At 65.2% G+C, this 57671-nt stretch carries 47 protein-coding genes and 1 tRNA gene (2 of these 48 cut by a window edge); 25 read left to right on the top strand and 23 right to left on the bottom strand.

All coding sequences use genetic code 11. From position 1 onward, the window contains the following. Nucleotides 1-203, bottom strand: the beginning of a protein-coding gene (locus ACWKV7_RS15910; protein WP_483858661.1) for an aminoglycoside phosphotransferase family protein. Its footprint begins 823 nt before the window's first position; only the first 203 of its 1026 coding nucleotides appear in the window; the start codon lies at nt 201-203; its stop codon lies off the left edge, out of view. A 130-nt stretch (nt 204-333) separates the two neighbouring features. On the opposite strand from ACWKV7_RS15910, the gene ACWKV7_RS15905 reads away from it, so the two are divergent. From ACWKV7_RS15905 to ACWKV7_RS15850, 12 genes are all read left to right on the top strand, one after another. After that, complete coding sequence (locus ACWKV7_RS15905) at nt 334-3027, top strand: LPS-assembly protein LptD (protein WP_483858660.1); 2694 nt, start codon at nt 334-336, stop codon at nt 3025-3027. Continuing rightward, nucleotides 3008-4300 (top strand): peptidylprolyl isomerase SurA, encoded by a 1293-nt coding sequence (gene surA / locus ACWKV7_RS15900; protein WP_483858659.1) that lies wholly within the window; start codon nt 3008-3010, stop codon nt 4298-4300. The genes ACWKV7_RS15905 and surA overlap by 20 nt, the downstream gene beginning before the upstream one ends. 113 nt (nt 4301-4413) lie before the next feature. Then, the gene (pdxA, locus tag ACWKV7_RS15895; protein WP_483858692.1) at nt 4414-5400 is read left to right on the top strand and encodes a 4-hydroxythreonine-4-phosphate dehydrogenase PdxA; all 987 of its coding nucleotides are present in this window, start codon (nt 4414-4416) and stop codon (nt 5398-5400) included. 107 nt (nt 5401-5507) lie between these two features. Next, nucleotides 5508-6314 carry a 16S rRNA (adenine(1518)-N(6)/adenine(1519)-N(6))-dimethyltransferase RsmA gene (rsmA, locus tag ACWKV7_RS15890; RefSeq protein ID WP_483858658.1) on the top strand — a complete coding sequence of 269 codons (807 nt, stop codon included), beginning with the start codon at nt 5508-5510 and terminating at the stop codon, nt 6312-6314. Between the two features lie 38 nt (nt 6315-6352). Next, nucleotides 6353-6733: a Co2+/Mg2+ efflux protein ApaG gene (gene apaG / locus ACWKV7_RS15885; RefSeq protein ID WP_483858657.1), complete on the top strand. Its 381-nt coding sequence runs from the start codon at nt 6353-6355 to the stop codon at nt 6731-6733. Beyond that, nucleotides 6733-7554: a symmetrical bis(5'-nucleosyl)-tetraphosphatase gene (locus tag ACWKV7_RS15880; RefSeq protein WP_483858656.1), complete on the top strand. Its 822-nt coding sequence runs from the start codon at nt 6733-6735 to the stop codon at nt 7552-7554. Before apaG ends, ACWKV7_RS15880 begins: the two co-directional genes overlap by 1 nt. Before the next feature lie 34 nt (nt 7555-7588). Further along, nucleotides 7589-7918, top strand: coding sequence for a thiosulfate sulfurtransferase GlpE (glpE, locus tag ACWKV7_RS15875; protein WP_483858655.1), 330 nt, complete (start codon nt 7589-7591; stop codon nt 7916-7918). A gap of 387 nt (nt 7919-8305) precedes the next feature. Next, on the top strand, nt 8306-10228 hold the full coding sequence (locus tag ACWKV7_RS15870) for a PrkA family serine protein kinase (protein ID WP_483858654.1): 1923 nt from the start codon (nt 8306-8308) through the stop codon (nt 10226-10228). A gap of 100 nt (nt 10229-10328) precedes the next feature. Beyond that, on the top strand, nt 10329-11600 hold the full coding sequence (locus ACWKV7_RS15865) for a YeaH/YhbH family protein (RefSeq protein WP_483858653.1): 1272 nt from the start codon (nt 10329-10331) through the stop codon (nt 11598-11600). Then, nucleotides 11597-13162, top strand: a complete 1566-nt coding sequence (locus tag ACWKV7_RS15860) for a SpoVR family protein (protein WP_483858652.1) — start codon at nt 11597-11599, stop codon at nt 13160-13162. The genes ACWKV7_RS15865 and ACWKV7_RS15860 overlap by 4 nt, the downstream gene beginning before the upstream one ends. A gap of 209 nt (nt 13163-13371) precedes the next feature. Continuing rightward, nucleotides 13372-17094, top strand: a complete 3723-nt coding sequence (locus ACWKV7_RS15855; protein WP_483858651.1) for a bifunctional diguanylate cyclase/phosphodiesterase — start codon at nt 13372-13374, stop codon at nt 17092-17094. A 16-nt stretch (nt 17095-17110) separates the two neighbouring features. Further along, nucleotides 17111-17187 (top strand) — tRNA-Ile (locus tag ACWKV7_RS15850). 138 nt (nt 17188-17325) lie between these two features. On the opposite strand, the gene ACWKV7_RS15845 is transcribed toward ACWKV7_RS15850, so the two are convergent. From ACWKV7_RS15845 to ACWKV7_RS15825, 5 genes are all read right to left on the bottom strand, one after another. After that, on the bottom strand, nt 17326-18522 hold the full coding sequence (locus tag ACWKV7_RS15845; RefSeq protein ID WP_483858650.1) for a type II toxin-antitoxin system HipA family toxin: 1197 nt from the start codon (nt 18520-18522) through the stop codon (nt 17326-17328). Then, nucleotides 18522-18773 carry a helix-turn-helix transcriptional regulator gene (locus tag ACWKV7_RS15840; protein WP_483858649.1) on the bottom strand — a complete coding sequence of 84 codons (252 nt, stop codon included), beginning with the start codon at nt 18771-18773 and terminating at the stop codon, nt 18522-18524. Before ACWKV7_RS15840 ends, ACWKV7_RS15845 begins: the two co-directional genes overlap by 1 nt. A gap of 153 nt (nt 18774-18926) precedes the next feature. Beyond that, nucleotides 18927-19085, bottom strand: coding sequence for a YqaE/Pmp3 family membrane protein (locus ACWKV7_RS15835; RefSeq protein WP_003084988.1), 159 nt, complete (start codon nt 19083-19085; stop codon nt 18927-18929). Nucleotides 19086-19142: 57 nt separating this feature from the next. Then, complete coding sequence (speB, locus tag ACWKV7_RS15830; RefSeq protein WP_483858648.1) at nt 19143-20096, bottom strand: agmatinase; 954 nt, start codon at nt 20094-20096, stop codon at nt 19143-19145. A 16-nt stretch (nt 20097-20112) separates the two neighbouring features. Then, on the bottom strand, nt 20113-21189 hold the full coding sequence (locus ACWKV7_RS15825; RefSeq protein ID WP_483858647.1) for an extracellular solute-binding protein: 1077 nt from the start codon (nt 21187-21189) through the stop codon (nt 20113-20115). A gap of 109 nt (nt 21190-21298) precedes the next feature. Here ACWKV7_RS15825 and ACWKV7_RS15820 point away from each other — a divergent pair, with 109 nt between their 5' ends. The 4 genes from ACWKV7_RS15820 to ACWKV7_RS15805 all read left to right on the top strand — a co-directional run bounded on the left by ACWKV7_RS15820 (nt 21299) and on the right by ACWKV7_RS15805 (nt 27010). Next, the gene (locus ACWKV7_RS15820; protein WP_483858646.1) at nt 21299-22192 is read left to right on the top strand and encodes a LysR family transcriptional regulator; all 894 of its coding nucleotides are present in this window, start codon (nt 21299-21301) and stop codon (nt 22190-22192) included. Nucleotides 22193-23116: 924 nt separating this feature from the next. Continuing rightward, entirely contained in the window at nt 23117-24163 is a 1047-nt protein-coding gene (locus ACWKV7_RS15815; protein ID WP_483858645.1) for a carboxylesterase family protein, read from the top strand. 641 nt (nt 24164-24804) lie between these two features. Continuing rightward, nucleotides 24805-25863: an alpha/beta hydrolase fold domain-containing protein gene (locus ACWKV7_RS15810; protein ID WP_483858644.1), complete on the top strand. Its 1059-nt coding sequence runs from the start codon at nt 24805-24807 to the stop codon at nt 25861-25863. A gap of 493 nt (nt 25864-26356) precedes the next feature. Further along, a complete protein-coding gene (locus ACWKV7_RS15805; protein ID WP_483858643.1) occupies nt 26357-27010 on the top strand; it encodes an endonuclease in 654 nt (217 codons plus the stop codon). A gap of 55 nt (nt 27011-27065) precedes the next feature. On the opposite strand, the gene ACWKV7_RS15800 is transcribed toward ACWKV7_RS15805, so the two are convergent. The 6 genes from ACWKV7_RS15800 to ACWKV7_RS15775 form a co-directional block, all read right to left on the bottom strand. Then, nucleotides 27066-28844, bottom strand: coding sequence for an acyl-CoA dehydrogenase C-terminal domain-containing protein (locus tag ACWKV7_RS15800; RefSeq protein ID WP_483858642.1), 1779 nt, complete (start codon nt 28842-28844; stop codon nt 27066-27068). Between the two features lie 189 nt (nt 28845-29033). Then, the gene (locus ACWKV7_RS15795; RefSeq protein ID WP_483858641.1) at nt 29034-30824 is read right to left on the bottom strand and encodes an acyl-CoA dehydrogenase C-terminal domain-containing protein; all 1791 of its coding nucleotides are present in this window, start codon (nt 30822-30824) and stop codon (nt 29034-29036) included. 151 nt (nt 30825-30975) lie between these two features. After that, nucleotides 30976-32268, bottom strand: a complete 1293-nt coding sequence (locus ACWKV7_RS15790) for a GGDEF domain-containing protein (RefSeq protein WP_483858640.1) — start codon at nt 32266-32268, stop codon at nt 30976-30978. Between the two features lie 223 nt (nt 32269-32491). Continuing rightward, on the bottom strand, nt 32492-34297 hold the full coding sequence (locus ACWKV7_RS15785) for a phenylacyl-CoA dehydrogenase (protein ID WP_483858639.1): 1806 nt from the start codon (nt 34295-34297) through the stop codon (nt 32492-32494). A gap of 166 nt (nt 34298-34463) precedes the next feature. Next, a complete protein-coding gene (locus ACWKV7_RS15780; protein ID WP_483858638.1) occupies nt 34464-35192 on the bottom strand; it encodes a putative metalloprotease CJM1_0395 family protein in 729 nt (242 codons plus the stop codon). Nucleotides 35193-35239: 47 nt separating this feature from the next. Next, on the bottom strand, nt 35240-35539 hold the full coding sequence (locus ACWKV7_RS15775) for a pyrroloquinoline quinone biosynthesis protein PqqE (protein ID WP_483858637.1): 300 nt from the start codon (nt 35537-35539) through the stop codon (nt 35240-35242). A 264-nt stretch (nt 35540-35803) separates the two neighbouring features. On the opposite strand from ACWKV7_RS15775, the gene ACWKV7_RS15770 reads away from it, so the two are divergent. Beyond that, nucleotides 35804-36214, top strand: coding sequence for a hypothetical protein (locus ACWKV7_RS15770; RefSeq protein WP_483858636.1), 411 nt, complete (start codon nt 35804-35806; stop codon nt 36212-36214). Nucleotides 36215-36367: 153 nt separating this feature from the next. On the opposite strand, the gene bioD is transcribed toward ACWKV7_RS15770, so the two are convergent. From bioD to bioB, 5 genes are all read right to left on the bottom strand, one after another. Continuing rightward, the gene (gene bioD / locus ACWKV7_RS15765; protein WP_483858635.1) at nt 36368-37045 is read right to left on the bottom strand and encodes a dethiobiotin synthase; all 678 of its coding nucleotides are present in this window, start codon (nt 37043-37045) and stop codon (nt 36368-36370) included. Continuing rightward, nucleotides 37046-37840, bottom strand: a complete 795-nt coding sequence (gene bioC / locus ACWKV7_RS15760; RefSeq protein WP_483858634.1) for a malonyl-ACP O-methyltransferase BioC — start codon at nt 37838-37840, stop codon at nt 37046-37048. Further along, the gene (locus tag ACWKV7_RS15755; RefSeq protein WP_483858633.1) at nt 37833-38567 is read right to left on the bottom strand and encodes an alpha/beta fold hydrolase; all 735 of its coding nucleotides are present in this window, start codon (nt 38565-38567) and stop codon (nt 37833-37835) included. Before ACWKV7_RS15755 ends, bioC begins: the two co-directional genes overlap by 8 nt. Then, nucleotides 38560-39735, bottom strand: a complete 1176-nt coding sequence (gene bioF / locus ACWKV7_RS15750) for an 8-amino-7-oxononanoate synthase (protein WP_483858632.1) — start codon at nt 39733-39735, stop codon at nt 38560-38562. Before bioF ends, ACWKV7_RS15755 begins: the two co-directional genes overlap by 8 nt. A gap of 86 nt (nt 39736-39821) precedes the next feature. After that, complete coding sequence (bioB, locus tag ACWKV7_RS15745) at nt 39822-40880, bottom strand: biotin synthase BioB (protein WP_483858631.1); 1059 nt, start codon at nt 40878-40880, stop codon at nt 39822-39824. Nucleotides 40881-40963: 83 nt separating this feature from the next. Between bioB and ACWKV7_RS15740 the strand changes: the two genes are divergently transcribed. The 4 genes from ACWKV7_RS15740 (at nt 40964) to rarD (ending at nt 44732) form a co-directional block, all read left to right on the top strand. Next, on the top strand, nt 40964-41701 hold the full coding sequence (locus ACWKV7_RS15740) for a double zinc ribbon domain-containing protein (protein ID WP_483858630.1): 738 nt from the start codon (nt 40964-40966) through the stop codon (nt 41699-41701). A gap of 55 nt (nt 41702-41756) precedes the next feature. Next, nucleotides 41757-42521: a TOBE domain-containing protein gene (locus tag ACWKV7_RS15735; RefSeq protein ID WP_483858629.1), complete on the top strand. Its 765-nt coding sequence runs from the start codon at nt 41757-41759 to the stop codon at nt 42519-42521. 45 nt (nt 42522-42566) lie between these two features. Next, entirely contained in the window at nt 42567-43541 is a 975-nt protein-coding gene (locus tag ACWKV7_RS15730; RefSeq protein ID WP_483858628.1) for a serine/threonine protein kinase, read from the top strand. Between the two features lie 300 nt (nt 43542-43841). Next, entirely contained in the window at nt 43842-44732 is an 891-nt protein-coding gene (rarD, locus tag ACWKV7_RS15725) for an EamA family transporter RarD (RefSeq protein WP_483858627.1), read from the top strand. A gap of 312 nt (nt 44733-45044) precedes the next feature. On the opposite strand, the gene ACWKV7_RS15720 is transcribed toward rarD, so the two are convergent. Both ACWKV7_RS15720 and ACWKV7_RS15715 read right to left on the bottom strand, forming a co-directional pair. Beyond that, the gene (locus ACWKV7_RS15720) at nt 45045-45563 is read right to left on the bottom strand and encodes a glycine cleavage system transcriptional repressor (RefSeq protein WP_483858626.1); all 519 of its coding nucleotides are present in this window, start codon (nt 45561-45563) and stop codon (nt 45045-45047) included. 34 nt (nt 45564-45597) lie between these two features. Beyond that, nucleotides 45598-46050: a GNAT family N-acetyltransferase gene (locus ACWKV7_RS15715; RefSeq protein ID WP_483858625.1), complete on the bottom strand. Its 453-nt coding sequence runs from the start codon at nt 46048-46050 to the stop codon at nt 45598-45600. 176 nt (nt 46051-46226) lie between these two features. Between ACWKV7_RS15715 and ACWKV7_RS15710 the strand changes: the two genes are divergently transcribed. Beyond that, entirely contained in the window at nt 46227-48404 is a 2178-nt protein-coding gene (locus ACWKV7_RS15710) for a malate synthase G (protein ID WP_483858624.1), read from the top strand. Between the two features lie 360 nt (nt 48405-48764). Then, entirely contained in the window at nt 48765-50510 is a 1746-nt protein-coding gene (locus ACWKV7_RS15705) for a methyl-accepting chemotaxis protein (protein ID WP_483858623.1), read from the top strand. 30 nt (nt 50511-50540) lie between these two features. Here the strand turns inward: ACWKV7_RS15705 and ACWKV7_RS15700 are convergent, their stop codons facing one another. After that, the gene (locus tag ACWKV7_RS15700; RefSeq protein ID WP_483858622.1) at nt 50541-51275 is read right to left on the bottom strand and encodes a substrate-binding periplasmic protein; all 735 of its coding nucleotides are present in this window, start codon (nt 51273-51275) and stop codon (nt 50541-50543) included. Continuing rightward, nucleotides 51262-52944: an ABC transporter substrate-binding protein gene (locus tag ACWKV7_RS15695; protein ID WP_483858621.1), complete on the bottom strand. Its 1683-nt coding sequence runs from the start codon at nt 52942-52944 to the stop codon at nt 51262-51264. The genes ACWKV7_RS15700 and ACWKV7_RS15695 overlap by 14 nt, the downstream gene beginning before the upstream one ends. 343 nt (nt 52945-53287) lie before the next feature. Here ACWKV7_RS15695 and ACWKV7_RS15690 point away from each other — a divergent pair, with 343 nt between their 5' ends. Next, nucleotides 53288-55210, top strand: coding sequence for a putative nucleotidyltransferase substrate binding domain-containing protein (locus tag ACWKV7_RS15690; RefSeq protein WP_483858620.1), 1923 nt, complete (start codon nt 53288-53290; stop codon nt 55208-55210). Nucleotides 55211-55225: 15 nt separating this feature from the next. Here ACWKV7_RS15690 and ACWKV7_RS15685 read toward each other — a convergent pair whose 3' ends face one another. Together ACWKV7_RS15685 and ACWKV7_RS15680 are read right to left on the bottom strand one after the other, a co-directional pair. After that, nucleotides 55226-55672: a c-type cytochrome gene (locus tag ACWKV7_RS15685; RefSeq protein WP_483858619.1), complete on the bottom strand. Its 447-nt coding sequence runs from the start codon at nt 55670-55672 to the stop codon at nt 55226-55228. A gap of 81 nt (nt 55673-55753) precedes the next feature. Beyond that, a complete protein-coding gene (locus ACWKV7_RS15680; protein WP_483858618.1) occupies nt 55754-56206 on the bottom strand; it encodes a hypothetical protein in 453 nt (150 codons plus the stop codon). Between the two features lie 254 nt (nt 56207-56460). Between ACWKV7_RS15680 and ACWKV7_RS15675 the strand changes: the two genes are divergently transcribed. Continuing rightward, a protein-coding gene (locus ACWKV7_RS15675; protein WP_483858617.1) for a cation:proton antiporter crosses the window boundary here: on the top strand, nt 56461-57671 show its 5' portion. 43 nt of this gene lie beyond the right edge of the window; 1211 of the gene's 1254 nt are visible here — the first part of the coding sequence; its start codon is at nt 56461-56463; the stop codon falls past the right edge of the window.

Genomic DNA, 57671 nt, shown 5'->3' with positions numbered 1-57671 from the left:
TCCTGCGGTGGCGGCGCATCCATCAGGATCAGGCTGCGCTCACCGCCCTGCCAGCGGAAGTAGCGGCGGAAACTGGCGTCGCTGCTGGCCGGCGTCAGGCTGGCGGATGGCACCGCTCCCCAGCCCTCGGCGGCGAACAAAGTGGGCAACTGCTGGGCAAGCCAATCGTTGAGTTGTTGCAGGCGAACATCTACATCGGGCATTTCAAGGGTTCTCCGACGGCGCTAGCCGTTGCGCGGGTCATGCTTTATTATCCAGCATCTTTTTCAGCCCATCGAGAGGCGTGCGGCCGCAAGCGGCCGATGGCGCGCAGGAAGCCCGGATTAAAACAAGATGGCAGTAAGAATCCCCGCGTTTCGTAGAAAGTTCCCTCTGCTGATCACCGGCAGCCTGCTGGCAATGCAGCCCCTGGCCAGCCATGTGGTAGCCGCCGAGCAGTACGACTGCCAGCCATCCGCCACCGGCAGCTGGGCCTGCGCGCCCAAGTCCGCCTCCGCCGCGCTGCCGCCGCGCCCGGTGCACAGTGCCAGCGCTGTGAGCGCGGGCACCGGCACCGCCGCCGAGCAGGCTTCGGCCGGCCAGGCGGCCGCACCCAAGCTGGTGACCGAAAGCAAGGGCAAGGCGCTGGCTTCGCGCAGCGCCGACTTCAGCCATCTGGACTGGGTACCGCGCGACCAGCTCACCGCCGCGCAACTGGCAGAGGCTGGCCCCTACTGCGCCGGAGCCTATGTCGAGCCCAGCCGTCCGGGCATGTATGACGACACGCCGATGAGCGAAGCGCCCTTGTATGTCTCCGCCAAGGCTTCGCGCTATGAGCAGGAACAGCAGGTGGCCACCCTCGCCGGCGACGTGGTACTGCGTCAGGGCAGCATGCAGGTGGAAGCCAGCGAAGCCAACCTGCGCCAGGCGGAGAATCAGGGCGAGTTGGTCGGCAACGTCAGGTTGCGCGATCAGGGCGTGCTCATCGTCGGCGACCGCGCCGAGTTACAACTCGACAACGGCGAAGCCAAGGTCGAGAACGCCGAGTACGTGATGCACGGTGCCCACGCCCGCGGCAGCGCGCTCTACGCCAAGCGCGAAGAGACCGCGATCATCCGCCTCAAGGACGGTACCTATACCCGTTGCGAACCGGGCGAAAACACCTGGCACCTGAAGGGCAACAACATCAAGCTGAACCCGGCCACCGGCTTCGGCACCGCGACCAACGTTACCCTGCGGGTGAAAGATATCCCGGTGTTCTACACACCCTATATCTACTTCCCGATCGACGATCGCCGCCAATCCGGCTTCCTTGCCCCGAGCATCAGCACCAGTGCCGATACCGGCTTCACCCTGGTCACGCCGTACTACTTCAACCTGGCACCGAACTACGATGCCACTCTCTATCCGCATCTGATGACCGAGCGCGGATTGCTGCTGGAAGGCGAGTTCCGCTACCTGACCAAGAGCAGCGAGGGCCAGTTCAGCGCCGCCTACCTGGACGACAGCGACGACGAGCGCAAGGACCAGCCGAAGTACGAGGACCAGCGCTATCTCTATAGCTGGCAGCACAAGGGCGGTCTGAATTCGCGCCTGCTGGCCGATGTTGACTACACCGACATCAGCGACCCCTACTACTTCCAGGACCTGGATACCGACCTGGACGTCAGCAACCAGACCTTCGTCGACCAGCGCGGCACCCTGACCTACCGCGGCGACAGCTACACCGCCGCGCTCAACCTGCATGCCTACGAACTGGCCACCGTTACCGACGTCAGCCCCTACGAGCGACTGCCGCAGCTGACCCTCAACGGCAAGTTGCCCTTCCAGCCGGCGGGCCTGAACTTCACCTACCAGACCGAATACGTGAACTTCGAGCGCGACCTCGACGAATACGTCTTCGAAGGCACGCCCAGTCCGGACAGCCGCCTGCGCGGCCTGACCCGCGCGGACGGCGAGCGCCTGCACCTGGAGCCGGGCATCAGCCTGCCGCTGAACTGGAGCTGGGGCTTCTTCAAGCCGACGCTGAAGTACCTTTACACCGAGTATCAGCTGGATCTCGACCAGACCGGCAAGAATACCCTGGCCGCCGGGCAGAGCTTCCACAGCAGCCAGGACCGCGGCCTGCCGCTGGTCAGCCTGGACAGCGGCCTGTACTTCGACCGCGACACGACGCTGTTCGGCAACGCCTTCCGCCAGACTCTGGAACCGCGCGCGCATTATCTCTACGTGCCCTACCGCGACCAGTCGGACCTGCCGGTCTTCGATACAGGCGAGAACACCTTCAGCTATGCCTCGCTGTGGCGTGAAAACCGCTTCTCCGGCAAGGACCGCATCGGCGATGCCAACCAGTTGTCGCTGGGCGCCACCAGTCGCTTCGTCGAGCCGAACGGCTTCGAGCGGGCCCGCTTCGGCGCCGGCCAGATCTTCTATTTCGCCGACCGCCGCGTGCAGTTGCCCGGCATCGACGTGGAAGAAAGTGCTTCTACCTCGCCTTACGTGTTCACTGGCCAGTATCGTTTCAACCGCGACTGGCGCGTCAACGGCGACCTGATCCAGAACCGCGACCTCGGCGAAACCAGCTCCGGCAGCCTGATGTTCCATTACCAGCCGGAAGCCGAGCCGGGCAAGATCATCAATGCCGGCTATCGCTACCGCAACGACACCAAGCGCTTCAACCCGCGCACTGGCGAGTTCGAGTTCGGCGGCGAGGAGTACAAGATCGACCAGCACGACTTCTCGGTGATCTGGCCGATCGTGCCGCAGTGGAGCGCCATCGCGCGCTGGCAGTTCGACTATAACCAGAGTCGCACCCTTGAAGCCTTCGGCGGCTTCGAATACGACAGCTGCTGCTGGAAGCTGCGCCTGATCAATCGCTACTGGGTCGAGTACGACGAATTCGACCTGAACCGCGACGAAGAGGCCGATCGTGGCATCTTCCTGCAGATCGTGCTCAAAGGCCTCGGTGGGATCGTGGGCAACAAGGTGGACTCTTTCCTCGACCAAGGCATTCAAGGTTATCGTGAACGTGAAGACCAAGCTTTCTAACTGCCTGCGCCCGCTGCTGTTGGGCGCACTCCTTCTCGGCACCGCGGCCCAGGCCGAGGTGCGTCCGCTGGACCGTGTAGTGGCCATCGTCGATAACGACGTGATCATGCAGAGCCAACTGGACCAGCGCCTGCAGGAGGTCCAGCAAACCATCGCCAAGCGTGGCGCGGCGCTGCCCCCAGAGCACGTGTTGAGCCAACAGGTCCTGGAACGGCTGATCATCGAGAACATCCAGCTGCAGATCGGCGAGCGCTCCGGCATTCGCATCACCGACGAAGAACTCAACCAGGCCCTCGGCACCATTGCCCAGCGCAACGGCATGAGCCTCGAGCAGTTCCGCGCCGCGCTGAAGCAGGACGGCCTGTCCTTCGACGAAGCCCGCGACCAGGTGCGCCGCGAAATGATCATCAGCCGCGTGCGCCAGCGCCGCGTCGCCGAGCGCATCCAGGTCACCGACCAGGAAGTGCAGAACTTCCTCGCCTCCGACATGGGCAAGATGCAGCTCTCCGAGGAGTTCCGCCTGGCCAACATCCTCATCCCGGTACCGGAAGGCTCGTCCGCCGACGCCATCCAGGCGGCCGACCGCCAGGCCCAGGAGATCTACCAGCAACTGCGCCAGGGCGCCGACTTCGCCCAGTTGGCGATCGCGCGCTCGGCCAGCGAAACCGCGCTGGAAGGTGGCGAGATGGGCTGGCGCAAGGCCGCGCAACTGCCGCCGCCGTTCGACAGCATGCTCGGCAGCATGAGCGTGGGTGACGTTACCGAACCTGTGCGCACCCCTGGCGGCTTCATCATCCTCAAGCTGCAGGACAAGCGTGGCGGCGACAGCCAGGTGCGCGACGAAGTGCACGTGCGCCATATCCTGATCAAGCCCAGCGAGATTCGCAGCGAAGCCGAGACCAAGCGCCTGATCGAGCGCCTGTACGAGCGCCTGAAGTCCGGCGAAGACTTCGCCGAGCTGGCGAAGAACTTCTCGGAAGACCCGGGCTCGGCGCTCAACGGCGGCGACCTCAACTGGATCGATCCGAACGCGCTGGTACCGGAGTTCCGCCAGGTGATGGCCAACACCGCCGCCGGCGAGCTGTCCAAGCCATTCAAGAGCCCCTACGGCTGGCATGTGCTGGAAGTACTCGGCCGCCGCGCCACCGATAGCAGCGCGCAGTTCCGCGAGCAGCAGGCGCTGAACGTACTGCGCAACCGCAAGTACGACGAGGAGCTACAGACCTGGCTGCGGCAGATTCGCGACGAAGCCTACGTCGAGATCAAGCTGTAACAATCCATCGAACGGACAAGCCCGGCCTCGCGCCGGGCTTTTTCGTTATAGGCGCAGGCGGCGTAAACTAGCGGGCCTTTACCGGCGCAGCCAAGTGAGACCTGTCCATGAGCATGACCCGCCCATTTGCACTGACTCCCGGCGAACCGGCCGGCATTGGTCCCGATCTGTGCCTGCTGCTCGCCGGCAATACCCAGCCTCATCCCCTAGTCGCCATCGCCAGCCGCGACCTGCTCCAGGAGCGCGCCGCGCAACTCGGGCTTGCCGTGCGATTGATCGCGGTCATTCCGGAAGACTGGCCGTGCGCTCCTGCAGATGCCGGCAACCTGTATGTCTGGGATACCCCGCTGCATGCGCCGGTAACGCCGGGACGGCTCGACCCGGCCAACGCCGGCTATGTGCTGGAAACCCTGACCCGCGCTGGCCAGGGCTGCCTCGACGGGCACTTTGCCGGAATGATCACCGCGCCCGTGCACAAAGGTGTGATCAATGAAGCCGGCATCGCGTTTTCCGGCCATACCGAATTCCTCGCCGAGCTGACCCGGACCACCCAGGTGGTGATGATGCTGGCCACCCGCGGCCTGCGTGTGGCCCTGGTGACCACCCACCTGCCCCTGAAGGATGTCGCCGCAGCGATTACCACCGAGCGCCTGCAACGGGTCGCGCGAATCCTGCATGCGGACCTGCGCGACAAGTTCGGCATCGCTCGGCCGCGCATCCTGGTGTGCGGCCTCAACCCTCACGCGGGCGAAGGCGGCCATCTCGGCCGCGAGGAAATCGAGGTCATCGAACCGGCGCTGGACGACCTGCGCAGCGAGGGACTCGATCTGGTCGGCCCACTGCCGGCCGATACGCTGTTCACGCCGAAGCATCTCGACCACTGCGACGCGGTGCTGGCGATGTACCACGACCAGGGCTTGCCGGTGCTCAAGTACAAGGGTTTCGGCGCGGCGGTCAACGTCACCCTGGGCCTGCCGATCATCCGCACCTCGGTCGACCATGGTACCGCCCTGGACCTGGCCGGCACCGGACGGGTCGATTGCGGCAGCCTCGAAGTCGCCCTGGAAACCGCCTATCAGATGGCCTCCAGCCGCGCCTGAGGCCGGGCGGGATGCCGGTCTCGGTCCCAACTGGTAAGCTGCGCACCTTTGCATTTTCTGCTTCGGCTGCCGGCCCCGCCCGCCGCTCGAAGCTTGGAGCCTTCTTCGTGTCAGAGCCTTACCAACACCGCGCGCGCAAACGCTTCGGCCAGAACTTCCTGCATGACGCCGGGGTGATTCACCGCATCCTGCGCGCCATCCACGCCCGCGACGGCGAGCGCCTGCTGGAGATCGGTCCCGGTCAGGGTGCGCTCACCGAAGGCCTGCTGGGCAGCGGCGCCCGTCTCGACGTGATCGAGCTGGATCTCGACCTGATTCCCTTGCTCAAGCTGAAGTTTGGCCTCGAGCCCAACTTCCACCTGCACCAGGGCGATGCGCTGAAGTTCGACTTCGCCACGCTCGGCGCCGAACCCCACAGCCTGCGGGTGGTCGGCAACCTGCCCTACAACATCTCCACCCCGCTGATCTTCCACCTGCTGGAGCACGCCGGGCTGATCCGCGACATGCACTTCATGCTGCAAAAGGAAGTGGTCGAACGCCTCGCCGCGCAGCCGGGCGGCGGCGACTGGGGGCGTCTGTCGATCATGGTGCAGTACCACTGCCGCGTGGAGCACCTGTTCAACGTCGGCCCCGGCGCCTTCAACCCGCCGCCGAAGGTGGACTCGGCCATCGTGCGATTGGTGCCCCACGAGGTATTGCCGCATCCGGCCAAGGACGCCCGTCAACTGGAGCGCGTTGTGCGCGAGGCCTTCAACCAGCGGCGCAAGACCCTGCGCAATACCCTCAAGGGCCTGCTGTCCGCTGCGGACATCGAGGCCGCCGGCGTCGACGGCAGCCTGCGTCCGGAACAACTGGACCTCGCCGCTTTCGTACGCTTGGCCGATACCCTCGCCGGGCAGACAAGCACCGCCTGAGACCCTAGACTGAACTTCCGTTTGGCGAGTCCCGCTCAATGTCCGACCCCCGTTATCAGATCGATGTCAGCGTCGTCACCCGGTTCCTGCCGGAGCAGTCGCAGCCGGAGCAGAACCGGTTCGCCTTCGCCTACACCGTGACCATATCCAACAACGGCCAGCTGCCCGCCAAGCTGCGGTCGCGTCACTGGCTGATCACCGATGGCGACGGTCGCGTTCAGGAAGTCCGCGGTGCCGGCGTGGTCGGCCAACAGCCGCTGATCGCGCCCGGCCATAGCCACACCTACAGCAGCGGTACCGTACTGGCGAGCCGGGTTGGCACCATGCAGGGCAGTTACCAGATGATCGCCGAGGACGGCAAGCGCTTCGACGCGATCATTGCGCCGTTCCGTCTGGCTGTGCCGGGGGCGCTGCACTGATGAGCCTGTATGCCGTCGGCGACCTGCAAGGCTGCCTGGAACCGCTCAAGTGCCTGCTGGAGCGGGTGGCGTTCGACCCGGCCAGGGACCACTTGTGGCTGGTCGGCGATCTGGTCAACCGCGGCCCGCAGTCGCTGGAAACCCTGCGCTTCCTCTATGCCATGCGCGACTCGCTGACCTGCGTGCTGGGCAACCATGACCTCCATCTGCTGGCGGCGGCGCACAATATCGAGCGACTGAAAAAGCACGACACCCTGCAGGAAATCCTCGACGCCCCCGACCGCGGCGATCTGCTCGACTGGCTGCGCCGGCAAAAGCTGCTGCACTACGACGCCGAGCGCGACGTCGCCATGGTGCATGCCGGCATTCCGCCGCAATGGACGCTGAAGAAGGCGCTCAAGCTCGCCGCAGAGGTCGAGGAAGCCCTGCGCGACGACGCCCGCCTGCCGCTGTTCCTCGATGGCATGTACGGCAACGAACCCGCCAAGTGGAGCAAGGACCTGCATGGGGTGACCCGTCTGCGGGTGATCACCAACTACTTCACGCGCATGCGCTTCTGCACTGCCGACGGCACCCTGGACCTCAAGCACAAGGAGGGCGCCGATGCCGCACCGCCGGGTTTCGCCCCCTGGTTCAGCTACCCACAGCGCAAGACCCGCGGCCACAAGCTGATCTTCGGCCACTGGGCCGCCCTCGAGGGGCGCTGCAGCGAGCCGGACATCCATGCCCTGGATAGCGGCTGCGTGTGGGGCGGCGCCATGACCCTGTTGAACGTCGATAGCGGCGAGATGCATCGCTGCGCCTGCGCGCCCCAGCGCTGAGCCGACGCCCCCTCGAATCCCAAAGGTGAACCCCATGAGCGAATTCCAGCGCATCCCCCCCGCCCAGGCCCAGCAACTTCGCCAACAGGGCGCCGTGATCGTGGATATCCGCGACCCGCAGAGCTTCGCCCTCGGGCATATCCGCGGCTCCCAGCACCTGGACAACCACTCCCTGGCCGACTTCATCGCCAAGGCGGACTTCGACCATCCGCTGATCGTCACCTGCTATCACGGCAACTCCAGCCAGAACGCGGCGGCCTATCTGGCCCACCAGGGCTTCGCCGACGTCTATAGCCTGGATGGCGGCTTCGAACTCTGGCGCGCCACCTATCCCGACGACGTCGATAGCACGCCGCTCGAGTAAGCCACTCGCAGCCGAAGCACAACAACCGGTTGCTGCGCTCCCCCCGGACCGGCAGGCTAGAGCCTGCGGCGGCCAGGCGCCGAGCGCCCGTTCTCCAGCGTCAAATTATTTTCCTGCCGGCGCGCCGCGCCAGCCCTGGCTTTGCGCGCTCCGCGCCCGTGGATCGTGCCGGTTTGTTACAGACTGGCCCTTGATCTCCCGGATTCCGAACTATCCTTACCCTCAGGCCATCCAACTAAGGCAAAGCCGGCCCACCGGCTTCCGGGCCCACGGTAAGCGACCTTTAGGTGTTTTGGGGGATCTTCGTCGGCAGACGCATCTGCTGCTCGCCAGCAATCCGTACGACCGATCCCTCGCCCGGCTCCGAGCATCGACCGAGGTGACGTCATGAGTATCTTCAGCCACTTCCAACAACGCTTCGAAACCACTCGCCAGGAAGAATATTCCCTGCAGGAATATCTCGACCTGTGCAAACAGGACCGCAGCGTCTACGCCACCGCCGCCGAACGCATCCTGATGGCCATCGGCGAACCCGAACTGCTGGACACATCGACCGACCCGCGGCTGTCGCGGATCTTCTCCAACAAGGTGATCCGCCGCTACCCGGCCTTCGCCGACTTCCACGGCATGGAAGAGTGCATCGACCAGATCGTCTCGTTCTTCCGCCACGCCGCGCAGGGGCTGGAAGAGAAGAAACAGATTCTCTACCTGCTCGGTCCGGTCGGCGGCGGCAAGTCGTCGCTGGCGGAAAAACTCAAGCAACTGATCGAGAAAGTACCCTTCTATGCAATCAAGGGCTCGCCGGTGTTCGAATCGCCCCTGGGGCTGTTCAACGCCGACGAGGATGGCGCCATCCTCGAAGAGGACTTCGGCATCCCGCGGCGCTACCTGGCCAGCATCATGTCGCCCTGGGCGACCAAGCGCCTGACCGAGTTCGGCGGCGACATCAGCCAGTTCCGCGTGGTCAAGCTGTACCCGTCGATCCTCAACCAGATCGCCGTGGCCAAGACCGAGCCGGGCGACGAGAACAACCAGGACATCTCCGCGCTGGTCGGCAAGGTGGACATCCGCAAGCTGGAGGAATACCCGCAGAACGACGCCGATGCCTACAGCTACTCGGGCGCCCTGTGTCGGGCCAACCAGGGTCTGATGGAATTCGTCGAGATGTTCAAGGCGCCGATCAAGGTGCTGCACCCGCTGCTGACCGCCACCCAGGAGGGCAACTACAACAGTACAGAGGGCCTGGGCGCGATTCCCTTCAACGGCATCCTGCTGGCGCACTCCAACGAATCGGAATGGCACAGCTTCCGCAACAACAAGAACAACGAGGCATTCATCGACCGCATCTACATCGTCAAGGTGCCCTACTGCCTGCGGGTGACCGACGAGATCAAGATCTACGACAAGCTGCTGTTCAACAGCTCGCTGTCCAAGGCCCACTGCGCACCGGATACGCTGAAGATGCTCGCCCAATTTTCCGTGCTCAGCCGCCTGAAGGAGCCGGACAACTCCAACATCTATTCGAAGATGCGCGTGTATGACGGCGAGAACCTCAAGGACACCGATCCCAAGGCCAAGTCGATCCAGGAATACCGCGACAACGCCGGCGTCGACGAGGGTATGAACGGCCTGTCGACCCGCTTTGCCTTCAAGATCCTGTCCAAGGTGTTCAACTTCGACCCCCACGAGGTCGCCGCCAACCCGGTGCACCTGCTGTATGTGCTGGAACAGCAGATCGAGCAGGAGCAGTTCCCGCCGGAAACCCGCGAGCGCTACCTGCGCTACATCAAGGAATACCTCGCACCGCGCTACATCGAGTTCATCGGCAAGGAGATCCAGACCGCCTACCTGGAGTCCTACAGCGAATACGGCCAGAACATCTTCGACCGCTACGTGCTGTACGCCGACTTCTGGATCCAGGACCAGGAGTACCGCGACCCGGAAACCGGCGAGATCCTCAACCGCGTGGCCCTCAACGAGGAGCTGGAGAAGATCGAGAAGCCCGCTGGCATCAGCAACCCGAAGGACTTCCGCAACGAGATCGTCAACTTCGTACTGCGCGCCCGTGCCAACAACAACGGCAAGAACCCGACCTGGCTCAGCTACGAGAAGCTGCGGGTAGTCATCGAGAAGAAGATGTTCTCCAACACCGAGGACCTGCTGCCGGTCATCAGCTTCAACGCCAAGGCGAGCAAGGAGGATCAACAGAAGCACAACGACTTCGTCAAACGCATGGTCGAGCGCGGCTACACCGAGAAGCAGGTCCGACTGCTCTCCGAATGGTATCTGCGGGTGCGGAAGTCGCAGTGAGGCGGCCTAGGGTTTCACTCGGCGAGCGAAGGGCCGTTGCGTCCTTCGCCCGCCTGAAGCCCCGTGCCGCCTAGAACCTGCAGCCGCCCGGAGGGCCCCTATGAGCTACGTGATCGACCGACGCCTGAACGGCAAGAACAAGAGCACGGTGAACCGCCAGCGCTTCCTGCGGCGCTACCGTGACCACATCAAGAAGGCGGTGGAAGAAGCCGTCAGCCGGCGCTCCATCACCGACATGGAACACGGCGAGCAGATCAGCATTCCCGGCCGCGATATCGACGAGCCGATCCTGCACCACGGCCGCGGCGGCAAGCAGACCATCGTGCATCCCGGCAACAAGGAGTTCACCGCCGGCGAACGCATTCCCCGCCCCTCCGGTGGCGGCGGCGGACGCGGTGGCGGCAAGGCCAGCAACAGCGGCGAGGGCATGGACGACTTTGTGTTCCAGATCACCCAGGAGGAATTCCTCGACTTCATGTTCGAGGACCTGGAACTGCCGAACCTGATCAAGCGCCACCTGACCGGCAGCGACACCTTCAAGACCGTGCGCGCCGGCATCAGCAACGACGGCAACCCGTCGCGCATCAACATCGTGCGCACCCTGCGCTCGGCCCATGCCCGCCGCATCGCCCTGTCCGGCTCCAGCCGCGCCAAGCTGAAGGCCAGCGAGCGCGAGCTGGAACGCCTGAGACTGGAGGAGCCGGATAACTTCGGCGACATCCAGGAGCTGGAAGCGGAAGTCGCCAAGCTGCGGGCGCGCATCAAACGCGTGCCCTTTCTCGATACCTTCGACCTCAAGTACAACCTGCTGGTCAAGCAGCCCAACCCCAGCTCCAAGGCGGTGATGTTCTGCCTGATGGACGTTTCCGGCTCCATGACCCAGGCGACCAAGGACATCGCCAAGCGCTTCTTCATCCTGCTGTACCTGTTCCTCAAGCGGAACTACGACAAGATCGACGTCGTATTCATCCGCCACCACACCAGCGCACGCGAGGTGGACGAGGAAGAATTCTTCTACTCCCGGGAAACCGGGGGCACCATCGTCTCCAGCGCTCTGAAGCTGATGCAGGAAATCATGGCCGAGCGCTATCCCACCAACGAGTGGAACATCTACGGCGCCCAGGCTTCCGATGGCGACAACTGGAACGACGACTCACCGATCTGCCGCGACATCCTGATCAAGCAGATCATGCCGTTCATGCAGTACTACACCTACGTGGAAATCACCCCGCGCGAGCACCAGGCCCTGTGGTTCGAATACGAGCAGGTGCGCGAAGCCTTCGAGGACACCTTCGCCCAGCAACAGCTGGTGTCCGCCGGCGATATCTACCCGGTGTTCCGCGAACTGTTCCAGCGGAGGATCGCGACATGACACCCCGCGCACGCAAGAACCAGCCGATTTCCACCGGCTCGGAATGGACCTTCGACCTGGTCCGTACCTATGACCGGGAAATCGCCCGTATCGCCGAGCGCTATGCCCTCGACACCTATCCCAACCAGATCGAAGTGATCACCGCCGAGCAGATGATGGATGCCTATGCCTCGGTCGGCATGCCGCTGGGCTACCATCACTGGTCCTACGGCAAGCACTTCCTGGCCACCGAGAAGGGCTACAAGCGCGGGCAAATGGGCCTAGCCTACGAGATCGTGATCAACTCCGATCCCTGCATCGCCTACCTGATGGAAGAAAACACCATGTGCATGCAGGCACTGGTGATCGCCCATGCCTGCTATGGGCACAACAGTTTCTTCAAGGGCAACTACCTGTTCCGCACCTGGACCGACGCCAGCTCGATCATCGACTACCTGGTGTTCGCCAAGCAGTACATCATGCAGTGCGAAGAACGCCACGGCATCGATGCGGTGGAAGACCTGCTGGACTCCTGCCATGCCCTGATGAACTACGGGGTCGATCGCTACAAGCGCCCCTACCCGATTTCCGCCGAGGAAGAACGGCGCCGGCAAAAGGATCGCGAAGAGCACCTGCAGAAGCAGGTCAACGATCTCTGGCGCACGATTCCCAAGGGCAGCGGCAAGCGCGACGAACACGATAACAAGCGTTTCCCGGCCGAACCGCAGGAAAACATCCTCTATTTCCTGGAAAAGCACGCGCCACTGCTGGAGCCCTGGCAGCGCGAGGTGATCCGTATCGTGCGCAAGATCGCCCAGTACTTCTACCCGCAACGCCAGACGCAGGTGATGAACGAGGGCTGGGCCAGTTTCTGGCACTACACGCTGATCAACGACCTGTACGACGAAGGCCTGGTCACCGACGGCTTCATGATGGAGTTCCTGCAGTACCACACCAGCGTGATCTACCAGCCGGCGTTCGACAGCCCCTACTACAGCGGCATCAACCCCTACACCCTCGGCTTCTCGATGTACCGCGACATCCGCCGCATCTGCGAGAGCCCCACCGAGGAGGACAAGCGCTGGTTCCCGGACATTGCCGGCAGCGACTGGCTGTCCACGCTCAAGTTCGCCATGAAGAGCTTCAAGGACGAGAGCTTTATCCTGCAGTTCCTCTCGCCCAAGGTAATTCGCGACCTCAAGCTGTTCAGCATTCTCGACGACGATCAGAAGGACGAATTGCTGGTTTCGGCCATTCACGACGAAAGCGGCTACCGCACGATCCGCGAGCTGCTGGCCTCGCAGTACAACCTCGGCAACCGCGAGCCCAACGTGCAGATCTGGAGCATCGACCGCCGGGGCGACCGTTCCCTGACCCTGCGCCACCAACAGCACGACCGCAAACCGCTGGGCGAGTCCACCGAGGAAGTGCTCAAGCACCTCCATCGCCTGTGGGGCTTCGATGTGCACCTGGAAACCCTGCAGGGCGACAAGGTCGTCGGCACCCAGCATGTGCCGCCGCGCAATGAACAGGAGGGCGACAGCGACTACCCACGCCTGGACCTCGCCATCCCGCCGATCTGAGCCGGCTCACTCTGCAGGAGCGGGCAGAACCCGCGAGCAAGACAGCGGCCGGCCTGCCCACCTCAGTACCAGGGCACCCAAAGCAGCCATGTTGCCCGCCGCTCGGCCTGCGGTAACCGCGTCACCCGGCGAGCTGCCGTGGGTCAATAGCATCACCGCGCCAGCCCGCTACACTCGAAAGACGATCCGGTAAGCGACGAGAAGTAACCATGCCACGATTGCCGGCCATCCTCCTGCTGTGCCTGACATGCTGGGCAGCAGGAGCGGCAGCCCTGGAGCTGACCGAGCAGGAGCGTGCCTGGCTCGCCGAACACCGCGTACTGCGCCTGGGCGTCGATGCCTCCTGGCCGCCGTTCGAATTCCGTGATGCACAGGGGCGCTACCAAGGCCTGGCCGCCGACTATGTGGCCCTGATCGAGAAGCGACTGGGCGTGCGCATGCAGCCGATCGAGCCGAGCAGCTGGAGCGACGTGCTGGCGCGGGCCAAGGCTGGCGATATCCATCTGCTGCCCGGCGTGATGTCGACCCCGGAAAGGCAGACCTACCTGACGTTCACCCGCCCCTACCTCGACTTTCCCATCGTCATCCTCGCCCGGGGCGACGGCCCGCAGCCACGCAACCTGAAGCAGCTGTACGGCCTGAAGATCGCGGTGGTCAAGGACTACGCCCCCCATGAACTGTTGCGCAGCCACCACCCCGATCTCAATCTCATGCCCCTGCCCAGCGTCGCCGCCGCGCTGCAGGCAGTAGCCACGGGCCAGGCGGACGCCATGGTCGGCGACCTCGCCTCCAGCGTCTGGAACATTCGCGAACTCAAGCTGGAAGGGCTGTTCGTCAGCGGCGAGACGTCCTATCGCTACCAACTGGCGATGGCTGCGCCGAAAGGTCAGACGATATTGATCGGCATTCTCGACAAGCTGTTCGCCGAAATCGGCAGCAGCGAGGCCGCCGCCCTGCAGGAGCACTGGGTAGGCGGCGTACTGGACCGGCGCGAACGCTGGCGCACGCTGCTGCTCTACGGCGTGCCAGGCCTGCTGGTAGCGCTCGTCGTGCTGGGCACGGTGCTGGTCATCAACGGCCGGCTGCGCGCCGAAATGGCCAGCCGCATCGCCCTGGAACAGGAGCTGCGCGGCAGCGAGGCCCACTACCGCGGCCTGGTGGAAAGCCTCGGTGCCATCGCCTGGGAAGCGAATGCCTCCAGCTTCACCTACACCTATGTCTCGCCCCATGCCGCCAAGCTGCTCGGCTACCCACAGGAAGCCTGGCTGCGCCCGGATTTCTGGCGCAGCAACCTGCACCCGGAGGACGCCGAGTCGGTCGAGCGCTACGCCCGCGAAGCCACCGACGCCGGCCGCGACCATACGCTCAATTACCGCATGCTGGCGAACGACGGGCGGGTGGTGTGGATCCACGACATCGTCACGCTGGTACGCCAGGGCGGCGAACTGCTGTTACGTGGGCTGATGATCGACGTCAGCGAAGCCAAGCAGACCGAGCAGGCCCTTCGCCTGTCGGAGCAGAAGTTCGCCTCGGTGTTTCATCACTGCCCCGACATCTTCGTCATTGCCCGCCGCGAGGACGGCAGGTTGCTGGCGGTGAACCAGACCTTCGAGCGACGCCTCGGCATTCCCGCCGCCGAGGCCATCGGCAAGACGGCGACCGAGCTGAACATCTGGGGAATTCCCGGCAGCGGGCCGAACGTGTTGCTTACCCTGCAGCAGGGCACCCTGCACAACCTGGAGCTGCCGTTCCGCCGGCGCGACGGCCAGCTGTTCACCGGGCTGATTTCCGCACAGCCGGTGCAGCTCGACGAAACCCCGGCCATGGTGGTCGTGGTGCGCGACATCAGCCAACTGAAGGAAGCCGAGCAGCAGCTGCAGGTCTCCGAGGAGAAGTTCGCCAAGGCCTTCCACGCCTCCCCTGACGGCTTGCTCATCACCCGCCTGAGCGATGGCATGTTGATCGAGGCGAACGAGGGTTTCACCCGCATTACCGGCTACGCCATGCCGGAAGCAGCGCAGCGCTCGACCATGGACCTGAGCATCTGGGCCGACCCCGAGGATCGCCGGCGGCTCGTCGAACTGATCCGACAACAGGGCAGCGCGCGGGACTTCCGCGCGCCGATCCGCACCCGGGACGGCCGGTTGCGCCTGTGCGAGCTGTCCGCGCAGCCGATCCAGATTGGCGGCGAAACCTGCATGCTGACCATCGCCCGCGACATCACCGAGCGCCAACAGATGCAGGAAAAGCTCCTGCAAGCCGCCACGGTGTTCGAAAGCACCGTCGAAGGCGTGATGATCACCGACCTGCAGCAACGCATCTGCGCAGTGAACCGTGCCTTCAGCGAGATCACCGGCTACGGCGAGGACGAAGCCCTCGGCCAGACGCCGCGCCTGCTCGGCTCCGGACGCCACGACAGCGCCTTCTTCGCCGCCATGTGGCATCGCCTCGCGGCCGACGGCCACTGGCAGGGTGAAATCTGGAACCAGCGCAAGAACGGCGAAGCCTATCCGTGCTGGCTGACGATCAGCGCCGTGCGCAACGACGACGAACAGATCACCCACTTCGTCGGCGTCTTCGCCGACATCTCCACGCTCAAGCACGCCCAGGCCAGGCTCGACTACCAGGCCCACCACGACCCCCTGACCGGCCTGCCCAACCGCCTGCTATTCGAGGCGCGCCTGCGCACCGCCCTCGCCGACGAACCCCAGGGCGCCGTGCTGTTCCTCGACCTCGACCGCTTCAAGCACATCAACGACAGCCTGGGCCACCCGGTCGGCGACCTGCTGCTCAAAGGCATCGCCCAGCGGTTGAAGGACCAACTGCGCGATATCGACACGGTGGCCCGCCTCGGCGGAGACGAATTCATCATTCTGCTGCCCGGCCTGCATGCCCCCCAGGACGCCGAACACGTCGCCAACAAATTGCTCGACTGTTTCGCCGCACCCTTCCAGGCCGAGGATCATGAGTTCTTCATCAGCGCCAGCATCGGCGTCAGCCTCTATCCCCGTGACGGCAGCGATGTGGCGACCCTGGTGAAAAACGCCGACGCCGCCATGTACCGCTCCAAGGCCAACGGCCGCAACCGCGTCGAACTCTACACCCGCGACCTGACCTTCCAGGCCAACGAGCGCATGGCCCTGGAGCACGAACTGCGCCGCGCCCTGGAGCGCAACGAACTAAGCCTCTACTACCAGCCAAAGCTGTGCCTGACCGAGCAGACCCTGGTGGGCGCCGAGGCCCTGCTGCGCTGGCACCACCCGCTGTTCGGCGAAATCCCACCGGACCGTTTCATCCCCCTGGCCGAAGAGACCGGGCTGATACTGCCGCTGGGCGACTGGGTGCTCAAGCAAGCCTGCCAGCAGATGCGCACCTGGCAGGACTGCCACGCCCCGTTCGGTCCGCTGTCGGTCAACCTGTCCGGCATGCAGCTACGCCAACCTCAGCTGGCCGATGCCATCCACGCACTGCTCGACGAATCGGGCCTGGAGCCAGCGCGCCTGCAGCTGGAAATCACCGAAAACTTCATCATGAACCAGGCCGAAACCGCCCTGGCGATCCTCCACCAGCTCAAGGCCCTCGGCGTGCAACTGGCCATCGACGACTTCGGCACCGGCTACTCCTCGCTCAGCTACCTCAAGCGCCTGCCACTGGACATCCTCAAGATCGACCAGTCCTTCGTCCGCGGCCTGCCCGACGACCCTCACGACGCCGCCATCGCCCGCGCCATCATCGCCCTCGGCCGCAGCATGCAGCTCTCGGTCATCGCCGAAGGCGTCGAAACAAAGGCCCAGGAACAGTTCCTGGCGGCGGAAGGCTGCGAACAGATCCAGGGCTTCGTGTTCAGCCGCCCGCTGCCAGCGGAAACCTTTGCCAAGCGCTTCCTGAAGCCACGGCATTCGGTTGGCGCAACGGAAACGGCGCCGGTATAATCCCGCCTCCTTCTGAGGGCCTATAGCTCAGTTGGTTAGAGCAGAGGACTCATAATCCTTTGGTCCACGGTTCGAGTCCGTGTGGGCCCACCACCTTCAAAGCCGTGCACTGCGCGTTTTTTTCATGGGCGATGGAAGCCTCAACGCTTGGCAATGATACGGGGAGCAAGGACAGACCACGGTTTCCGTGAGCAACAACGCGCCCCAAACGCCACTTCAAAGGTGCGCTCATTACCCAAAGCTCTGCGCAAATGGCTCAGCACACCGCCTGATCGCAGCAGTCACCTGCGGCGCCTGCTCCGTCAGCTCGGCAAAGCGATTCAGCACCCGCTCCAGTGCTGCCAGCTGCCCGCGAATCACTCCCTCTGGCTGCGCCACGTCACAGATTCGCGCGAAGTCCAGCAGTCCCTGCCGCGACGCAAACAGCGACTTGTTGCCCGCAAGGTCCAGTGCCAATACGTCCTCTGGAATATAGGCCGTGGTGTTGACGATGTCGTAGGCCGGTGCGAGCCGGGCATCTCTTTGGGTGGGGTCGGAATACAGCAAGCCGAAGTTCTTCAGGTGGGCGTCGCCGTTACCGACGATGCAGCTCAGGGTCACCATGGCGAAGAGCTGTGCCAGTGAGCTCTGCACCTGCTCGGGCGGGCAGAACAGGCGAATCGCCTTGGCGATGGCCGAATAGCTCTTGCTGTACTTCTGCTCCGCAGCCAGCCCCATCAGGGCTGCCATGTCCTCGAAGCCAATGGGGTTGAACTCCTCGTCCCGGTCGAAGCGGCGCATGACGAACAGCTTGGCGTTGGCGGACAGGTAGAACTCCGGCACCGCAATCCCCGCTTCCTTGGCCACGGACATGCAGAGGAATTCGTTGATCGCCAGATCCGGAAACTCATCCCGGCCGCTCTTGATGATCAGTTCGGAGGTTTTTGTGGTGAAGCGCTGTGGCGCGAAACCCTGGTGTTCAGGCACCAGTACCTTGGGCTGCACGCCCGAGATTCCGGCGCGCAGGATGTAGCGATCCACCAGGTCGGCAAAGATGTCTTCCGCCCCATCCCAGGCGAGGATTTCTTCCAGCTTTTCTCCGGGGAATTGCTGCCTCCGCAAGAGTGCGTCGACCTCCGGCGAACTGACCGCCACCCGCCCGATAGGTGAGCTACTGCCGGATAGTGCCAACAGCAGCATGGGATCGACGTTTATGACCTTGGCCAGGCGGTTACGCAACTGCTCCAGGACATAACCTTCCGGCAGGTTCATCTGGAAGATCGGGTGCAGCTCCCGATGCCGGTATTCATCCAGGCGCACGGGCATCAGCAAACTGATCGCGGCCTGCGCCTTGGCCTCCTCGTGGTAGCGAAACAGATAATCCCCAGCGCTGGCGAGAATCTTCCCGCTGTCGCCCTCTGGCGTGGAAACCTTCAGCACGGCAGCCATCAGTCGAACACTCCCTGGATCTCATCCAGCGTAGGCATGGCCGCGGGCACCACCGAGAGTTCACAGTCCAAGGCCCCTAGCGCACGCGCATAGGCCGTCATGCCTACCGACAAGTCGCCCTTCTCGATAGCTATGACCTTCTGCCGAGTGATACCTGCCAGCGAGGCGAGCTTGGCCTGGGTCAGGCCAAGGTTCAGGCGTCGCCGACGAATCTGCTGGCCAAGACGCAACGTTATGAGGGAAAAGTCCATGTCTGGTATACGTAACTATTCTAGATATAAGTAACGTATACGCAACCCTTCGAAAAATCAAAGCGGGTCTGGTTTTCTCGGTTCAAGACCGTGTGGACTCTCTTCCAATAGAAAGCCGCGCAATGCGCGGCTTTCTCATAGGCGAGGGAAACCTCAGCGCTTGGCGATGATATACACCGCATGCACGATCCCAGGGATGTAGCCCAACAGGGTGAGCAGGATATTTAGCCAGAAGGCGCCGCCGAAGCCGACTTGGAGGAATACGCCGAGTGGCGGCAGGAGAATGGCGATGAGAATGCGGATCAGGTCCATGGCGGCTCCGGTGTCGATTGGTTACAGCTTTATCGACTCCGGGAGCCGCCCTTGCGTTCAGGCTGTGTGCCGGGCGGCGTAGAGGCAGATCATTTCCATCGCCAGGGTGGCGCCGGCCAGGGCGGTGATTTCGGCGTTGTCGTAGGGCGGCGCCACTTCCACCACGTCCATGCCCACCAGGTTGATGCCGCGCAAGCCGCGGATGATTTCCAGGGCCTGGTGGCTGGAGAGGCCGCCGCAGACCGGGGTGCCGGTGCCGGGGGCGAAGGCCGGGTCAAGGCAGTCGATGTCGAAGGTGAGGTACACCGGATGGTCGCCGACGCGGGTGCGGATCAGTTCGGCGATCTGTTCCGGGCTGCTGCGGTTGACTTGGCGGGCGTCGAGCACCTGGAAGCCCATGACGTCGTCGTTGGTGGTGCGCAGGCCGACCTGCACCGAGCGCGCCGGATCGACCAGGCCCTCGCGGGCGGCGTGGTAGAACATGGTGCCGTGATCGATGCGCTGGCCCTCCTCGTCCGGCCAGGTGTCGCTGTGGGCGTCGAAGTGGATCAGCGACAGCGGGCCGTGCTTCCTGGCGTGGGCCTTGAGCAGCGGGTAGCTGATGAAGTGGTCGCCGCCCAAGGTGAGCAGCGCGCAGCCGGCATCGAGAATGCGCTCGACGTGAGCCTCGATGGCTGCCGGCACGGCTTCCGGCCGGCCGTGGTCGAAATAGCAGTCGCCATAGTCGACGCAGGCCAGGCGCTCGAACGGGTCGAACTCCCAGGGGAATTGCCGGGCCCAGGCCATCTGTACCGAGGCGGCGCGGATCGCCCGCGGGCCGAAGCGGCTGCCGGGGCGGTTGGTGGTGGCGGTGTCGAAGGGCACGCCGCTGATGACCAGGTCCACGCCGCGCAGGTCGCGGCTGTAACGCCGGCGCATGAAGCTGGTGATGCCGGCGTAGGTGGGCTCGGCGGCGGTGCCGTAGAGGCTGTCGCGGGTGATGGCCTGGTCGTTGTCGAAGGCGTGGTCCATGGCGGTTCTCCTTTTATTAGTAGTGGGTGCGGAAGCCGGCCCACAGGCGGGTGCGTTCGCGCTGGACCTTGAGCGGCAGCAGTTGCTCGCTGAACAGCCGGGCACGTATGGCTTCGGGCGGATAGATGTCCGGGTCACTGGCGATCTGCGGGTCGATCAGCTCGGCGGCCGCGCGGTTGGCGTTGGCGAAGAACACGCTGTTGGTCAGCTCGGCGATGGCTTCGGGGCGCAGCATGTGGTCGATGAAGGCATGGGCGGCCTCGGGGTGCGGGGCATCCGCCGGAATGGCCATGGTGTCGAACCACAGCAGGGTGCCTTCGCGGGGGATGCGGTAGAGCACGTCGAACGCCTGCCCCGCCTCGCGGGCCTGTTCGGCGGCGATGGCGGCGTCGCCGTTGTAGGTCAGCGCCAGGCAGATCTCGCCCTTGGCTAGATCGTCGATGTGCCGGCCGCTGCCGACGTAGCGCAGGTTCGGCTGCAGCTCGGCGAGCAGGCGCTGGACCTCGCTCAGCGCTGCGCGGTCATGACCGTAGGGGGCATGGCCGAGGTAATGCAGGGCGATGCTGGTGACCTCCAGCGGTGAATCGATCACGGCGATGCCGCAGTCCTTGAGGCGGCTGGCGTACTGCGGCTTGAATAGCAGGTCCAGACTGTTCAAGGGGGCGTCGGGAATGCGCTGCTCCACCGCCTGGCGGTTGATACCGAGGCCCACGGTGCCCCAGGTGTAGGGCACGCCGTAGCGGTTGCCGGGATCGACCGTCGCCAGCTTGGCCAGGAGCTCGGGGTCCAGGTTGGCGAAGTGGTTCAGCCGCGAGCGCTCGATCGGGCGTACAGCTTCGGCCTTGATGGCGCGTGCCAGGCCGCTGGAAGCGGGAAACACCACGTCGTAGCCGCTGCCGCCGGTGAGCAGCTTGGCGTCCAGGGCTTCGGCGCTGTCGAAGATGTCGTACTTGACGCGAATGCCGGTCTCTTTCTGGAAGCGCTCCAGTGCCTGTTCGGGAATGTAGGCGGACCAGCTATAAAGGTTCAGGGCCTTCTCTTGCGCCACCGCGGGCAGGGCGAGAGCGACGAGGAGACTGAGCAGAAAGCGCATGGCAGGACTCCGGCAGTGGGGGATGCCTGCATCCTGGCGCCCGCCTCGCTTCGAATAAATACGAAGCATGCTACTTTGGCATTCATCTTTATCGATGTTTGAGGCCGATATGCTCAGCCAGGTCCGCGATCTCGATCTGCAACTGCTGCGGTTGTTCGTCTGCGTGGTGGAAAACGGTGGCTTCAGCGCGGCGCAAGGCGAGCTTGGAGTCGGCCAGTCGACCATCAGCACGCAGATGGCCAAGCTGGAGACGCGCCTTGGCTTTCGCCTGTGCGAGCGCGGCAAGGCCGGCTTTCGCCTGACGCCCAAGGGCGAGCAGGTACTGCAGGCGACGCGCCGGCTGTTCGATGCCATCGATACGTTCAAGGACGAGGCCCAGGGCATGGCCGACAAACTGCTCGGCGAGCTGCGCATCGGCTTGTCCGAAGCCCTCGACGCGCAAGTACTGGAGCGAGTGGCGGCGGCCATCGGGCGTTTCCGCCAGCGTAATCAGGCAGTGCAGATCGAGTTGCTCAGTGCCGTACCGGCCGAGCTGGAGCGACTTTTATTGCAGGACCAGTTGCATCTGGCCATCGGCTACTTTTCCGACACTCAGACCGCCCTCGACCGACACCAACTGTTCGACGAGCAGCAAGCGCTCTACTGCGGAGCCGGCCACGCGTTGTTTTCACGGGAGGAAATCGCCGTCGAGGAACTGCAGCAGTACGACGGCGTACATCACCCCTATCGTTTCACGCAGCCCGGCGAACCCTGGCAGGCGGCATTCAGCAGCGCACGCAGCGAACAGGTGGAGGGCACCTTGGCCTTCATTCTCTCCGGCAGCCATATCGGCCCCCTACCCCGACACATCGCCGCGCCCTGGGTCCGGCGCGGCAGGCTGCGCGAACTATTGCCCGACTGCTTTGGCTTCAGCGTGCAGTTCCACCTGTGCAGCCATCGTGGCCGCCGCCCCAGCGAGGCCCAGGCGGCATTCGCCGAGGATCTGCTCGCCAGTTTCGCCTAGCTACCGTTTCGCCTCCGCTTACGCGTCAGACACGCACACCGATGCAGCCACTGCCGCACCTGAGCCGCAGAACGCGCGCCGCGTGGTTTAGCAACGGGCTCGCCGAATTCCTCGGCCTCCAGCTGCAGGCTCGGATCGTAGAGATGGCGCACAGTGAACAAACCCATAACAGTCTCCCTGCCGACATGACGTCGACGTTAATGGAGGCAGTGCAAGGCAAGGGGACCCACCGGCCGGGTTAATTGTCGATTTCCTGCTCAAGAAGCAGACGTCGGCGCCGAGAAAAAGTTGAGCGCTGCCCCTGCCTGAGTCAAAAACACCCACCGGACGGCCTTTGCCGAAGGCGCAGAAGCCGGGGAGCGGGCACCTGACTGACCGGTCGTCCGGCCTGACGATGGCAAAACCTTGGGTTCAGGGGCGCAAGGCCGACAGAAAATAGCGTTCTGCCAGCAGCCACGGGCTTATCGAGCCCATAAAAATCAGCCGATTTTCACTACCGTTCGTCCGGATCGGGGATTTTTCCTGCCTGGTCGAATAAGCCTGTGGCGGATCAATCAACAAAAAAATGACGCCGATTTTAGGGCGTCAATATTTCCAAAGTGGCTAAAAATCGACCTGGCTAATACTGGCAAAGTGCAACTTGGCCTATTAAAAGTGATATCAATTAGCCGCAATATCAATTTATTGACGCCAGAGGGGCGACAAACGGCTCTTATCAAGCGCAAGTTAAATCTATAAAAAGTCGACCCAAGAGGTTCACGACCAACTCACCTCTACAAGGCAACATCAAAAACTCACTCAACCTTAAACCTGAAACCCTTAACTTTTGTTCGTGTGTCACTGGCTGGAATGCCGAGTAAGCAATTACTAACTCGCGGAAGAGATGTGCCCGACTGAAGACGTTCTCATCGGAGATATCAGTCCATGACCATTTTTGCCAATAGCAACATCCCCTCCGCTTCTGGTTGGAAAAAAGTTTTCACTGGTAAAGTTCAACGTCCCCTGCTGGCAGCGCTCTTTGCAATCAGCACCAGTCCGTTCGCCTCGGCACTGACGCTGAAACAAAGCACCCCGCCCTTCGATCTGGGCTCCACTTCCGCCTACTTCGTGAAAGATGTCGCTTATGGCGATCATGAGCGTAATAAGCTGGATATGTTCGTTCCGAAGTCCGCTTATTCGAGCAAAACCAAGACCCCGTTGGTTATCTTCATCCACGGTGGCGGTTTCACTTCCGGTAGCAAAGAGAAGGCCTACGACTCCGGCAACCGCAAGAACATTACCGCACTGTTGGATAAAGGCGTCGCCTATGCGTCGATCAACTACCCGCTGCTCGACAAGAGGGATCAGGATCAGGAAGGCCTGATCAAGTCGCTGAATGGCTCCAAGCGTGCGCTGCAGTTCATTCGCCAGTATCAGAACAACTTCAACATCGACCCTGACAAGATCATTCTGGCCGGCAGCTCGGCGGGTGCCAGTACGTCGCTCTGGCTGGCCTTCCATGACGACATGGCCAACCTGAACAGCAGCGATCCGGTAGAACGTCAGTCGACTCGCGTACTGGGCGCCGTGGCGACCGAGACACAATCGAGCCTGGACATGGTGCGTTGGGAAGAAGTGTTCAAGCAGTACAACTTCTCGGTAAACAGCATGGAATCCTCGGCCAAGATGTTCTACGGCATCGACAGCATCCAGCAACTCTACAGCCCGGCGACCACCGCCTATCGCCAGAACATCGATGCACTGAGCCTGATGGACAGCTCCGACCCGGAAGTATGGGTAGCCAACCAGGGTGTACCGGTCACCGCGCCGAGCAACGTGAGCATCCTGTACCACCACCCCTACCATGCCAAAGCGCTGCGTGATCAGGCTGCCAACGTGGGTCTGAAAGGTACCTTCTACATTCCGAAGATGAACATCGTACCGGCCAACATGGAATCCATGACTGACTTCATCCTGCGTAAAGTCAAATAAGGGAAGCTCCCGCCCTGGCAAATCAGGGGCAGGACCCGCTCTCTGCGGGCGGGTCCGAGAAGGAGCAAACCAGGGGCCGCAGAGCTCTCTCGCCTGGGACTTCGAACCGGCGTTCATCCCATGCGAAACCCACCACTTGAAACCGCGCCCTGCGCGGTTTTTTGTTTATGGCATACCTCGCGACAGCGCGGCCGACACATGGCGCCGCACCCACGATTCGCGATGCTCGGATTCGCCTTTTTCGCAAGGCGATCGCATGACCGCTCATCGGAAACCGCTGAATTCCGGCCATTGGCCATGCAGCTATTCGAGCGGGACGGCGTCAAACCCCGTGACGATTCCTCATAAGGAGGATTTGGCAAAATGTCCCGAGCTGGCCACCCGGCAGAATGGAACTTTGACCAATCCGGTTACTAGTAACTTGCATTGTCACTCATAACGATGCTCGACCGCGGTGTAGTTGTTATTCGCCGCCCTCTTGTAAGCCTGCCGCGATATTTACCTTTCCGTCATAACCACTAATGCAGCTCGGCTGCCTGACGTTTAGTTCGTGTGCCACCGGCAGGAGCGCCGAGTAAGCGATTACTGACTCGTGGAAGAGAAGTGCCTCGACTGACGTATCCCTTCGCTGGAGATCAGTCATGATTCACGCCGCCCCCCCAAAAAACACTATCCGCCCCCATCAACGTCGCGCCCTTTATATAAAGAGCGAACAGCCGTTTCAGAAATGGCTGCTGTTATTCATCGCCCTGTTCGCCAGTTCACTATCGTCCTTGGCATCGGCACTGGAGCTCCGACCAAGCAAGCCTCCGTTCGATCTGGGTTCTACCCGTGCGAACTTCATCAAAGACGTTGAATACGGCACCGATGCACACAGCCGGCTGGATATCTTCTTGCCGGAAGTTTCGCGCTCGCGCCCCGACAGTACGCCGCTGGTCATATTCATTCACGGCGGCGGATTCACATCGGGTAGCAAGGAAGACGCCTATCGCTCTCGCAATCGGGACGACATCATTACCCTCCTGCGCGGTGGCGTGGCTTACGCGTCCATCGACTATCCGCTTCTGAACCGTGGCGACAACCAGGGCCTGGTCAAATCGCTGAACGGCTCGAAGCGGGCATTGCAGTTCCTGCGGCTCAACCGGAGCGCATTCAATATCGACCCGAGCAAGGTGGTGGTGATCGGCAGTTCCGCCGGCGCCAGCACGTCGCTCTGGCTGGCGTTCCACGACGACATGGCGAACCTCAACAGTCGCGACCCGGTGGAGCGGCAGTCCACCCGTGTGACGGCTGCCGCCGCCATCGAAACGCAATCGACGATGGATATCGTGCGCTGGGAGGAGGTGTTCAAGCAGTACCATTTCTCGGTGGACAACATCGAGAATGCCGCCAAGCAGTTCTACGGCATCGATGGCATGCGCGATCTGTATAGCCCGCGCATCACCGGCTATCGCCAGGACATCGACATGCTTAACCTGATGGACCGCAACGATCCGGAAGTATGGGTCGCCAATGAAAACGTGCCCGTGACCTCCCCGGACAGCCTGGGCATCCTCTACCACCACCCTTATCACGCCAAGGCGCTGCGCGACCGGGCCGCCCAGGTCGGGCTGCGGGGTGCGTTCTATATTCCGCGCATGAACTTGATGCCCAGTCAGCAGGAGAGCATGACCGACTTCATTCTGCGCAAGGTGAGGTAGCGCGCTGGCCGCGGCAGTATGCCGAGAAAGCACAAGGCATTCTCCGTGGCGGGAATGCCTTGCGGCAGGCGCATGGAGGCCGCAATCGTTCTGCCGGAAAAAAGAAAACCCCGCCGAAGCGGGGCTTTGCAGACGTATCCTGACATCCTTGGTCGACTCGCCGTCCTGGCGAATGGTCCTATGTATCCCTGTTTTGCGGTGCGCTTCCTGCGCGACATCCATGTGCGCAAGATTAGGTAGAAGTTCCCGAGACGGCCAGAAGCGAAAGCCAGTACATGCTGTAAGCCTTTGCCTACAGGGCGTCGAAGCGAGCGCCGGGCAAGGTTCGCATGGCTGAGGCAGCCAACCCTGCCCCTGCTCAACATCTGTGGCCTGCCCCGTCGGCGACGTCTCGCACAGTCCCTAGGTTGGGTTAAGGTGTGACGCAGGTCCTGTTAGACTCGTTTTGTCCTACAAAAACAGCCGTTCGGACACAGCAGTCCCAGGATTACCCATGCGCGCCGTTGCGATTGCACTCTCCTGTCTGGCGACCTGCGCCAGCCATTCCGCCCTCGCCGGCGGGCAAGACCGACTCACCGAAGAAACCGCCCTGCCAGCCTTCTGGGGCCAACTCTATGCCCGCGGCGGCCGGACCCTTTATTGCGACCGGCCTTTCGACAGCGAAGGCAGCCAGCTCAGCGCCAGCCCGGTGTACAGCCTCAAGCAGATCAAGCGCTCGCTACGCTGCATCACCGACAATCAGTGCTCGGTCATCAACCCGCAGTACCGCTACATGCAGGCCGACCTGCACAACCTCTACCCGGCCCTGACCCGCGTCGAGCTGACCCGGCGCAACGCCCAGTTCGGCGAAGTGGACGCCAGTGTGCCGAGCAAGTTCGCCGATATCGGTTGCCCGTTGCGCGCCACCTTCCAGACGGTGGAGCCGCGCGACGAAGCCAAGGGCAACATCGCGCGGGCGATTTTCTACATGCATAGCGAATATCACCTGCCCATCGTCGGACCGGTGGAGATGTACAAGCGCTGGCATCGGCTGGACCCCGCGGACGCCGAAGAGAAAGCCCGCAACGCCAGGATCGAGCAGTTGCAGGGCAATCGCAACCGCTTCATCGCCGATCCGGAACTGGTCGACCGACTGATCGCCGACTGACGCCACCATGAAAAAGCCCCGCGCGAGGCGGGGCTTGAGGGTCCGGCGACCGCGCTTAGAACTGCGCGGCGTCGAGCAGGAACAGCGGCTCGCTGCCCGCCTTGACCGAGGCGGTCAAGGAGTGGATGCGCGGCAACAGGCGGGCGAAGTAGAAGCGCGCGGTGCCCAGCTTGCTGGCGTAGAAGTCATCCTCACCCTGCTTGGCCAGCGCGGCGCGGGCCATCAATGCCCACATGTAGGCATAGGCGGTGTAGCCGAACACGTGCAGATACTCGACCGACGCGGCGCCGATCTCGTTGGGATTGCTCTTGGCCCGGTCGAGCAGCCAGGCAGTCAGCTCTTCCAGGTTCTGCACGGCGGCTTTCAACGGTTCGATGAATTCGGCCATCTCGCCATCGGTGGAGTCGGTGAAGGCCTTGATCTCTTCGGCGAAGTGCTTGTAGAACGCACCGCCGCTGCCGATCACCTTGCGGCCGACCAGGTCGAGCGCCTGGATGCCGTTGGTGCCTTCGTAGATCTGGGTGATACGGCAGTCGCGCACCAGTTGCTCCTGGCCCCACTCGCGGATGAAGCCGTGGCCGCCGAAGATCTGCTGGCCGTGGATGGTGGTTTCCAGGCCCATGTCGGTCAGGAAGGCCTTGGCCACCGGGGTCAACAGAGCGACCAACTCCTCCGCGCGCTTGCGCGTGGCGGCATCTTCGCTGAACTTGGCGGTATCCAGTTGCATGGCGACGTAGCTGGAGAAGGCTCGGCCGCCTTCGTTCAGCGCCTTCATGGTCAGCAGCATGCGCCGTACGTCGGGGTGCACGATGATCGGATCGGCCTGCTTGTCCTGCGCCACCGGGCCGGTGGGGGCACGGCTCTGGATGCGCTCGCGGGCGTACTCGACCGCGCTCTGGTAGGAGCGCTCGCCGGAGGCCAGGCCCTGGATGCCGACGCCGAGGCGCTCGTAGTTCATCATGGTGAACATGGCGGCCAGGCCGCGGTTCGGCGCATCGATGATGTAACCGGTGGCGCCGTCGAAGTTCATCACGCAGGTGGCTGAGGCCTTGATGCCCATCTTGTGCTCGATGGAGCCGCAGGACAGGCTGTTGCGCTCGCCCAGGCTGCCGTCGTCGTTGACCAGGAACTTCGGCACCAAAAACAGGGAAATGCCCTTCGGCCCGGCCGGGGCGTCCGGCAGCTTGGCCAGCACCAGGTGGATGATGTTCTCGGTGAGGTCGTGCTCGCCGCCGGTGATGAAGATCTTGGTGCCGCTGACCTTGTAGCTGCCATCGGCCTGGGGCTCGGCCCTGGTGCGGATGATGCCGAGGTCGGTGCCGGCGTGCGGCTCGGTCAGGCACATGGAGCCCGCCCAGGTGCCGGCGTACATGTTCGGCAGGTACTTTTCCTTCAGCTCTTCGCTGGCGTGGGCGCTGAGGGACAGACAGGCGCCGGCAGTCAGCATCGGGTACAGGCCGAAGGACAGGTTGGCCGAGTTGATCATCTCCTCGACCTGGGCACCGATGACCTTGGGCATGCCCATGCCGCCGAACGCCGGATCGCCACCGACGCCGACCCAGCCGCCTTCGGCGTAGGTTTTGTAGGCTTGCGGGAAGCCGGCCGGGGTAGTCACGACGCCGTCCTGCCACTGGCAGCCTTCCTCGTCGCCGCTGCGGTTCAGCGGGGCGATGGTGCCGCCAGCGACCTTGCCGGCCTCTTCGAGAATGGCGGCGGCGGTGTCCACATCGACCACTTCGGCGAGCGCAGGCAGTTCGGCCCAGAGCTTGGCAACCTCGAACACTTCATTGAGGACGAAGCGCATATCGCGCAGGGGGGCTTTGTAGTCAGCCATGGCAAACCTCGCAGGGACTCAACAGATGGCCGGTCAGGCCGGATGACAATTAGAAAGGAGATTCTAGCCGAACAACGTCTGCGACACATAGGGTCACTGAGTGACCATATGTAAACAGAAAGTCACAAAGACTCGGGAGAACCAGGCCCGTCCTTCGCGGCGGGCCTTGCCTGCTCTAGGGTGGACAGATCAGAGGGCGAAGGATTCCGCCGGCAGTTCCATCAGGCAGTCGCTGCCGGCTTCCACCGCCGCCAGATGAGCGGCAGTGCGCGGCAGCAGGCGCTTGAAGTAGAAGGCGCAGGTGGCCAGCTTGGCCTGGTAGTAGGCGGCGTCGCCCGTTTCCTGTTGCAGCTTGTCCTGGGCGACCACCGCCATGCGCAGCCAGAAGTAGCCGAGGGTGATGTAGCCGGCATACATCAGGTAGTCCAGCGCCGCCGCACCGACCTCGTCGGGATTCTGCATCGCCGCCATGCCGAGCTTCTGGGTCAGCTCGCCCCATTGCCGATTGAGCCGCGCCAGTTCGCCGACAGCGCCGGCCAGTTGCGGATGCGCACCGTGGGCTTCGCAGAACAGATGGATCTGCTTGGTGAACACGCGCAGCAATTTGCCCTGACTGCCCAGCACCTTGCGCCCCAGCAGGTCGAGCGCCTGGATGCCGTTGGTGCCCTCGTAGATCGGCGCGATGCGACAGTCGCGCACCAGCTGCTCCATGCCCCACTCGCGGATGAAGCCGTGGCCGCCGAATACCTGCATGCCGAGGTTGGTGACCTCCAGGCCGGTCTCGGTGATGAATGCCTTGCAGATCGGTGTCAGCAACGCCAGCAGGCTCTCCGCCTCCTCGCGCTGCGCAGCATCGGCGCCATGGGCGCTATCGAGCAGTTGCGCGGTGAAGTAGGCCAGGGCGCGGTTGCCTTCGTTGAAGGCCTTCATGGTCAACAGCATGCGCCGTACGTCGGGGTGCACGATGATCGGATCGGCGGGCTTCCCGGGCGCCTTCGGCCCGGTCAGGGCACGCATTTGCAGGCGATCGTTGGCGTACTTGACGGCACCCTGGTAGCTCGCCTCGCCGAGGCTCAGGCCCTGCATGCCGGTGCCCAGTCGGGCATGGTTCATCATGGTGAACATGCAGTTCAGGCCTTTGTTCGGCTCACCAATCAGGAAACCGGTGGCCGCGTCGAAGTTCATCACGCACGTCGCCGAGGCCTTGATGCCCATCTTGTGTTCGATGGAGCCGCAGGACACGGCATTGCGCTCGCCCGCCTCGCCTGCGCCGTTGGGCAGGAACTTCGGCACGATGAACAGCGAGATGCCCTTGGTGCCGGCCGGCGCATCCGGCAGCTTGGCGAGCACCAGATGCACGATGTTCTCGCTCATATCGTGCTCGCCGGCGGAGATGAAGATCTTGGTGCCGGTCACCGCGTAGCTACCGTCGGCCTGGGGCACGGCGCGGGTCTTGATGATGCCCAGGTCGGTACCGCAGTGCGGCTCGGTCAGGCACATGGTGCCGGTCCAGCGGCCCTCGATCATGCGTGTCAGGTAGGTCTGTTTCTGCTCCTCGCTGCCATGGGCGTGGATCGCCGCCATGGCGCCATGGGTCAGCCCCGGATACATGGCCCAGGACTGGTTGGCCGAGGCGATCATCTCGGCGACGATCAGGCCGAGGGACTGCGGCAGCCCCTGGCCCCCATACGCCGGATCGGCGGCCAGGCCATTCCAGCCGCCCTCGGCATACTGGGCGAAGGCTTCCTTGAAGCCCTTCGGCGTGGTCACCGTGCCATTGTCGAAGCGGCACTCTTCCTCGTCACCGGAGCGGTTCAGCGGCGCCAGCACCTGCTCGCAGAACTTGGCCCCTTCCTCGAGGATGGCCGCCACCATGTCAGGCGTGGCCTCGCTGTTCAGCGCCGCATAGCTGGCAGGAAAATCGAAGACTTCGTCGAGCAGAAAACGCATGTCGCGCAAAGGGGCCTTGTAGTCGGGCATGGCGATTCTCCATTGGGCTGGCGCGCAAGCGGCGCGGGGCAAAACGCCACGCTAGCGCCGCAGCGCTACCTGGACAATTACATTGCCGACGCTGAATGCGCCGCCATAAACGGCATAAGCGACAGATCTCTGTGGCGCGCAGGTGGAGCAGTCAGGATTCGGCGGCTGCGACCCGCACCGCACCGCGACGGGCCTGCCCGTGGGCGCGCACGCAGTTGCGCCCGGCGCTCTTGGCGCTATACAGCGCCTGGTCGGCGGCCTTGAGCACCTCTTCAACGGCGCGCTGCTCCGGCTGTCGCTCAGCCACGCCGAGGCTGATGGTCACCGCGACGCTGGCGGCCGCCGCGCCACCGCGCTTCGGCCGCCCCTGACGGCCGTTCTTCGGCCGACTGTCCTTGTCGCGCAACTGCAGGCGATAGTTCTCCACCGCCTGGCGCACCGCTTCCAGATGCGGCAGGCACTGTTCGACGGTTTTGCCGGGGAACACCAGGGTGAATTCCTCGCCACCATAGCGGTAGGCCCGACCGCCCCCGCCGATCTTTCGCAGGCGGCTGGCGACCAGGCGCAGGACCTGGTCGCCGACGTCGTGGCCGTGGGTATCGTTGAATTTCTTGAAGTGATCGACGTCTGCCATGGCGATCACATAGCTGCGGCCGAGACGCTGCAGGTGCTCGTTCAGCGCGCGCCGACCGGGCAGGCCGGTCAACTCGTCGCGGAAGGCCATCTGGTAGGCCTCGTGCACTACCGCGGCCACCAGCATCAGCATGACCTGGCTGATCATCGCGTTCAGCGCATACGGCTCGATGAAGATGTTCGGCAGCATCCAGAACAATCCGGACAGACCGACCAGCAGCGCGCCGTGCAGCGGCCTCGGGTGGCGTAGGTACTGGACCAGCAGCGCACCGAAAGCGATCAGGAAGGCCGGATAGGCCAACTGCACCAGGTTCATCCAGCCGGCATGCAACGCCGGCCAGTGCACCTCTGCCAGGAAGCCGAGCAGCGCCTGGGGAAAGCGCCGGGCCAGGGCCAGCGCCACGGCACAGGTCGCCAGCAGCACGGCGACGCGAGCGACCAGGTCCTGCAACAGGTGGCTGCGTTCCTGCCAGAGGCTATACAGGCCGTAGAGCAACGGCAATAGCAGACAGGTGAGGTGGAACACCAAGGCGGTCTCGCTGCCGGCATGACCGAGGGCGCGATAGCGGTCGACCTGATCGTCGAGCAAAAAATAAACGAGATAGACCAGCGCCAGCAGCACCAACTCGCGCTGGCGGCCGTAGAACGCACAGAAGGCACCGCCCAGCAGCAACAGCAGGGTCGGCAGGACATTGAACAGGGAGCTGAAGAACTCGCTGAGCGCCGGCTGCCTGGCAGCCACCAGGCCACACCCCAGCAGCACGGCTGCAGGCAGGAAATGGCTGACGCGGACAGCGGCAAGACGCGGCAAGGGACGGCTCCTGGCTGGCGGGCAGGCGACCAGCGACGCATGGCATTTTGCCTGTTAAGCGGGCCTCCGGCACAGCCGCAGATCGCAAATCCGGTCGGAGGTTGGGGCATCCCTCGCGCAGGCGCGGTTGCCACCCACCCGGCTCGTGTCATGCGGAAATAAAAAATGCCGCTTGCCAGGGGCAAGCGGCATTTCGACCTGCAGGGTCAGGCTATCCGACGGATCAGAAGCCCAGGGCGAAGTGCTCTTCGTCCATTTCCATCAGGTTGTCGGCGCCGGACAGCATGGCGTCGACGTGGGCGCGGGTGCGCGGCAGGATGCGGGCGAAGTAGAAGCGCGCGGTCTGCAGCTTGGCCTTGTAGAAGGCCTCTTCGCTGGTGCCGGCGGCAAGCTTCTCGGCAGCCAGACGCGCCATATCGGCCCAGAAGTAGGCCAGGCAGGCGTAACCGGAGTACATCAGGTAGTCCACCGAGGCGGCACCGACTTCTTCGCGGTCTTTCATCGCGGCCATGCCGATCTTCATGGTCAGTTCGCCCCACTCCTTGTTCAGCTTGGCCAGCGGCTCGACGAATTCCTTGACGGACGCGTTGCCTTCGTTGGCCTGGCAGAACTTGTGCACGATCTTGGTGAAGCCCTTGAGCGCCTCGCCCTGGGTCATCAGGACCTTGCGGCCCAGCAGGTCGAGGGCCTGAACGCCGGTGGTGCCTTCGTACATCATGGAGATGCGGCAGTCACGCAGGTTCTGCTCCATGCCCCACTCGCTGATGAAGCCGTGGCCGCCGTAGATCTGCATGCCGTGGGAGCTGGACTCGAAGCCGACTTCGGTCATGAAGGCCTTGGCGATCGGCGTGAGGAAGGCGAGCAGCGCGTCGGCGGCCTTCTTCTCTTCTTCGTTCTGGCTGTACTTGACGATGTCCACCTGCTTGGCGGTGAAGTACACCATCGCGCGGTTGCCCTCGGCGAAGGCCTTCATGGTCAGCAGCATGCGGCGCACGTCCGGATGCACGATGATCGGGTCGGCGGGCTTTTCGGGCGCCTTCGGACCGGTCAGGGAGCGCATCTGCAGACGCTCGCGGGCGTACTTGATGCCGCCCTGGAACGCCACTTCGGCGTGGGCCAGGCCTTGCAGCGCGGTACCCAGGCGAGCGGTGTTCATGAAGGTGAACATGCAGTTCAGGCCCTTGTTCGCCGGGCCGATCAGGAAGCCGGTGGCGCCGTCGAAGTTCATCACGCAGGTGGCGTTGCCGTGGATGCCCATCTTGTGCTCGATGGAGCCGCAGGTGACGGCATTGCGCTCGCCTACGCCGCCTTCGGCGTTGGGCAGGAACTTCGGCACGATGAACAGGGAAATGCCTTTGGTGCCGGCCGGTGCGTCGGGCAGGCGAGCCAGGACGATATGGACGATGTTGTCGGCCATGTCGTGCTCACCGGCGGAGATGAAGATCTTGGTGCCGGTGACTTTGTAGGAACCGTCGGCCTGGGGCTCGGCCTTGGTGCGCAGCATGCCCAGGTCGGTACCGCAGTGCGGCTCGGTCAGGCACATGGTGCCGGTCCACTCGCCGGAGACCAGCTTGGTCAGGTAGGTGTGCTTCTGCTCGTCGGTGCCGTGGGCGTCCAGGGTGTTCATCGCACCGTGGGACAGGCCGGGGTACATGCCCCAGGACCAGTTGGCGGAGCCGACCATCTCGCTGACGACCAGGCCGAGGGATTCCGGCAGGCCCTGGCCGCCGTGGTTGACGTCGTGGGCCAGGCTCGGCCAGCCGCCTTCGACGAACTGCTTGTAGGCTTCCTTGAAGCCAGTCGGAGTCTTCACCCCGGACTCGGACCAGGTGCAGCCCTCGGTATCACCCACACGGTTCAGCGGAGCAATCACCTGTTCACAGAACTTGGCGCCTTCCTCGAGAATGGCGTTGACCATGTCCGGAGTGGCATCTTGGCAAGCCGGCAGGCTCTGATAGTGCGCTTCGTAGCCGAGCAGTTCGTCGCGAACGAAGCGAATATCACGCAAGGGGGCCTTGTAGTCAGGCATAGCGAATAACCTCAGCTGTAGATTCCTAGAAAAGGTGACCGATATTCCGGTCGCTTCGGGACATTACTCCCAGCCGCCCGGCAGTCCACATGCGGCCCAGCGGTCAAACAGGCGTTTGAAACATACGTTTACGCCCAACCAATGTCAAGCACCTGCCCGCGCTCTTTCAGGCCTGCAGATCGACCTGCGGTTCGGCGGCCAGCAGGCCAGACAGGCTTTGGTAAATATCCAGCTTAGGCGCGTTGCCGACAGGCTGCCGTTTTTGCTGCGCGGCGTCTTCGTCCTCGGCTTCGCCGTCCTTTTCCTCTTGTTCCCGCGCGGCGCGAGCCTCGGCGGCCTCCTCGCGCTGCTGCGCCGCCAGTTCCGCACGCGCCTGGGCGGCCAGCGCCTGGGCCTGGGCGGCGACGCGCAGATCCTGGGCAGAAGGCTCGGCGGGCGCCAGGGCCGCGCGCTGGACGATTTCCATCTTTTGCAAGGTGGCGGCCGGGTCGTTGGGCACCGGGCTGAGGTCGATGGCCACTTCGCCCCCGACCGCGTAGGTCTTGCCGTCCGGACCGCGCTTGAAGTCGTAGGTCGGGGCACCGGCATATTCTCCGCCAACCGATGCGTGGGCCTGCTCATGGGCGCGCACCTCACGGTCGCGGTCACCGAGCTTGGCGATCTGCCGTTGCTCCTCGCGCAGTTGCTGCGCTTCGCGGACCTTGGCCGAGAGAGAGCCGCGCTCGACGCCGGCCTGCTCTTGCTCAGCGCCAACGGCTGGCGGGGTTTGGCCCGGCGGGGAGGCGGCGTTCGGTTCAGCCGGAGATGGATCAGCGGGACCGGCGGGTACGGTGCTGCGCACCGACGTAGGCGGCGACGAGTAGGAAGCGGTGGCTGCGGCGCTGGCGATCATCATCGAGCCCCTCCTAGCCGGGGCCGATCAACCCGAATCGATGACCGGCCTCAGGCGCGGGTATCGAGCAGGGTACCGAGCACCTCGTCGGCGGTCTTGACCACCTTGGCGCTGGCCTGGACTTCGTTCTGTCCGACCTGCAGCGCCACCAGGCTGGTAGCCAGATCGGCCTGCTCGGCTTGTTCGGCCTGGCGGCTCTGGCTGCTGGAATCGGCTGCGGACGACGGGGCGCTGGCTTCCGGCCGCGGGGCGCTGTTGCTGGCGATCTCGGCCGCCGCCTGATCGACCCGCCGCTGGCCGGACTGCATGCCGCTCAGTCCCGCGCTGAAGGCGCTTGCGGAGATTTCCATGGCTCGCTCCCTTAGAAAATGCGTAGTTAGCGTTCATTGAAGCAGGAAATGCTCAAAATTTGTACAAGCAAAACGCTATGCATCCGCCCCGGCTTATAGCCATCATCTAGCCAGGTGCCTGCACGGCGGCGCGTGGCGCCCGTCAGAGGGCTGTAACGCCCGCCTCGGCGCAGCCACCTTCAGGGTATCCACAGATTCGGAAGCCCGCCGTGAAGTTCACCACCGCCCCACTCCTTTCCAACCGCCGCGACGCACAACAGGCCAATGCCCACGGCTTCGAACGGGCCGCCTCGCAGCCTGGTGCTCGGCAACGGCTTGCGCAGCGGCGGTTTCGGCGGCCAGCTGCAAGCGATCCTCGGCGGGGCGGCCCTGGTGATGAAGGCGACTCAGGATCTGCGGCGCTTCAAGCAAGTCATGGAAACCGGCGAGCCCCGCCAATCGCCTGGCGAGCCAGCCCCGGCCCTGCGCCGACACGGCGCCAGCCAGATCCACTCCAGCGGCGGGCTGCACGGTCTCGGTGCTGAGCGTCTATGGCGGGATGCCGAACAAGCTCCCGATCGGCGCCATCGGCTCACCCTGCGCTCGGGGCGGCAGCCGGGGCAGCGCTATGGTCGAGCGGGTGTTCAGTCCAGGCGGGCGAACTCGATCCGTCCTACCTGCGCACCCGCCCGATGAGCCTCGCGCAAACGCCGGCAGGCTACGCACCGTTCAAGCACAAATCGGAGCATGGCCCGCGAGCGCTTTTCAGCCTTGAACCGGGCCTAGGCTTGTGCAATGGGGAGAAGAAGCCCGGTAGCCCCCCGACGGTGGGCTTCGGAACTTAGTTACCTACAGCCGGGACAGGTCGAGGCAGGCGGCGACGGCAGAGGGTGTCGCCTGCAGCAGGCGCGGCACGCGGCCCAGGCACGGGGCAGGCAGGCGCTCGGCCAGGGTGGCGAGATTTTCGTCCAGGCGCGAGGTATTGGGGTCGACGATGTTGGCGACCCAGCCGGCCAGTTCCAGTCCGTCGCGGGCGATGGCTTCGGCGGTGAGCACCGCGTGGTTGATGCAACCCAGGCGCACGCCGACCACCAGGATCACCGGCAACCCCAACGCCACCGGCAGGTCGGACAGCGTCTGCATGCCGGCCAGCGGCACGCGCCAGCCGCCCGCGCCCTCCACCAAGGTGAAATCGGCACCCTTGGCCAGAATCCGTCGTACCGGCTCGATCAGCACCTCGGCCGTGAGCACCGCACCGGCTTCCCGGGCCGCCAGGTGCGGAGCGATGGCCGGGGCGAAGGCCAGCGGGTTCACCTCGTCGTAGTCGAGCGCCAGGCTGCACTCACCCAGCAACGCCAGGGCGTCCTCGTTGCGCAAGCCTTCGGCGGTCCGTTCGCAGCCGGACGCCACCGGTTTGGCCGCCGCGGTGGACAGCCCGGCGCGCCGGGCCGCATGCAACAGACCGGCGGCAATGGTGGTCTTGCCGATCTCGGTATCGGTACCGGTGACAAAGAATGCCTTGGCCATTCACGTCTCCTTGCGCAATACGCCGTAGACCACCTGATAGGTGGCGGGCAGGCCCTGGGGCTGGCGGAACCGCTCGTAGGCGGCGAGCAGGGCGAGCATTCGCGCCCGACCGGTCAGGCCACCGGGGCGTCCGGGGTTGAGATTGTGCGCCCCGAGCGCCTTCAATTCGTGGGTCAGGTGGCGCAGGTCGGGGTAATGCAACACCTGCGGTCGGCTTTCCAGGCTCAGCGTCGCCAGGCCGCTGGCGGCGGTCAGCGCCTGGTAGTCCTCGAAGCGCCGGAAGCGATTGACGTGCACGAAGCCGTCCACCGCCTGCCAGCTGTCGCGTAGCTCCCGCAGGGTGCCGACACACAGGCTGGAGAAGGCAAACACGCCGCCCGGGCGCAGCACCCGCCGCGCTTCGCCCAACACCGCGGCGAAGTCCCCACACCACTGCACGGCCAGGCTGGAGAACAACAGATCGAAGGCGTGCTCGCGCAGCGGCAGGCACTCCGCATCACCGGCGACGAAGCGCTGGGCGCCGCCCAGGGGCCGGGCGTGGCGCAGCATGCCTTCGGCGATGTCCAGGGCCAGGCCTTCGCCCCCGGGAAAGCGCACGCCGAGCGCGCGGGAAAAGTGCCCGGTGCCGCAGCCCAGGTCCAGCCAGCGCGCGACCGTCGCGTCGCTCGGCAGACGGCCCAACAGCTCGGCGCCGACCGCGCGCTGCAGGGCGGCAACACCGTCGTAACTCTCGGCGGCGCGGGAGAAGGAGGCGGCCACCTGGCGCTTGTCGGGCAGACGGCTCATGTCATTCATTGGCGGCCTCGTTGAGAAAAGCGCGTATGGCCTTGGCAACTTCATGGGGGCGCTCCAGCGGCAGGGCGTGGCTGGCCGATTCGAAGCGCCCCACGCGCAGGTTCGCCGACCACTCGCACAGCGCCTCGGCCGCCGCGAACGGAACCAGGGCATCGGCCGCAGCGAACAGGTGCAACTGGGGACCGGCGTAGGCCTGCAACGCGGCGCGGGTGTCCAGCGCGGCCAGCAGGTCGAGACTGGCCAGCAGCGCCTCGGCCGACACCGGCGGCGCGCCCATCACCAGTTGTCGGGCCAGCTGGCGCGGCGCCACGGCGCCCTGGGTACACAGCAGCACGAAACGCTTCAGCGTCAGTTCGGCATTGGCGGCGCAATCGGCACGAAAGGCGTCGAAGGTCTGCTCGGGCATGGCCCGCGGCCAATCGGAACGGGCGGTGAAACAGGCGTTGCTGGCCAGGGTCAGCAGGCCGGGGCAGCGCGCGCCGCGCCGTGCCGCCAGCTCGGTGGCGAGCATGCCGCCGAGGGACCAGCCACCCAGCCAGCAGTCCGCCGGCAGGCTCGCGTCCAGCCGGTCGAGCCAGGTGCGAGGCTCGCTTGAAGCGAGCGCCGGCAGCTCGGCCAGATGCACCTGCAGCTGTTCGCCGCGCCCGCGCAACAGGGCGGCCAGCGGCTCGAGGGGCGCGCAGCCCAGCCCCCAGCCGGGCAGCAGCACCAGTTGCCGGTCAGCCATCGGCCTGCTCCGTCAGCAATGGCCAACACTCGGCCAGCGACTCCAGCAGGCGCTGCACCTGCGCCTCGCTGTGGGCGGCGGACAGGGTGACCCGCAGCCGCGCCCCGCCGGCCGGCACGGTCGGCGGACGGATCGCGGTGACCAGCAGGCCACGCTCGCGCAACAGCTGCGACAGGCGCAGGGCCCGGGCGCTATCGCCGACCAGGATCGGCTGGATCGGCGTCGGGCTGTCCATCAGCTCCAGGCCGATCTCGGCGGCGCCCTGGCGGAACCGGGCGATCAGTCGGGCCAGGTGTTCGCGACGCCAGTGTTCCGTGCGCAGCAACTCCAGGCTCTTCAGCGTGGCGCAGGCCAGGGCCGGCGGCTGGCTGGTGGTGTAGATATAGGGCCGGGCGAACTGCACCAGGGTCTCGATCAGCTCCTCGCCGCCGGCGACGAAGGCACCCGCGGTGCCGAAGGCCTTGCCCAGGGTGCCGACCAGTACCTGCACATCATCCTGGCCCAGGCCGAAGTGCTCGACGATGCCGCCGCCCGTAGCGCCCAGCGGGCCGAAGCCATGGGCGTCGTCGACCATGACCCAGGCACCCTTGGCCTTCGCCGCCTCACAGATGGCCGGCAGGTCGGCAAGATCGCCGTCCATGCTGAACACGCCGTCGGTCACCACCAGGGTATTGCCGCCGGCTTTTTCCAGACGGCTGGCGAGGCTGGTCGCGTCGTTGTGCAGGTAGCGGGAGAAACGGGCGCCGCAGAGCAGCCCGGAATCGAGCAGCGAGGCATGGTTGAGGCGGTCCTCCAGCACCGTATCGCCCAGCCCCACCAAGGCGGTGACCGCGCCGAGGTTGGCCATGTAGCCCGTCGAGAACAGCAGCGCCCGCGGGCGCCCGGTGAATTCGGCGAGGGCTTCTTCCAGCGCATGGTGCGGGCCGCTGTGGCCGACCACCAGGTGCGAGGCCCCGCCGCCGACGCCCCAGCGCTCGGCACCCTGCTGCCAGGCGCGGATCACCTCGGGGTGGTTGGCCAGGCCCAGGTAGTCGTTGGAGCAGAAGGCCAGCAGCGGCTGCCCGTCGACCACCACCTCGGGGCCCTGCGGGCTGTCGAGCAGGGGCCGCTGGCGAAACAGGTGGGCCGCGCGGCGTTCGGCGAGGCGGGATTGCAGATCGAAAGGCACGGCATGGCTCCAAGCGGAAAGCCACCCGTAGGGGCGAATTCATTCGCCTGGGGCTCTCCTTTGGCGATTACTTCGCCCCTACGGGTTCAGGCGGAAGCGGCGTTGTAGAACAGCTCGCCGTTCTTCTGCTCGGCCAGCGCCTGCTCGATGGCGGCCTGGTGCACTTCGTCGGCATGCTCCTCGCGCTCTTCCGGCTTGATGCCGAGGCGGGCGAACAACTGCATGTCCTTGTCCGCCTGCGGGTTGGCGGTGGTCAGCAGCTTCTCGCCGTAGAAGATCGAGTTGGCACCGGCCATGAAGGCCAGGGCCTGCATCTGCTCGTTCATCTGCTCGCGGCCGGCGGACAGGCGCACGTGGGACTTCGGCATCATGATGCGCGCCACCGCCAGGGTACGGATGAAGTCGAACGGATCGACATCCTTCTCCTGCTCCAGCGGCGTGCCCTTGACCTTGACCAGCATGTTGATCGGCACCGACTCCGGATGCTCCGGCAGGTTGGCCAGCTGGATCAGCAGGCCGGCGCGGTCGTCCAGCGATTCGCCCATGCCGAGGATGCCGCCGGAGCAGATCTTCATGCCGGCTTCGCGCACGTAGGCCAGGGTCTGCAGACGCTCGCTGTAGGTGCGGGTGGTGATGATGTTGCCGTAGAACTCCGGCGAGGTATCGAGGTTGTGGTTGTAGTAATCGAGGCCCGCCTCGGCCAGGGCGCGGGTCTGCTCCTGGTCGAGCCGGCCGAGGGTCATGCAGGTCTCCAGGCCCATGGCCTTGACCCCTTCGACCATCTTCAGCACATAGGGCATGTCCTTGGCGGACGGATGCTTCCACGCCGCGCCCATGCAGAAGCGGGTGGAACCGATGGCCTTGGCCTCGGCGGCGGCCTGCAGGACCTTCTCCACCTCCATCAGCTTCTCTTTCTCCAGCCCGGTGTTGTAGTGGCCGGACTGCGGGCAGTACTTGCAGTCTTCCGGGCAGGCGCCGGTCTTGATCGACAGCAGGGTCGAGACCTGCACGCGGTTCGGGTCGAAGTGCGCGCGGTGCACCGTCTGCGCCTGGAACAGCAGGTCGTTGAAGGGCTGTTCGAACAGGGCTTTGACTTCGGCCAGGGACCAGTCGTGACGCAAGGCGGGAGAAGAAGTGGCGCTCATTGGAGTTCCTTGTTAATGGCTTGCCGGCGAGCTGATAGAGTCGGCGGCACAACACGGATGTTCGGCATAGTTAGGGAAGCCTCATGCGCTGTCAACCAGAACGCCAAAGGCAGGTTTACATCTGGACAAAAAACAACCAGACCTGCCTGCTCTGCGACGAAACCACCGACACCGCACTGCCGCTGTGCGGCGCCTGCGAGGCCGAGCTGCCCTGGCTCGGCGGGCATTGCGAGGTGTGCGCCCTGCCGTTGCCGGCCAGCGGCCTGGTCTGCGGGCAGTGCCTGAAGCACCCGCCGGCCTTCAGCCGGGTGGAGGCGCCATGGCGCTATGGGTTTCCCATCGACAGCCTGGTGACGCGCTTCAAGCATCAGGCCAGATGGCCCTTGGGACGTCTGCTGGCGGGTCTGCTGTCACACCATCTGCACTTCGCTTTCGCCGAAGGCCTGCCGCGCCCCGACGCCCTGCTGCCGGTGCCCTTGGCAAGTCGGCGGCAGCGAACGCGCGGTTTCAACCAGGCGGCGATGCTCGCCCGCTGGCTGAGCGAAAGCCTGCAGCTGCCGTTGCAGGAACAGTGGCTGCGCCGCGTCCTCGACACACCCGCCCAGCAGGGCCTGAGCGCCGCGGAGCGCAAGCGCAACCTGCGCCACGCCTTTGCCCTGGCTCCCGAGGCCGTGGTCGCTGGCCGGCACCTGGCATTGGTGGACGACGTGCTGACCACCGGCGCCACCGCCGAGACCCTGGCGCGACTGCTCTGCAAGGCCGGCGCCGCGCGGGTCGACATCTACTGCCTGGCGCGCACGCCCCGTCCCGGCGAGGCTTGACGCGCCGATCGCCAGCCCGCATGTTGCCGCGCTACCAGCCCGCACGACGTCGCCCATGAGCTTGCCGACCCGCCTCGCCCAACACATTGCCCGCCGCCCGCAGCGCATCGCCCTGCTCGCGCAGATCGCCGAGCAGGGCTCGATCACCCGCGCCGCCAAGGCTGCCGGGCTGAGCTACAAGGCCGCCTGGGATGCCATCGACGAGCTGAACAACCTCGCCGAGCAGCCGCTGGTGGAGCGCAGCGTCGGTGGGCGCGGCGGCGGCGGCGCTCGACTGACCGCCGCCGGCCAGCGCCTGCTGGCGCTGTACCGGCGTCTGGAAGCCCTGCAGGCGCACCTGCTGGAGAGCGCCGACAGCGAGCAGGACCTGGAGCTGCTCGGCCGCCTGATGCTGCGCACCAGCGCGCGCAACCAACTGCACGGCCGGGTGCTCGACATCGTGGCCGCCGGGCTCAACGACCTGATCGAGATCGAGCTGCCCGGCGGTGCCCGCCTGCGCGCGCAGATCACCCGCGACAGCACGGAAAAGCTGGAGCTGCAGAACGGCAGCCCGGTGATCGCCCTGTTCAAGGCAGGCTGGCTGGACTTGCAGCCGCTGATGGCGCCGGTCGATCCGGCACGCAACCGCCTGGAAGGCTGGATCGAGCGCATTCTCCCGGCCACCGGCGGCCCCAGCGAAGTCCGCATCGCACTGCCCGGCGGCCAGACCCTCTGTGCGCTGGTGGAGGCCGAACACCTGCGCGGCATCGCCCTGGGCGAGGGCGACCCGGTCTGCGCCAGCTTTTCGCCCAGCCAGGTGTTGCTCGGCACACCGCTCTGAGGCCACGGCGAGTAGACTGTGCGCCCTGCCCACCCGGAGCCGCCCATGTCCCATCCCTTCGCTGCACTGACCCCCGACCTGGTGCTGGATGCCGTGGAGAGCCTCGGTTACCTCAGCGACGCCCGCGTGCTGGCGCTCAACAGCTACGAAAACCGTGTCTATCAGGTGGGCATCGAGGACGAAACGCCGCTGATCGCCAAGTTCTACCGCCCCCACCGCTGGAGCGACGCGGCAATCCGCGAGGAACATGCCTTCAGCCTGGAGCTGGCCGAGCACGAAGTACCGGTGGTGCCGCCGCTGGTACGCGACGGCGAAACCCTGTTCGAGCATGCCGGCTTTCGCTTTGCCCTGTTTCCCCGGCGCGGCGGGCGTGCGCCGGAGCCGGGTAACCTCGACCAGCTCTACCGCCTCGGCCAGTTGCTCGGTCGCCTGCATGCGGTGGCGGCGACCCGGCCGTTCGAACACCGCGAACACCTGGGCGTGGACAACTACGGCCACGCCTCGTTGGCGACCCTGCTCGACGGTGGCTTCGTCCCGCGCAGCCTGTTGCCGGCCTACGAGTCGGTGGCACGCGACCTGCTCCAGCGGCTGGACGCGCTGTTCGACCGGGTGCGCTACACCGCCATTCGGCTGCATGGCGACTGCCACCCCGGCAACCTGCTGTGCCGCGACGACACCTTCCACATGGTCGACCTCGACGACTGCCGAATGGGGCCGGCCGTGCAGGACCTGTGGATGATGCTGGCCGGCGAACGCCATGAGCGCCTTGGCCAGATCGCCGAGCTGATCGACGGCTACCAGGAGTTCCACGACTTCGACCCTCGCGAGCTGGCGCTGATCGAAGGCCTGCGCGCCCTGCGCCTGATGCACTACAGCGCCTGGCTGGCGCGGCGCTGGGACGACCCGGCGTTCCCGCAGAGCTTTCCGTGGTTCGGTACCGAGCGCTACTGGGGCGAACAGATTCTGATCCTGCGCGAACAGACGGCGGCCATGGACGAAGAACCGTTGCGGCTGTTCTGACGCGCAATGGCGCCGTGAGGTTCGGCAGAGGCAGACACCTTGCGGGAGCGCTGCGTGCTTCTTGTTGGGCTTCGCTGCGCTCAACGCCAACCTACGATCCTGCCGCAAGGATTTCCCGTAGGTTGGGCGGGAGCGCGTAGCCTGCGGAGCCCAACGGTATCTCCCCCCGGCAGCTGTAAACAGTTTCTGACAGTCATTGCGTTTCGCCGGCGCGGAACCAACCTGAACGCTCGGACAAACTCCCGCGCCGCTCATTAGAATGCGGAACATTTTGTTAGCTGCCTAACCAAGGATTTTCCGATGGCCACCGCCAACCCACGTCGCGGTTACCTGCTCGGCCTGACCGCCTACACCATCTGGGGGCTGTTTCCGCTTTACTTCAAGGCCATCGAACAGGTGCCGGCCCTGGAGATCGTCGTGCACCGCGCGCTCTGGTCGGCGCTGGCCGGTGCCTTGCTGCTGATGGTGTGGAAACATCCGGGCTGGTGGCGCGAGCTGCGCGAGAATCCCCGCCGCATCGCGGTGCTAGGCGCCAGCGGCGGGCTGATCGCGGTGAACTGGCTGACCTATGTCTGGGCAGTGAACAACGAGCGCATGCTCGAAGCCAGCCTCGGCTACTACATCAACCCGCTGGTTAACGTGCTGCTGGGCCTGCTGCTGCTTGGCGAGCGCCTGCGCCGCCTGCAATGGTGCGCCGTGGGTCTGGCGGCGCTGGGCGTGGCGCAGCAGGTGTGGCTGGTGGGTAGCGTGCCGTGGATTTCCCTGGTGCTGGCCCTGTCGTTCGGCTTCTACGGCCTGATCCGCAAGCAGGCACCGGTGGCCGCGCTGCCGGGGCTGGTGGTGGAGACCTGGCTGCTGCTGCCGCTGGCCATCGGCTGGCTGCTGCTCAGCCCGACGGCGCAGAGCACCCAGGCGGCCTTCTGGAGTAGCGGCACAGCGTTCTGGCTGGCCGCCGCCGGGCCGATCACGCTGGTGCCGCTGGTCTGCTTCAACGCCGCCGCACGCCATCTGCCCTACGCCACCCTGGGTTTCCTGCAGTACCTGGCGCCGACGCTGGTGCTGCTGCTGGCGGTCATGGTGTTCGGCGAGAAGCTCGACAGCGGGCGGTTGCTGGCGTTCGTCTGCATCTGGGCCGGCCTGGCGGTGTTCAGCTTCGATGCCTGGTGGAACCTGCGGCGCAAACCCTACTGAGACGAGCGAGCATCTGTAGGGGCGAATCTTATTCGCCCCTACAGCCTAATCTCCACCTGGCGAAAAACTGCACGATCCGCTGAAGACCACGCGCGACGCGGCACACAGCCGGGCATCCCCGGCTTATCCACAGTTCCATCCACGGGCTTTGTGCACAAGCTATTGAAATAGCTCGTTTTTTACTCAAGGCAAGCAAAGCCCCGGCGGCCGTGACGGCGGGCCGGGGCTCCCCAGGTTATCCACAGCCTTAACCCCAGCGGCTGGGGATTACGCCCCGCGTCCGCCCGGATCAGCCCTTGCCTTGACGGTCGCTCAGTCCTCGCTGCGCAGGTTCAGCTCGACCATCAGGTCGTCTGCCAGGGTCTCCAGATGGTTCTGCAAGGCCTCCAGCGCCAGTCCCGCAGGCACCGACAACAGCGCCTCGGCGTGGAACAGCAGTTCGCTGCTCATCGGTGCCGGCGCCACCTCCGTGGTCAGGCTTTCCACATTGACCCCGTGCTCGGTGAGCAGGCGGGTGATATCGCGCACGATACCCGGCCGGTCGTTGCCCACCAGATCCAGCAGGATCGGCTTCGCGCTGAGTGCCGGCTCGGCACCGCCGGGTGCCAGCAGCACGCGGATACCCTGGGAACCGAGCGCCTGCAGCGCCTCCACCAGCCCGGCATGGGACTCGGCCGGCACCGCCACCCGCAGGATTCCGGCGAACTGCCCGGCCATGCGCGACATGCGGCTTTCCAGCCAGTTGCCGCCATGCTCGGCGATGCACTTGGCGATGCGCTCGACCAGCCCCGGCTGGTCCTGGGCGATGACGGTAAGAACCAGATGATCCATGCTCGATGTTCCTCTTCTCGTTCGACAGATGCGGCTAGGCCTGCTTGAGCGCCAGCCAGTAGGTCAGGAACACCTGGTCGCGCACGTAGCCCAGCCGCTCGTAAAGCGCCTGTCCGGCCAGATTGGTCCTTGCCGTCTCCAGTTGCAAGCCGCAGGCGCCGGTCGCCTCGGCATGGGCGCGGGCGGCGTTCATCAGGGCCGCGCCGAGGCCCTGGCGGCGAGCCGCCGGGTCGACGTAGAGATCGCTGAGCAGCCAGGCCGGTTCCAGCATCAGGGACGAGAAAAAGGGATAGAGCTGGACGAAGCCCTGCGCATTGCCGGCGGCATCGCGGGCCAGGAAGATCGTCGAGTCGGCGCGCGCCAGGCGCGCGGCGAGAAAGGTGCGGATCGCCGCCGCGGGTTTCGGGGTCTCATAGAAGGCGAGGTAGCCGGCGAACAGCCGGGTCAGCTCTTCCAGATCGGCGGGGGTCGCGGTTTGTACCGGCATCATCGGCTCCGTGGAGGGAAAATCGCAGTGTAGCCGTGACCGCGAGTCGCTTGTCGGTCGCGGAGCGACGCCCGACCCCTGATTTTTCCCGCAGCATCCTGTAGTATGCGCCCGCTCGAACTACATGGCCGGCCGGCCGGGGTTCCGAGCTGGTCCGAAGCAGAGTGAGGCAAGTGATGACTGAGCGCGTTCAAGTCGGTGGCCTGCAGGTCGCCAAAGTCCTGTTCGACTTCGTGAACAACGAAGCCATTCCCGGTACCGGCGTCACCGCCGAGCAGTTCTGGACCGGCGCCGAAGCGGTCATCAATGACCTGGCACCGAAAAACCGCGCCCTGCTGGCCAAGCGCGACGAGATCCAGGCCAAGATCGATGCCTGGCACCAGGCCCGTGCCGGCCAGGCCCACGATGCCGTCGCCTACAAGGCCTTCCTCCAGGAGATCGGCTACCTGCTTCCGGAACCGGCCGACTTCCAGGCCACTACCCAGAATGTCGACGAAGAGATCGCCCGCATGGCCGGCCCGCAGCTGGTGGTGCCGGTGATGAACGCGCGCTTCGCCCTGAATGCCGCCAACGCCCGTTGGGGCTCGCTGTACGATGCCCTCTACGGCACCGACGCGATCAGCGAGGAGAACGGCGCGGAGAAGGGCAAGGGCTACAACAAGGTACGCGGCGACAAGGTCATCGCCTACGCCCGCGCCTTCCTCGACGAAGCCGCGCCGCTGGCCGCCGACTCCCACGTCAATGCCACCCGCTATCACGTCGAAGACGGCACCCTGCTGGTCGAACTCAAGGACGGCACCACCACCGGCCTGAAGGACGCTGCCCAGCTGATCGGCTTCCAGGGCGATGCCCACGCGCCGATCGCCGTGCTGCTCAAGCACAACGGCCTGCACTTCGAGATCCAGATCGACGCCAGCAGCCCCATCGGCCAGACCGACGCCGCCGGCGTGAAGGACGTGCTGATGGAGTCCGCGCTGACCACCATCATGGACTGCGAAGACTCCGTGGCCGCCGTCGATGCCAACGACAAGGTGGTGGTGTACCGCAACTGGCTGGGCCTGATGAAGGGCGACCTCGCCGAGCAAGTCGCCAAGGGCGGCCAGACCTTCACCCGTACCATGAATCCGGACCGCGTCTACACCAAGGCCGACGGCAGTGAACTGACCCTGCATGGCCGTTCCCTGCTGTTCGTGCGCAACGTCGGCCACCTGATGACCATCGACGCCATCGTCGACCAGCAGGGCTACGAAGTGCCGGAAGGCATCATGGACGGCCTGGTCACCAGCCTGATCGCCCTGCACAACCTCAAGGGCAACACCAGCCGCAAGAATACCCGCACCGGCTCGGTGTACATCGTCAAGCCGAAGATGCACGGCCCGGAAGAAGTCGCCTTCACCACCGAACTGTTCGGCCGCGTCGAAGACGTGCTGGGCATGGCGCGCAACACCCTCAAGGTCGGCATCATGGACGAGGAGCGCCGCACCACCGTCAACCTCAAGGCGTGCATCAAGGCCGCCAGCGAGCGCGTGGTGTTCATCAACACCGGCTTCCTCGACCGCACCGGCGACGAGATACACACCTCCATGGAAGCCGGCGCCATGGTGCGCAAGGCGGCGATGAAGAGCGAGAAGTGGATCGCCGCCTACGAGAACTGGAACGTCGATATCGGCCTGGCCACCAGCCTGCAGGGTCGCGCGCAGATCGGCAAGGGCATGTGGGCCATGCCCGACCTGATGGCCGCCATGGTCGAGCAGAAGATCATGCACCCGCTGGCCGGCGCCAACACTGCCTGGGTCCCCTCGCCGACCGCCGCCACCCTGCACGCCCTGCACTACCACAAGGTCGACGTGTTCGCCCGCCAGGCCGAGCTGGCCAAGCGCGAGCGTGCCTCGCTGGACGACATCCTGAGCATCCCGCTGGCGCCGAACACCAACTGGTCGGCCGAGGAAATCCAGAACGAGCTGGACAACAACGCCCAGGGCATCCTCGGCTACGTGGTGCGCTGGATCGACCAGGGCGTGGGCTGCTCCAAGGTGCCGGACATCAACGACGTCGGCCTGATGGAAGACCGCGCCACCCTGCGCATCTCCAGCCAGCTGCTGGCCAACTGGTTGCGCCACGGCATCGTCACCGAGGCGCAGATCGTCGAGAGCCTCAAGCGCATGGCACCGGTGGTGGACCGGCAGAACGCCAACGATCCGCTGTACCGCCCGCTGGCGCCGAACTTCGACGACAACATCGCCTTCCAGGCCGCCCTGGAACTGGTGGTCGAAGGCACCAAGCAGCCGAACGGCTACACCGAGCCGGTGCTGCACCGTCGTCGCCGCGAGTTCAAGGCCAAGAACGGCCTCTGACCGCCAAGCGCCACCCAGAGAAACCGCCCCCCGGGGCGGTTTTTCGTTTCCGCCCGCCTGTCGGCCAGCCGGCCCGCCGAACTCAAGAGCGGGTGGCAGCAGCCGATGCTGTTCTACGATTAGACACAGGTTGTTGCTGCCAGGCAGTCAGGCACGGGCAACCCGACAGGACTCGGACGCTTCGCCAACAGGACCCGCCTCGACCACCCAGCACCCGGCACTCGGCTCGCCGACCCAGGCTGCCCTGCCCCACGCGACACCACCAACCCGCGACCCTCCACTCAGGAATGGGCAACTCAGCGAACGGCTGCGCCCTGACATGCACAGGATCACTTTGCTCTGTCATGAGGCCGAATATCGATGGGTACCAGCAGTTCCTCGAAAGCCATCCCGATCACCCTATGCGCCATCGCGGCCACGTTCATCGCCTTGCTCTACAGCTTTCTGGCGATGAAGCAGGCCTCCTCGGACCTGCGCGAGGTCAGCGAGAACCGCTACAACTCCTACCTGCTGGCGGACGAATTGCGCCAGAGTTCGGATGACCTGACCCGCCTCGGGCGCACCTACGTGGTGACCGCCGACCCGCGCTACGAACAGCAGTACCTGCGCATTCTCGACATTCGCAACGGCAAGGCGCCCAGGCCGCAGAAGTACCACCGCATCTACTGGGACTTCGTCGCCGCGGGCAACGACAAGCCGCGCCCCGACGGCCAGACCATCGCCCTGTCCGAGCTGATGAAGCAGGCCGGCTTCACCGAGGCCGAGTTCGCCAAGCTGCAGCAGGCGCAGGCCAACTCCGACGGCCTGGTGCAACTGGAGGTCAAGGCGATGAATGCGGTGAAGGGGCTGTTCGACGATGGCAACGGCGGCTACACGCGCCGCGCCGAGCCGGACATGGAACTCGCGCGCACGTTGGTGCACAGCCCGGAGTACCACACCTACAAGGCCAACATCATGAAGCCGGTGGACGAGTTCTTCGGTCTACTGGAGGAGCGCACCGGCGCCGCGGTGCAGAACGCCGACCAGGCACTGGGCCGGGCCCAGAACCTGTTCATCGCGGTGCTGCTGGTCTTGATCGCCGAGGTGATCCTGCTGATCTACCTGGGCCGCAAGCAAACCCTCGCCCGGCTCGGGGCCAAGCCGGCCGTACTCGACCAGGTACTCGGCGAAATCGCCAACGGCAACCTGGCGGTGGCCATTCCCGAGGCCAGCGCGGACAGCGCGCTGGGCCGCGTGCGGGTGATGAACGACCGGCTCAAGGCCCTGATCGGCGATGCGCTGGCCACCAGCGAGCGGCTGCATGCGGCGGTCGGCCAGGTCGGCGAGATGGTGGACAACACCGCCGCCAGGGCCGCGCAGCAGAACCAGATGACCGACCTGGTGGCGACCGCGGTCCACGAGATGGGGCTGACGGTGCAGGAGATCGCGCGCAACGCCAGCGGCGCCGCGCACTCCTCGCAGGCGGCGCGCAACGAGGCTCAGCAGGCCAGCCAGGTGGTCGACAAGTCCGCCCGTCATATCGAGAACATGGCCGACGAGATCGGCAGCGCTGCCCAGGCCGTGGGTCATCTGGCTGAGCAGGTCGCCTCCATCGACCAGGTGTTGGCGGTGATCCGCGGGATTTCCGAGCAGACCAACCTGCTGGCGCTGAACGCCGCCATCGAGGCGGCGCGCGCCGGGGAAATGGGCCGCGGCTTCGCCGTGGTGGCCGATGAGGTGCGCACGCTCGCCGGGCGCACCCAGGGTTCCACCGACGAGATCCAGCAGATGATCCAGGGCCTCAAGCAGGGCGCGGAAACCGCCGTCAACTCGATGCGCGCCAGCCAGGCCGCCACGGGCACGGGAGTGGAAGCCAGCCAGCACACCGCTGAATCGCTGCAGCTGATCAGCCAGCAGATCGACCACATCAGCGACATGAACCGCCAGGTAGCCACCGCCACCGAAGAGCAGTCGTCGGTCACCGAGGAGATCAATCGCAACGTGCAGGGCATCGCCGATATCGCCCACTCGACCACCCACGAGGCCCAGCGCTGCCAGGAGGACTGCCGTACCCTGCGCCAGCTGGCCGACAGCCTGGCGGCGCAGATGGGCGGTTTCCGCCTCTGAGACCGCGGCGTTCGAGCGGGCTGGCCCGGCTCAGTCCAGCTCGACGCCGTAGCGCCGGTAGATCTCGCGGATCTGGCCGTTGCCGTAGAGTTCCTTGAGCCCCTTCTGCAGCCGGGCGATGACGGCGGGGTCAGTGCGCGGATGGCAGGCCATGGCCTCCATCATGGTGAGAAAGGGCAGCACCTCCACCGGGCGGTCCTCGGTTTCCTTGGCCAGGCTGCTGATCACCGCTTCGCTGGAGGCCCACAGCGGTGCGCGACGACGCATCAGCTTGAGCAGGTTGAGCGATTCCTTGTTGGAAAACTCCACCTCGAAACCCTCGCCTTGCAGGTATTCGCCGGCACCCGAGCCGAGGTGGCTGAGAATGCGCAGGCCATGGGCATCCTCCAGGCTGCGCAGCGACGGCACCTTGTCGGGCGGCGCATACAGGCTCAGGCGCGAGACCAGCATGGGGCCAACCCAGGCATAGAGCGGCTCGCGCTCCTGCCGGCGTTCCAGCAGCAACAGGCAGTTGCCGGGGCGCAGGCCGGTTTCGCGGATCGCCCGGGTCAGCGGCAGAAAGGTCAGGTTGTATGGCACCCCGGTGTGCCGCTGCAGCAGCGCCGCCAGTTCCACCGCCAGGCCCTGGGCCTGGCCGCGCTCGTCCAGGTAGGCATAGGGCGGTCGCTCCCAGGCGAACAGAGTCAGCTCCAGCGCACGTTCGTCCGCCTGTGGGCCGGCGCCGAGCAGGGCGAGCAGCCAGGGCCAATGCCTAATGCCAAGCACGCAGGGCCTCCTCGTAGCTCAGGGTGCGGCCCGGCGGCCGCTCGTTGGCCAGGGCCGGATAGGGCGCGCCCGGCTGGGCCAACCAGTACTGGGCACCGCGCGCCGGTGCCAGACGTGGCGCGCAGGGGTGATCGCTGCGCTTGCCCAGTCTCTCTAGGTGACGGTCGAACGCCTGTGCCAGCGCCTGCATGGCGCTGGCTGCCGTGCGCTGGCCGGCCAGCGCCGGGTAGGCCTGCCGCCACCACTCGTTGGCCATGCCGGGGTAATCCGGCACATTGGTACCGGTCGGTGTCCATTGCAGGGCCGCGCGGCTGCGGTAGAACTCCAGCAGGCCGCCCATCTGCGGTGCATAGCCATCCATCAGCGGCGAAAAGATGTCGGAACGGCGGATCGGCGTCAGCCCGACGAGAAATTTGCGCAGCGACACGCTCTTCGACACGCTGAACTGGGCGTACAGCCAGGCCGCCTGGCGCTGCCGGGGCGGCGTGTTGCGCAGGAAGGTCCAGGCGCCGACGTCCTGGTAGCCAGACTTCATGCCCTCGCGCCAGTAGGCGCCATGGGGCGAAGGCGCGACCCGCCACTTCGGCAGCCCCTGGCTGTCCATCACGTTGATGTTGGCGCGGGTGTAGTCGCGGGTGAAGGCGGTGTACCAGAAGATCTGCTGGGCGATATGGCCCTGGGCGGCTACGTTGCCGGCCTGGTTGAAGGTCATCCGCTGCGCCTCGGGCGGAGCGAACCGCCGCAGCCAGTCGATATAGCGATCCAGCGCGTAGACCGCCGCCGGGCTGTCGAGCGCGCCGCCGCGGCTCATGCTGGCGCCCACCGGGCGGCAGCCTTCGACCCGGATGCCCCAGTCGTCCACCGGCAGGCCGTTGGGCAGCCCGGTATCGCCGACCCCGGCCAGCCCCAGCCAGGCGTCGGACAGGCGCCAGCCGAGCGACGGATCCAGCGCGCCGTAATCCATGTGGCCGTAGACGCGCTGGCCATCGATCTCGCGCACCTGGTCGCTGAAGAATTCGGCAATGTCCTCGTAAGCCGTCCAGTTCTGCGGCACGCCAAGCTCGTAGCCGTAACGGGCGCGAAAGGCCTTGCGCAGCTCCGGGCGGTCGAACCAGTCCTGCCGATACCAGTAGAGGTTGGCGAAATGCTGATCGGGCAGTTGGTAGAGCTTGCCGTCTGGCGCGGTCACGAAGGGCAGGCCGAGGAAGTCCTGCAGATCCAGGGTCGGCAGGGTCAGCGCGGCCGCCTCGCCCTCGATGAAGTCGCTCAGCGGCAGCACGGTGTCGCCACGGAAGTGCGCACCGATCAGGTCACTGTCGCTGATGTAGGCGTCGTACAGGTGCAGGCCGGTTTCCTGCTGGGCGCGTAGTTTGTTGACCACATCGTCCTCGCCGGTGATCTCGTGGATCACCCGGATGCCGGTGAGCCGGCTGAACAGCGGCGCCAGCACGGTCGCCTCGTACCAATGGGTATCGATGTGCTCGGAGACCACCCGCACGGTCATGCCGCGATAGGGCTTGGCCTGCTCGACGAACCAGCTGAGCTCGGCGCGTTGCTGCGCGGCATCGAGCGTGCTGGGCCGCAACTCGGCAAGGGCCTCGGCCATCGGCTCGGCAGCCCGGGAGAGTGAACTGACTACACAACAGACCAGCCAGAGCCAACGGACCATGAGCGCTCCCTGGAAGAGTTCCCTGCCAAGTGTAGGCGAGGGGTTTCGGCTTGGCTGGCGTGGTGAACGCGCAACCAGCACCGCATGTCCGTTCGGCGGATGGTTCTTCAGCGAAACGCGGTGGGGTCGATATCACACGTCCTAACCGCTGGCACCAAAGCGGCTCCGAACATGACCAATTAATGGCTATCAGCCATTACTCAGGCTTCGCCGGCGCGAATGCCGGCAGCCCCGCCTTGATCCACGACAAATCGCCCCGCGCTCGCTTCACTAGACTTACGTCCAATGTTCCCCCGTCCAAGGGGCAACCGACCATGGCCCATCCCTCAGACGGAAGCGCGGCATGAACACAGCGGACGCCTCCCCACCGGCGGGCAAGCCGGATATCCACGCCACCATGGAATTCCTGCGCCGGTTCCCGCCGTTCAACCAGATGGACAGCGCGCACCTCGGCTACCTGGTGGAGAACTGCCGGCAGTGCCGCTACGCCGCCAGCGAATCGATCATCAAGCCCGACGACGGCCCGGTGCAGCACTTCTATATCGTCCAGCACGGCCGGGTGCACGGCGAGCGCCCGCATTCGGCGCGGCGAGGCACGGAGACCACCTTCGAGATCGCCGCCGGCGAGTGCTTCCCGCTGGCCGCCCTGATCGGCGAGCGGGCCACGCGCACCGAGCACCTGGCCGCCGAGGACACCGCCTGCCTGCGCTTGGACAAGCCGGCGTTCGTCAAATTGTTCGCCCTCTCCAGCCCGTTCCGCGACTTCGCCCTGCGCGGCGTCAGCAGCCTGCTGGACCAGGTCAACCAGCAGGTGCAGCTGCGCGCCGTGGAAAACCTCGGTGCGCAGTACTCGCTGGATACCCGCCTGGGTGAGCTGGTGATGCGCCAACCGGTGACCTGCACCGCGGAGACGCCGGTGCAGAGCGCCGTGCGGCAGATGCATGAGCAGCATGTCGGCAGCATCGTCATCGTCGACGGGCAGCAGCGCCCGCACGGCATCTTCACCCTGCGCGACCTGCGCAAGGTGGTGGCCGACGGACAGCTCGGCCTCGACCAGCCGATCCGCCTGGCCATGACCCCGTCGCCGTTCTACCTGTCGCCGGAGGCCAACGCCTTCGACGCCGCCATCGCCATGACCGAGCGGCACATCGCGCACATCTGCCTGGTCGAGCAGGAGCGCCTGATCGGCGTGGTCTCCGAGCGCGACCTGTTTTCCCTGCAACGCGTCGACCTGGTGCACCTGGCACGCACCATTCGCCACGCCGGCCGGCTGGAAACCCTGGTGGCGCTACGCCGCGACATCCTGCAACTGGTCGAGCGCATGCTTGCCCACGGCGCCTCGTCGACGCAGATCACCGAGCTGATCACCCTGCTCAACGACCACACCGTCTGCCGAGTGATCGAGCTGACCCTGGAAGAAGCCGGCGACCCCGGCGTGCCCTTCACCTGGCTGGTGTTCGGCAGCGAGGGGCGGCGCGAGCAGACCCTGCACACCGACCAGGACAACGGCATCCTGTTCGAAGCCGAGGATGCCGCCGACGCGGCGATGGTTCGCGGCCGGCTGCTGCCCTTGGCGGCGCGCATCAACCAGGCCCTGGCCGAGTGCGGCTTCGAGCTGTGCAAGGGCAACATCATGGCCGGCAACCCGGAGCTGTGCCTGTCGCGGCACGAGTGGTCGCGGCGCTTCGCCGGCTTCGTGCGCTCGGCGACGCCGGAGAACCTGCTGGGGTCGAGCATCTATTTCGATCTGCGCGCGGTCTGGGGACCCCAGGAGGGCTGCGACCTGCTGCGCCGCGAGCTGCTCGAAGCGATCCACGGCAACAGCCTGTTCCAGCGCATGCTGGCGGAGAACGCCCTGCGCCAGCGTCCGCCGCTGGGGCTGTTCCGCGATTTCGTGGTGGCCAGCAAGGGCGCCGAGAAACACACGCTGGATCTCAAGGTGCAGGGCCTGACGCCGTTCGTCGACGGCGCCCGCCTGCTGGCGCTGGCCCACGGGGTGGAGGCCTGCAACACCCTGGAGCGGCTGCGGCAACTGGTCGCCCAGGGCGAAATCGAGGCACTGGACGGCGCCGCCTACGAGGAGGCCTATCAGTTCATCCAGCAAACGCGCATGCAACAGCACCAGCAGCAGGCGCGCCAGGGGCTGCCCTACTCCAACCGCCTCGATCCGGACAGCCTGAACCAGTTGGACCGGCGCATCCTGCGCGAAGCCTTCCGCCAGGCCCAGCGCCTGCAAAGCAGCCTGGCGCTGCGCTACCAGCTCTGAGCCCGGCGCGCGGCCTCAGTAGGCGCGGAACTCCTGGTGGCACGCCTCGCAGGCGTCCTCGACGCGCTGCATCGGAGCGGCCAGGGCCTTGGGCTCGAGGGGCGGCCGGGTGGTCGCCTCGACCAGCGCCGCGGTGCTGTCCTCCAGGTCGCGGGCCAGTTGCTGGAAGCGCTCCTGGCGCTGCCAGACCTCGTCGCGGGCGCTGGTCTTGGCGTCTTCCTTGGCCGCGGGGAAGTGCTGCCAGGGCTGACGCGACAACTGCTCGAGCGTCGCCGCGCCTTCGCTGAAGCGCTGCGCATCGAAGGCCAGCCGCCCGCGCAGCATGCCGCCCAAGTCCTCGCTGGTCTTCAACATCTGCTTGAACAGCGCCTTGCGCTGGCCGAGCGGTGAGTCGGGGTCGATGCGGTTGCAGGCAGACAGGCCGAAACAGAGCAGTAGGGTCAGCAATAACTTGAGGTTCATAAAGGCCCGGGGGAAGACAAAAAGCGACAACGAAGCGCGATTATCCCCCTGCCAGCGCCCGGATACCAGGCGCGGCCGGGCCTACTGCCCGGCGACCGGTGTCCACTCGCCGCCGGCGCTCTCGCAATCGACCTTGGCCTGGGCGCGATCCGGCGCCTGGTAGTGATAGGTCACCAAGCGGGCATCGTCGGGAATCTGCGGCGACGAAAACACCCCCTTGCCGTATTGCCCGGTGGCCTGCTCGTTGGCCAGTGCCGCCTGGGTCATCACCGCGGTGCATGTGCCGAAGTAGCCGGTCGGGCAGTCTTCGCGCAGGCGCTTGCGCGTGCCCAGAGCATCCCGGCTGCGTTCGGCGTCGCAGACCCAGTCCAGCGAATCGGCGGGCATGCCGCGGTGTTCGAAGCAGTATTCGCTCGCGCCGGCGAGCTGCACGCCGCTCTGTTCGTCGCTTTGCACGTAGCAGGAATCGGCCACTGCCGGCAGACAGAGCGGCAGCGTCAGCAGCGCCACCGAGTTGCGCAGGGAAAGCATCATAGCGAGCCTCCAGCTTGAGTGGATTTGCCGGTTGCCAGGCCGGCCCTCAAGTCTGTGACCGACGGGAAGAAACAAGAGTTCGCCGCGATCGCCCAGCGAAGCGGCCAAACCTGGCGCCCGTGCACTGCCATCACAGGGCCGCCTGCTTTAGAATCCGCCGACCAACGCCGGCCCGCATTATTCCTGCGCCGGCTCGCCCGCGCGCCCGGAATCGCTTCCAGGTCGCCCCTCCACCCAATCAAGGGACTGATCGCATGCTCGAAATCGCGGCCGTCTTCATCAGCCTCACCGCCCTGCTCGCCTACCTCAACCACCGCTTCATCGGCTTCCCGCCCACCATCGGCGTGATGGCCATCGCCCTGGTCTTCTCGCTGCTGCTGCAGGGCCTCAGCGCCCTGGGCTACCCCGGCATCAAGCACGGCATCGAGCAGTTGATGGCACGCATCGACTTCAACGACCTGCTGATGAACGGCATGCTGTCCCTGCTGCTATTCGCCGGCGCCCTGCACATCAACCTCAGCGACCTGCACCAGCGGCGCTGGGCCATCGGCTTGCTGGCGACCTTCGGCGTGCTGGTCTCCACTGCGCTGATCGGCGGTGGCGCCTACTGGGTATTCCGGGTATTCGGCTTCGACGTGAACCTGCTGTATTGCCTGCTGTTCGGCGCGCTGATATCGCCCACCGACCCCATCGCCGTGCTCGGCATCATGCGCTCGGCGGGCGCGCCCAAGCCGCTGGAGATCACCATCGTCGGCGAGTCGCTGTTCAACGACGGCGTGGCGGTGGTGGTATTCACCGTACTGCTGGGCATCCTCGCCGCCGGCGAGGTGCCGAGCGTCGGCGAGATCGGCTGGCTGTTCGCCGAGGAAGCCATCGGCGGCGGGCTGTTCGGCGCGCTGCTGGGCTGGATCGTCTATCGCATGCTGAAAAGCATCGACCAGTACCAGGTCGAGGTGCTGCTGACCCTGGCGCTGGTGATCGGCGGCTACACCTTGGCCACCCATCTGCACCTGTCCGGGCCCATCGCCATGGTGGTGGCCGGGCTGATCATCGGCAACCACGGCCGCGAGCACGCGATGTCCGACCAGACCCGCGACAACGTCGACAACTTCTGGGAGCTGATCGACGAGATCCTCAATGCCGTGCTCTTCGTGCTGATCGGCATGGAGCTGCTGCTGCTGCCGTTCAGTTGGCTGTACCTGCTGATCGGCCTGGCCCTGGCCGCGCTGATCCTCGCCACCCGCCTGCTCACCGTCGGCGTGCCCTTCGCCCTGTTGCGCCTGCGCGGCACGGTGACCAACGGCACCATTCGCCTGCTCACCTGGGGCGGGCTGCGCGGCGGCATTTCCGTGGCCCTGGCGCTGGCGCTGCCGGCAGGCGAAGAGCGCAACCTGCTGCTGAACATCACCTACATCATCGTGCTGTTCTCGATCCTGGTGCAGGGCCTGACCATCGGCCGCCTGGT

The organism is Zestomonas ipomoeae (assembly GCF_057128665.1).
Note: the sequence above shows the minus strand (reverse complement) of the source record. Positions and strands in the feature narration are given on the sequence as shown.

What these genes read in the sequence shown, in the direction of transcription:
- ACWKV7_RS15840 (WP_483858649.1), bottom strand. Translation starts at nt 18,773, where the DNA reads ATGGACTTTTCCCTCATAACGTTGCGTCTTGGCCAGCAGATTCGTCGG.
- ACWKV7_RS15820 (WP_483858646.1), top strand. Translation starts at nt 21,299, where the DNA reads ATGCTCAGCCAGGTCCGCGATCTCGATCTGCAACTGCTGCGGTTGTTC.
- ACWKV7_RS15870 (WP_483858654.1), top strand. Translation starts at nt 8,306, where the DNA reads ATGAGTATCTTCAGCCACTTCCAACAACGCTTCGAAACCACTCGCCAG.
- apaG (WP_483858657.1), top strand. Translation starts at nt 6,353, where the DNA reads ATGTCCGACCCCCGTTATCAGATCGATGTCAGCGTCGTCACCCGGTTC.
- ACWKV7_RS15715 (WP_483858625.1), bottom strand. Translation starts at nt 46,050, where the DNA reads ATGCCGGTACAAACCGCGACCCCCGCCGATCTGGAAGAGCTGACCCGG.
- ACWKV7_RS15865 (WP_483858653.1), top strand. Translation starts at nt 10,329, where the DNA reads ATGAGCTACGTGATCGACCGACGCCTGAACGGCAAGAACAAGAGCACG.
- ACWKV7_RS15695 (WP_483858621.1), bottom strand. Translation starts at nt 52,944, where the DNA reads ATGGTCCGTTGGCTCTGGCTGGTCTGTTGTGTAGTCAGTTCACTCTCC.
- ACWKV7_RS15805 (WP_483858643.1), top strand. Translation starts at nt 26,357, where the DNA reads ATGCGCGCCGTTGCGATTGCACTCTCCTGTCTGGCGACCTGCGCCAGC.
- ACWKV7_RS15710 (WP_483858624.1), top strand. Translation starts at nt 46,227, where the DNA reads ATGACTGAGCGCGTTCAAGTCGGTGGCCTGCAGGTCGCCAAAGTCCTG.
- ACWKV7_RS15740 (WP_483858630.1), top strand. Translation starts at nt 40,964, where the DNA reads ATGCGCTGTCAACCAGAACGCCAAAGGCAGGTTTACATCTGGACAAAA.
- rarD (WP_483858627.1), top strand. Translation starts at nt 43,842, where the DNA reads ATGGCCACCGCCAACCCACGTCGCGGTTACCTGCTCGGCCTGACCGCC.
- bioD (WP_483858635.1), bottom strand. Translation starts at nt 37,045, where the DNA reads ATGGCCAAGGCATTCTTTGTCACCGGTACCGATACCGAGATCGGCAAG.
- ACWKV7_RS15735 (WP_483858629.1), top strand. Translation starts at nt 41,757, where the DNA reads ATGAGCTTGCCGACCCGCCTCGCCCAACACATTGCCCGCCGCCCGCAG.
- ACWKV7_RS15770 (WP_483858636.1), top strand. Translation starts at nt 35,804, where the DNA reads ATGCCCACGGCTTCGAACGGGCCGCCTCGCAGCCTGGTGCTCGGCAAC.
- ACWKV7_RS15905 (WP_483858660.1), top strand. Translation starts at nt 334, where the DNA reads ATGGCAGTAAGAATCCCCGCGTTTCGTAGAAAGTTCCCTCTGCTGATC.
- ACWKV7_RS15800 (WP_483858642.1), bottom strand. Translation starts at nt 28,844, where the DNA reads ATGGCTGACTACAAAGCCCCCCTGCGCGATATGCGCTTCGTCCTCAAT.
- ACWKV7_RS15880 (WP_483858656.1), top strand. Translation starts at nt 6,733, where the DNA reads ATGAGCCTGTATGCCGTCGGCGACCTGCAAGGCTGCCTGGAACCGCTC.
- bioB (WP_483858631.1), bottom strand. Translation starts at nt 40,880, where the DNA reads ATGAGCGCCACTTCTTCTCCCGCCTTGCGTCACGACTGGTCCCTGGCC.
- ACWKV7_RS15775 (WP_483858637.1), bottom strand. Translation starts at nt 35,539, where the DNA reads ATGGAAATCTCCGCAAGCGCCTTCAGCGCGGGACTGAGCGGCATGCAG.
- pdxA (WP_483858692.1), top strand. Translation starts at nt 4,414, where the DNA reads ATGACCCGCCCATTTGCACTGACTCCCGGCGAACCGGCCGGCATTGGT.
- ACWKV7_RS15730 (WP_483858628.1), top strand. Translation starts at nt 42,567, where the DNA reads ATGTCCCATCCCTTCGCTGCACTGACCCCCGACCTGGTGCTGGATGCC.
- speB (WP_483858648.1), bottom strand. Translation starts at nt 20,096, where the DNA reads ATGGACCACGCCTTCGACAACGACCAGGCCATCACCCGCGACAGCCTC.
- ACWKV7_RS15855 (WP_483858651.1), top strand. Translation starts at nt 13,372, where the DNA reads ATGCCACGATTGCCGGCCATCCTCCTGCTGTGCCTGACATGCTGGGCA.
- ACWKV7_RS15785 (WP_483858639.1), bottom strand. Translation starts at nt 34,297, where the DNA reads ATGCCTGACTACAAGGCCCCCTTGCGTGATATTCGCTTCGTTCGCGAC.
- ACWKV7_RS15755 (WP_483858633.1), bottom strand. Translation starts at nt 38,567, where the DNA reads ATGGCTGACCGGCAACTGGTGCTGCTGCCCGGCTGGGGGCTGGGCTGC.
- glpE (WP_483858655.1), top strand. Translation starts at nt 7,589, where the DNA reads ATGAGCGAATTCCAGCGCATCCCCCCCGCCCAGGCCCAGCAACTTCGC.
- ACWKV7_RS15685 (WP_483858619.1), bottom strand. Translation starts at nt 55,672, where the DNA reads ATGAACCTCAAGTTATTGCTGACCCTACTGCTCTGTTTCGGCCTGTCT.
- ACWKV7_RS15845 (WP_483858650.1), bottom strand. Translation starts at nt 18,522, where the DNA reads ATGGCTGCCGTGCTGAAGGTTTCCACGCCAGAGGGCGACAGCGGGAAG.
- ACWKV7_RS15860 (WP_483858652.1), top strand. Translation starts at nt 11,597, where the DNA reads ATGACACCCCGCGCACGCAAGAACCAGCCGATTTCCACCGGCTCGGAA.
- ACWKV7_RS15690 (WP_483858620.1), top strand. Translation starts at nt 53,288, where the DNA reads ATGAACACAGCGGACGCCTCCCCACCGGCGGGCAAGCCGGATATCCAC.
- ACWKV7_RS15795 (WP_483858641.1), bottom strand. Translation starts at nt 30,824, where the DNA reads ATGCCCGACTACAAGGCCCCTTTGCGCGACATGCGTTTTCTGCTCGAC.
- ACWKV7_RS15720 (WP_483858626.1), bottom strand. Translation starts at nt 45,563, where the DNA reads ATGGATCATCTGGTTCTTACCGTCATCGCCCAGGACCAGCCGGGGCTG.
- ACWKV7_RS15780 (WP_483858638.1), bottom strand. Translation starts at nt 35,192, where the DNA reads ATGATGATCGCCAGCGCCGCAGCCACCGCTTCCTACTCGTCGCCGCCT.
- ACWKV7_RS15705 (WP_483858623.1), top strand. Translation starts at nt 48,765, where the DNA reads ATGGGTACCAGCAGTTCCTCGAAAGCCATCCCGATCACCCTATGCGCC.
- bioC (WP_483858634.1), bottom strand. Translation starts at nt 37,840, where the DNA reads ATGAATGACATGAGCCGTCTGCCCGACAAGCGCCAGGTGGCCGCCTCC.
- ACWKV7_RS15810 (WP_483858644.1), top strand. Translation starts at nt 24,805, where the DNA reads ATGATTCACGCCGCCCCCCCAAAAAACACTATCCGCCCCCATCAACGT.
- ACWKV7_RS15815 (WP_483858645.1), top strand. Translation starts at nt 23,117, where the DNA reads ATGACCATTTTTGCCAATAGCAACATCCCCTCCGCTTCTGGTTGGAAA.
- ACWKV7_RS15680 (WP_483858618.1), bottom strand. Translation starts at nt 56,206, where the DNA reads ATGATGCTTTCCCTGCGCAACTCGGTGGCGCTGCTGACGCTGCCGCTC.
- ACWKV7_RS15825 (WP_483858647.1), bottom strand. Translation starts at nt 21,189, where the DNA reads ATGCGCTTTCTGCTCAGTCTCCTCGTCGCTCTCGCCCTGCCCGCGGTG.
- ACWKV7_RS15835 (WP_003084988.1), bottom strand. Translation starts at nt 19,085, where the DNA reads ATGGACCTGATCCGCATTCTCATCGCCATTCTCCTGCCGCCACTCGGC.